Genomic DNA, 57,210 nt, shown 5'->3' on the forward strand with positions numbered 1-57,210 from the left:
GGGAGATACCCAAGGACGGCTCGCAGCTCACTCTCGAAGCGGGAGGGCTTAAAATAGACATTCTTGAGGTAAGACATCACCGCATCGAGGTCTGTCGTGTTGAAAAGAACTCAATAGCCGGAGAAAATGACGGAGAAGACTGAAACAGTGCTCTGTTTTTGTAAAAATTTGGCTCGTTCTATTGACTTTCGGGCTGAATATGATATAATAATCTTGTATCAGATTTGCGCGAGGAGGGGTATCATTGATAGCAGGTGTTTCTACAGCTTGCCTGTATCCCAAGCCCCTTGAGGAAGCCATTTACGATCTTGCGGTCAACGGCGTTTCCTGCACCGAGGTATTCATCAATACCCATTCCGAGCTGAAAAAGAGTTTCGCTCACGGCGTGGCCAACCTGCTCAGGAGATTTGATGTGAAATGCCCGTCTGTACACCCGTTCACCTGCGAGATAGAACCCCAGATGTTTTTCTCGGAGTACGAGCGCAGAGTGAACGATATGCTGGAATATTACAAGCTTTACTTTCGCTTCATGAATATAGTGGGAGCCGATATTTTCGTTTTCCACGGAGGAAAACCCTCGTCGGTGTGCACTCCCGAGCTCTACTGCGAAAGATTCTCAAAGCTCTACCGCCTCGGAAAGGAATTCGGGGTAACTGTGGCTATAGAGAACGTTTCAAGATGCAGGAGCGGCTCATCTGCCTTCATCAAGGAGATAAAGGCCATGCTGGGCAGTGAATTCGCCTTTGTGCTGGATACCAAGCAGGCTGTGCGCTCCAATGAGAACCCCATGAGGTTCCTTGATATCGCAGGAGATAAGACGGTCCATGTGCATATCAGCGATTCCGGAGAGATGGGCGACTGTCTACTCATAGGAAAGGGCAGATTCGATTTCAGGAAGTTCTTCGACAAGCTGGCAGGCTATAACCCCGGATGCAGCGTCATACTTGAGTTGTACAGAAGCGGCTGGAGCGGCATAAGCGATCTTGTTTCAGGCTATAATATTCTGACCAGAATGACTGAGTCTTACGGCGGGGAGCAGAAGCTATGAAGTGTCCTTACTGCGGATATGAAGATATCAAGGTTATAGATTCGCGTCCTGTCGACGACAAGACAAGACGCAGGCGAGAGTGTTCGAGATGCGGCGAGAGATTCACCACCTACGAGGCTGTTGAGGTACCGCTGCTCATGGTGGAGAAGAGGGACGGAAGCGTCCAGCTCTTCGACAAGACAAAGCTTATAAACGGCATAGTCTCGGCAATAAAAAAGAGACCCGTCTCCGCAGAGAAGGTCACAGAGATCGCAAACTATGTGGAGAATTATTACGCCAATGCACTGAGAACAGTTGCAAGGTCAACGGAGATAGGAGAGCTGGTCCTTGAAAAGCTCAGGGATATAGATCCTATATCATATATCAGATTTGCGTCCGTGTACAAGGATTTCACGGATATAGACAGCTTCGTTGCGGCTATAAGCGAATTTGACGGAAACAAACCAAAAACGGAAGATGATTCCGAAAATAATAATACGGAGGTATGAAACATGGAATTTCTTGAGCAGTTTAATGATGTGAATACGGAGCAGACATTTGTTCCAAATGAGGTAGAGAAGCACAAGGTGCTTGCAATTCTTTCCTATATTCCTCCCCTTTTCTTCCTGCCTATAATAGGTGACAAGAATTCTACCTACTGCAAGTTCCACGCAAATCAGTCGTTTACCTGGTTCCTGTTAGTCTTAGTTGTCAGCATAGTAAGGATCATACTCGCATTTATCCCTGTTCTCGGAGCACTCCTCGGATATGCCCTCTCACTTCTGCTGGTAGCTATCTTTGTAGTGTACATGATAGGCGCAGGCAAGGGCAAGGCATACAGATTACCCTTTATAGGAAGTCTTATCAACCTTTTCTGATCTAACACACAGGCATTCTGATACTGCCGCTGTCCTCGCTGTATACCATCGAGGCGACGGCAGTATTGTCGCATACAAGCAGCTCTGCCAGCATTTTCTTGCTATCGGGGCTGTAATTCTTTATAGCATATGTGAAAAGTTTTGCGTTCCTCCCCGCGTATCTGCGCAGGGGAAGTCCCTGTCTGTCCTGAATGAGGGCATACTCCTCATATAGCTCGGAAAATTCCGAGGGTATGGTGACGGCTCTTTCGGATATCTCCTCTACCTCCCAGCCGTGGGAGGCGAAGTAGTCTATGCGCTGAGAGCGTTCTCCCGCAGCTATGACGGCTTCGGAAATATCCTTCCTGCTGCCGCAGGCAGTAAGGGCAAAGGCGGCAGCGGCAATGAACATGAATGTAAGCTTTTTCATATATCTTCTCCTGTATGACAGAATAAGGGGAGCAATGCCCCTGATATATACTATTCTGTAACAGCGGCGGATTATTACTGAAGGAGATAGTATGGCTCAGGTCAGACTTGATAAATTCATTTCCGAGAGAACGGAGTATTCACGCAGTCAGATAAAGGAGCTTGCCGCAAAGGGCAGGATATCCCTTGACGGCTGTCCCGTGAAGCGCAGCGATGTGAAGATAGACCCCGATACAGCCTCCGTAAGCGTATGCGGACAGGAGCTGAGGACGGAGCGTTTCCGCTATATACTGCTGAACAAGCCGCAGGGTTATGTGTGCTCTACCGACGACAGGGACGGCGACACGGTCATGAAGCTCATACCCCCTGAAATGCGCACAAAGGGTATGTTCCCCGCAGGAAGACTGGACAAGGACAGTATGGGCGCACTGCTGCTCACCGACGACGGAGAGCTTGCTCACCGTATGCTCTCACCGCGCAGGCACATACCTAAAGTTTATATTGTGAAACTTGACAGACCATTTGAAAATAATTATGTTAACAAATTTAGTGAGGGGCTTACGCTTGCAGACGGGGAAACTTGTCTCCCCGCTCATGTAAAAAAGGCGGAAAACAGCGATAATCTGGCTTTTGTAGAGCTTCATGAGGGAAAGTATCATCAGGTGAAAAGAATGTTCGCTTCCGTGGGAAATCATGTAGAGGTACTTATGAGAGTTTCTCTCGGAGCACTTGTTTTGCCCGAAAAACTGGCAATAGGTCAGTGTATGGAATTATTGCACAAAGATGTTGAAAACTTGTTCAAACCCCAGGATTTTGACCTCTTTTGCCATCGGTTTTCCGCTGTTTTTTCGGCAAATCTAATAAACAACCTTTTGTAACTTTGTCAATTTAGTAACTTGAATTTTTTCGCAAAGTGTGGTATCATAGTATCATAGCTGATACTGTAAAAATAAATGATCGGCACTATATTTTGAACTGGAGGACTGGATTAAATGGCAGGCTTAACACTTAAAGGCATTTATAAGAAATATCCGGGCGGAGTTGTAGCCGTTTCGGATGTTAATTTAGAGATAAGAGATAAGGAGTTCATCGTTCTCGTTGGACCTTCCGGCTGCGGTAAGTCAACAACTCTCCGTATGATCGCCGGACTCGAGGAGATCTCTGAGGGTGAGCTTTACATAGGCGACCGCCTTGTAAACGACATCGCTCCCAAGGACAGAGATATCGCGATGGTTTTCCAGAACTACGCTCTTTATCCTCATATGACAGTTTTCGATAACATGGCATTCGGACTCAAGCTCCGTAAGGTTCCCAAGGCAGAGATCGAGAGAAAGGTTAACGAGGCTGCTAAGATCCTCGACCTTACACACCTCCTCGACAGAAAGCCCAAGGCAATGTCAGGTGGTCAGAGACAGAGAGTTGCTCTCGGTCGTGCCATCGTACGTTCACCTAAGGTATTCCTCCTCGACGAGCCTCTCTCAAACCTCGACGCTAAGCTCCGTGCTCAGATGAGAACCGAGATCGCAAAGATCCACAAGAAGCTGGGTACTACTTTCATCTATGTAACTCATGACCAGACAGAGGCTATGACAATGGGTGACAGAATCGTATGTATGAAGGACGGTTTCGTTCAGCAGATCGATACTCCCCAGAACCTCTATGAGAACCCTGTAAACAAGTTCGTTGCAGGCTTCCTCGGATCACCTCAGATGAACTTCATCGACGCTGAGCTGAAGGAAGAGTACGGCCAGTTCATCGTTGAATTCGGCGCAACAAACGGCAGAGGCAACAGATACCAGATCATCGTTCCCGAGTCCAAGGTAAATGAGGACCTGGGCAGCTACGTTGGCAAGGAGATCATCCTCGGCGTTCGTCCCGAGTCTATCCACGATGAGGAAATGTACCTCTCAAATGCTTCTACAGGCGTTATCGACGCAAATGTTGAAATTACAGAAATGATGGGTGCTGAGACATACCTCTACCTCCTTTGTGAAGGTATCCCGCTCACAGCACGAGTAAGCCCGAGATCAACAGCAAGACCCGGAGATGACATCAAGGTTGCTATTGATCCCAACAGGATCCACATCTTTGATAAGGAAACTGAAAAGGCTATTGTCAACTGATTAATTCTTTTCATATTTATCCTTTCTTTCTTGGTACACAGCGTCGGGAGACGTTGTGTACACGCAAATTACCGCAGTACTCTTACTGCGGTTTTTTGCGTTTTATTATTACTACAGGAGGCAGAAATGACTGAGATCAGAAAATACCTTGAAGCCCATAAACAGGAAATGACAGACCTTCTCGCACAGCTTGTGGCCATACCCAGCATACAGGGAAAAGCAGAGGAGGGTATGCCCTTCGGAAAGGAGCCTGCGGAGGCTCTCGGACTTATGCTGAAAAAATGCGCGGAGTACGGCCTGTCCGCAGATAACGTGGATAATTATGCGGGATCTGCGGATATAAGCGGAACAGAGCCTGCTCTTGCAATACTTACCCACCTTGACGTTGTGCCAGTGGGCGCCGGCTGGACTACAGATCCCTTTGTGCTCCGCTATGAGGAGGACACCGACAAGCTTGTGGGACGGGGCACCATAGACGATAAGGGTCCCGCAGTAGCGGCTCTCTTTGCAGCAAGGGCTGTTAAGGAGCTCGGTATACCGCTGAAAAAGGGCGTCCGTCTCATATTCGGCACCAACGAGGAGAACGGCTCCGCTGATATGGAATACTACCGCAAAAAACGGGAACTGCCTCCCATGGTGTTCACTCCCGACGGGGAGTACCCCGTTATCAATGCCGAAAAGGGTATGCTGAGAGTTTACTTCTCGTCGGATTTCGACGATGACGAGATACTGGACATACAGGCAGGAACGGTGATAAATGCAGTCCCCCAGTTCTGCACGGTGAATATGCGTAATGAGGACGGCGACGAGGAGGAGGCCGTATATGAGGGCGTATCTGCCCACGCCTCCACCCCATGGAAGGGTGATAACGCCATAACTCTCTTCCTTGACAGCTACAGCGGTGAAAACCTGCTTCTTCAGGAGCTTGCCCAGCTTTTCCCTCACGGACAGTATGACGGAAAGGACTGCGGTCTCGGCTTTGCCGACCCTGTATCGGGAGATATGACCTGTGTGCTGTCCATGCTCAACACGGAAAACGGCCGTATCTGCGGCGGTATTGACATTCGCTTCCCCCTTGACCGCACAAAGGCGGAGATAAGGGACATCATCACCTACGAGCTGGAGAGCTCGGGCTTTACCGTTGACAGCTGCGAGGGCGTGGAGCCCCACTGCACCGACGAAAACAGCGATTTCGTGCAGGGACTTCTCCGCGTATATGAGCGCGTGACAGGCTATAAGGGATGCTGTATCGCTATCGGCGGCGGCACCTACGTCCATGAGATAGTGGGCGGAGTTGCCTTCGGTGCGGAGTTTCCCGATACGGACTGCCGTATGCACAGTCCCGATGAGTTCATAACGCTGGGCGACCTGCTGAAGAATGCGGAGCTTATGGCAGAGGCTATAGTGGAGCTCTGCGGCTGATTTTCCACACACGGGATATAAATGTTGAAAAGGCGGACTATCAGTCCGCCTTTTTTTATCGGTCGTTTCTGTGAGTTGTGGTGGTGTCGTGCTCCTTGTCGCCGTCAAGACCGTCGATGATATCATCAGCCGCGTCCCTTACGCCGTCGATGGCTTCTTTGCCCGCGTCGCCTGCGCCGTCAACGATATCCTTGCCTGCGTCGCCTACTCCGTCGGCTGCGTCCCTGACGTGATCCCTGACGGTTTTGTCGTCTCTGTCAGCAGTGCTTTCGTACTTTTTATCAGCTGTGGAGTCCTCTATGACAGCGCCGTTTCCGTCGTCCGTATAATGTCCGTCGTTATTATCGCCGCAGCCTGTGAGAGTTGCACAAACGGTAAAAAATATGGAGCATATTGCTAAAAGCTTTTTCATACAAATCATATCCTTTACAGTAAATTGTTGTGGAGTTGTTTTCCACAACGTATTTTTATTGTTTACTCATTTTCCCTGATTATCCACATGGTTTTCAACTTTTAAGAACTTCCAGAAAGTTAATTCTGCGTTGTTTTCCACTCTTTCAACAGAGTTATCAACAATCGAACATATGACTCCACAGCCATTTCAACAGGATGTTGAAAACTTTTCCACCCCTGTGTGAAATATATTTAGGACGATATTGCTGTAAAAAATTGGTTAAAAGTTGTACCTGCTTGAATAATGTCGCAGCTTGTGATATAATAAATCATTGCTAAGTGATTAGAATATCTGTAGGGGAGGGCGCCCTCGCCCTCCCGCGGGGAACGTAATTATTTTGGCGGGAGCCCGAGGGCGGGCTCCCCTACAGGTACACATTATGATTTACGAAAGGAAATAATATGTTTGAAGGTTTTTCTCAGGAAGCGCTGGAATTCCTGCTTGGTATAAGACACAACAACAATAAGGACTGGTTCGAGCCGCGAAAAAAGATCTACACCGAAAAGATATTCGAGCCCATGAAGGCTCTCGGTGAGGAGCTTTATACTCCATTTGCAGATACAGAGGGCATGGTGTACAAGGTGGGCAGGATATACCGCGACGAGAATTTCGCTCCCTATCTCCACTACCGAGATACCATGTGGATATATGTCCGCTATGACGCCTGGTACTGGAACAAGACTCCCACCCTTTATTTCGAGCTCTCTCCCGAGGGAGCGGAGTTCGGCTTCCGTATATCCAAGCCCGAAGCCGCCGTTATGGAGCGTTTCCGCAGCGGCCTTCTGGAAGACTCCGAGCCGTTTATCAACATGGTCGATGGACTTGTTGAAAACTTCGGGCTCACTCTCGGCGGTGATGAGTACAAACGGAAAAAGCCCTGCCCCGATCAGAAGCTTGAGCCGTATTTCATCAAAAAGGGGCTTAGCCTGTATACAAAAGTCAGCGATCCAGCAGAGCTTTTCTCCCGAAAAATAGCAGAACATGCTGTTGAAGTATTTAAGGCATTGCAGCCTATAAACGACTATTTCCACGAGATAGTGGAGGTTGAGGAGCTTGCAAAGGCTATACTCAGAGAAGAAAAGGAGCAGCAGCTCTCACAGCCCGAGCCCGGGATAAACATGGTAAAAGCTCCCGATGTGGAATTTATGTGGTAGCGCGGAGCCCGCGCTGCCTTGCCACGTTGCCGCTCGCAAGCTTGCTTACAGTTATAAGGATCGATATTCGTACATCGCTTACAGCACTTTTTTTAACTGAACGTGAAAAGCTGACGTCAGAATTTTTATGCGGATATCACTTATAATTATGAATTATGCATTATGAATTATGAATTTTAAAACAGCCCTCTTACGTCCTCAAATGTGAGAGTTGGCTGCAATGCAAGATTTATGCCGAATGCAAGGAGCTGTGAGGCTCTTTCCGTCAGGCGGTCTATATCACGGGGAGTTACCATCATATTGGGCAGCTCCCCGTCAATTTTTCTGCCCGTGAGACTTTTCACAATGGTGTGCATATCCACTACGGTAGGAACTCCTACAGCGATGACGGGAATCCCCATGACCTTTTCCGAGAGCTCCTTCCGACGGTTGGAAACGCCGCTTCCCGGGGATATGCCCGTATCAGTCAGCTGTATGGTAGTGCCGAGACGGCTGATATCATTGCAGGCCAGAGCGTCCACGGCGATAATGGCAGCAGGCCGAAGCTCCGCAGATATGGCGCGGACAATCTCGGCGGTCTCGATGCCCGTCTGCCCCATGACACCTCCTGCAAAGGAGCTGACTCTGCGCATTGATGAGAAGAAGTCCTCCTCGGAGCTGTCTCCGCTGAGGTGCCGCGTGGCAAGTACCTTTGCGGCAGTCTGGGGGCCTATGGCGTCGGGAGTTATATCGTTGTTTCCAAGACCTGCCACCAGTATCTCTCCGTCAGGGAGCAGAGCGGAAAGCTCATGTGCAAGCTCCTGAGCCATGTTCTGATAGTCGTCGGAAAAACGGCTGAGACTGTGCCCCTCAAGGGTGATATATCTGCCCCTGCCCTTGCCGAGGGACTCGAGGCAGCTGTCATCGTCAATGATTATCTCCGTTATGCGGAAAGCCTTTCCCCTTGTGGAGATGTGAACGCTTTCGGGCAGGCTGTCGGGAGATATGCTTTCAAGGGCAAGATCGGTTCGGATATCCATATATTCCTCCATATTGTGCATTTTGCTTTAATTGTGGAAAATATTTCTTAGTTTTATTTCACTTTTAGCTATTGAAAACAGTGTGGAAAAATGATATAATTATATTTGTCTCAGTATGGCAGCTGTGCGTTGCAGCTGTCGGGAGTGAATGAACCCGTGTTTGCTCCTATTATCTGTAAAATGCGGACGATTATACGGTCTGCATAAATCAAGGAGGTGTAATGTAATGCCAAACATTAAGTCTGCAAAGAAGAGAGTAAAGGTCAATGCAACAAAGGCTGCTGCCAACAAGGCAAGAAAGTCTAATCTCAAGACTATCCTCAAGAAGGCTGACGCAGCTGTAGCAGCTGGTTCTGCTGACAAGGCAGAGGCAATCAAGGTTGCTATCAAGAGAGTTGATCAGGCTTGCGCAAAGGGTCTTATGCACAAGAATAAGGCTGCAAGAAAGAAGTCACAGCTCGCTAAGAAGCTCAACTCTGCTGAATAAGGTCTTTTGATCATATAAGAAATGAACCCCTTGCGGACAACTCACGGTCTGCAAGGGGATTTTGTTTTTTATTAGTGAGAAAAACATAAAAAAGTGACCCCCTCCGCCAGAACGTGGCAGCAGGGGGCTTTTCTATCCGCACAGAGTATGTCAGTTCATTTGTGATTTAGCGACCTCTTTAAGAACGTGTTCCATGACCTCCTCGGTAGTGGGAACGCGGCCCTTACCGATCTTGTTTATTGGATTTTTTGGGTCCTTGCAGGCCTCCTGGATAGATTTTTCTATCTCGCGCCTGACTTCAGCTTCTGATACGCCATTTTTTTTTGCAATATCCTTCAAAATATCATTAAAATTCATATTCCCTCCGATGTATATTAGAAAAATAGTTGGTAGCGTCTGAGTAGGTTTTATGCGGATAGTTTTGACCGAAAAAGCTCACTTATTCACATATACGCCGACTATTTCGGATATATATGCTCTGTGATAGGCGTCTCCGTTGAAGAACTTTTCGGGGATACCGTCATCTGTGAGGAATCCGCTTTCCTGAAGGTCGTAGCTGTAGAGCTTACGGCACACAAGAACCAGCTCAGCCTCCTCAAAGGCCATACAGCCCTCTATCTCAACAGGTGTGAGCCCCGCCTCCTTAGCCTTGTCGCAGTCTCTGCCCGAATGAGAGCCGCAGAAGGAAAGTGCCTTTCTGTATTCCTCGCCGAGGAATGAAGCCGTAAAGCACTCGCCCTCCTCGACGAAGCCGTAGGTATAGCGGGTGGGTCTGATGTAGCAGGTGAGAACGTTCTTGTTCCAGAGAACGCCCAGCTGACCCCATGAAGCAGTCATGGTGTTGAAGCCGGTATTGTTCCCGCCTGTGAGGAGCATCCACTGTTTTCCGATCTTATCGAAGGGATTGAATGAAAGCTCGCTGATGTCGATTTTGGTAAAAGCCATGATTGATCCTCCTTTGGATAATATTATCATATAAAGATATATTCGGAAGCATCACGGCCTATACGTCATCAGTAAGTTTTCAGAGTGCTTTTGTAGCGCAGTCTGAGCTTATCGGTGATAAGCGCGATGAATTCCGAATTTGTGGGCTTGCCCTTGCCCGTATCCACGGTATAGCCGAAGAATGAGTTAAGGGTATCCACATTGCCTCTGTCCCAGGCTATTTCGATAGCGTGGCGGATAGCGCGTTCCACTCTTGACGAGGTGGTATCGTATATACCTGCCACAGTGGGATAGAGGAGCTTTGTAACGCTGTCAAGGAGAGTTTTGTCCTTGATAGAGTAAAGGATAGCAGTTCTGAGGTAGTGATATCCTTTTATATGAGCAGGCACGCCCAGCTGATGGATCATGTCGGTGATGACCACCTCCATATCGTCGCTGAAGCTGTTTGCTCTGTCTCCGAGAGATGAATTGATAGCGGTGCAGAGGTCGTCTGCGCTGTAGGGTCTCAGCATAAATCTTGAAGCGCCGTTTTCCATGACCTGTCTTTCTATGAACTCGTTGTCATAGGCTGAGGTGATGATAAAGACGGGGGGCTTCACGCCTGATTCCCTTACGCTTTTCATCAACGATATGACGTCTCCGTTCTGGGAAGAAATATCCAGCACGGCAACATCGGGCGGATCCTTCCTGACAGACTCCAGGATGATTCCGCAGTCCCTGCGCCTTGTATACGCATACATTCCTTTTTCGCGGAGCTTGTTTGCAGTGCTCACTCCGATCTCGGCTGAGTCGTCGCCGATAAGTACCTTTACCTTGTTATTCATTGTTTATACCTCCTTTTGCTTGACGGTCTATGACCGCTTTCTTATGATAACACAAGGCAAAAGGCGGCTGCAACGAAGTATTATGTGATATAAGGCAATATTTGTTCGGGAAATGCAATATGCTGTTACGGTGAAAAAATGCCGTCGGAACAGGCCGTCGCAAAAGGAAGATAATGACAGAAAAAGCGTATCATTTCTTCTTTTTTCCTGTCAGGATCCCCTCCGACATCTCCCTGACTCTTGTGCCTTCGGGGAAAAGTCTGTCGGCAAGCTTCTGAAGGGGGTTCTTTTTGACTGCTTTTGTATGCACGGGAGCAAGCTTCGGTTCTTCCGCGGGTTTTCCCCATATTTTTCTGCCGTTTTCGGACAAATGGGGGAGTATATTGTTCCTGTCGCCGATATAGCTGAATCTTTCGATGAATTCCAGCGGCAGCTGACAGCCTTCGCCGCCGTATTTCCCGATGAAATCCCCGAAATGATGGTATATCATCTGTTCAAAATCATGTCTGCCGCCGGATATATCCTTATCCTTTTCCATGGCGGCAATGAGCTCGGATTGCAGCTCGTTTTCGGGAGAAAAGCCGTCAATGAACATCAGCGGTCCCAGCACGATGAAGCCCAGCATATACTTATCGCCGCAGAAATCGCTTTTTGGCTGCTTGTTCTGCGGGATATCGAAGCCGTACACCGCATACAGCGCCAAAGCGCATCTCAGGGCCATGAACTTATTATCTTCGATATCATATAGGTGTTTTTCCTCGATAAAGCCGCGGAGCCTTCCCGACTTTACCATAAGGGGCATTACAGGCTGGAGCATAAGAGCTCTCATGCCTCTTACTATGGGCGCTTCAACATCTCTGCCGAAGTCCCCGCCTATATGGAGTATATTCGAGGCATCTACCCCCGATTTCTTCACTACGATATCCAGAAAGCCCGTTTCTGCGGAATCGGGGATATTATGCTCCTCGGGTATTACAAGGGAGTCATATCCGCCGTAGCCGCAGTCGCAGAGTATCTTCACGATGACGTCGCGGGGATAGTAGGAGTCCGAGGTGATGATTATCCTGTTCTTACAGTCCTTTGCCTTGTCGAACAGCAGCTTTCCCGTATGTCTGGGGAATGCGAAATGATGTATCAGGTCGCACTCGCGGTTTATGAGCTTTTCCCTGCCCGAGGGAGTGATGCCGCTGAGCTTTGCGAATATGTCGTATATCTTTTCAAGGGTCACATTGCCCTTGGGACCGTACTTTTTCTCCGCCGCCTTCTGAGCCTCTTTCCTCAGCTCGGTGAAGCTCCTTTTGTCTGTGCTGAGCAAAGCGAAGTCGTCCTCCATAAAGAGGAACATATCCTCCGGATGAGAAAAGGGAGTGAGCACAAGGGTGTCCCACATTCTGAAGCTGGTGGCGCGGTGGTCGTTCCTTTCCACCTCATGGAGCATTTTCACCAGCAGCTCTGCCTGAGCGTCGGTATCGGGCTTTATAGGCGTAAAATCTTCGTACATAAAGGATATCCTCCTTATCCGTCGGAGCCTTCCGCGGGCTCGAAGCCTCTCATTTTGCGGTATTCGTCAAGAGTCAGGGCGCCGTCGGAGTTATATGCCCTTACAAGGGCGTCCCTGCTGGTGAATTCCTCTGAATATTCGCCCTTTTCGTTCTGTACGTACTTGCCGTACCATACACCGAAGAAGGACCACACTGCGTTATCGCGGAAGGCGGTATCCATATCGGGAACGCTGCCGCACTCGCTGAGGGCGATGAGCTTGTCGCTGCCCACGAATTTCTGGACGGCGGCGAACTCCTCATAGAATTTGCTTCCGTAGTCCTTTTCGCCGCTGAGATAGAGGTCTACCGCAGCGATATCGAAGGTGCGCTTGTCCACAAGAGAGGCCTCGCTCTGGCCGTTCCATATCCAGATGAGGTTGTCCAGCTCGAAATACTTTGTAAAGCGGTCGTATATGAGCTGCCACAGCCATTTATAGTCCGCAGCGCCCTTTGCGCCCCACCAGTACCAGTCGCCGCTGCCCTCGGGAAGGGGTCTCCACAGCACGGGGACTCCCCTGTTTTTCAGAGATGTGAGCTGGCCTGCCATGCTGTCTATATCCAGTATGAGGCCGTAGCACTCACGGGAAATATTGCCCTTGCTGTAAAGCTCTCTCAGCTCCTCCTCGGTGAGCTCCGCTATCTTTTCCTCGGTGACGGCTCTTGAGATATCGAAATCGGTATCCTCCGTGCGGACGCCGCTCTTTTTATCGGAGGGCGCCTTCCAGAACCAGCTCACGCAAGTGATACCGCCGTTCAGGTACCATTCTGCGGCGGCGTCTATCTCCTTATAGCTGTCGTCGTAGCTCTCGCGGGGGACTTCAAGGTTTGAGAAGCGTATGACGGGGTATTTGCCTGTAGTGCGGTAGACCAGATCCAGCTCGGAGTTGTCGCCGCCGTAGGCGTACTGTCCCGTGATGATGTATTTGCCGTAGTTGTCGGAGAGGAAGCTCATGAGCTCCTTTGCGGACTGTCCCGCGTTCTTGTTTACCAGCTCTCCGCTGGCGTCGTAGCTTATATCGCTGAGGGAGGTATTGTTCTCTATTTTCAGATAGTCTATGCATATATCGCCGTTTTCGGGAGTGATAGTCAGCTTCTGCTTTCCCTTGGTGAGGAAAACGCCGTATATGGTGATATATGTGAACTGATCGTTGTCTGTTGTCCTGAATACCGTCAGCTGCTGATCGCCGAGTGTCAGGCGGCAGTCCACAGCCTTTTTTGCCGAGATGTTGAAGGAAAGGTCATAGTGCTGATTGCTGGGCACGTCCACCTCGAATGTAACGGAGGCCTCTCCCTTGTCTCCGAAGCCTGTGACATAGCCATCTCCGCTGAATTCGGGAAGGTCTGCGGCAGCCTTTGCGCCGCCCTTCAGCTCACCCTTTTCGGCCTCGTACAGATTGCCCGACTCCTTCTTCTCTATCTCGGGGAAGGTGACGGGGTAATCGGGGAAGGTCTCCACAGGCAGAGTAGTAGTGGGCTCGGTAGTCTTTTTAGCCGTGGTCTCCTCGATTATAGGCACAGATGCCGTCACCGAAGCCTTTTTGCTTTTGCTGCACGCCGAAAAAGCGGAAGCGGCAGCTCCCATGGCGGCAGCAAGAGCGATGATCCTGCGAATTTCCATTTGTTCCTCCTAAATCAGGCATTTACTGTGTATTTCCTGCCCTTTTCCGCAGTGAATACCACTGCGCCGTCCTCTATGCGTGAGTTTACTGTGTCGCCGCCGCAGTTTATGCTTACCACAGCGTCTGTCCTGAGACGGACCTCTCCTCCCGCTGAGGAGTATATCTCAGCGCGGCTGAGCCTGTTCTCTATCCAGTATATATCCACGGTGAAGCCGCCCTTTGCCCTGAGTCCCGAAACGTGACCCTTGCTCCACTCGGCAGGCAGTGCAGGGAGAAGGTATATCTCTCCGCCGCAGCTCTGGAGCAGCGATTCCGCTATGGCAGCGGTGCCGCCCAGATTGCCGTCGATGCTGTAGGCAGGCTTTGATGACATCATATTGGGAGCTGTGTAGTGCGACAGCAGTCTTTTCAGGTTTTCCGATACCATAAGGCTGTCGCATAGCCTTGCCCACATATTCGTTACCCATGAGCAGCTCCAGCCCGTGCGTCCGCCGCCGTTGATAAGCCTGCGGACCAGCGTAGCTCTTGCGGCGTCAGCCAGCTTAGGCGTCCTGTGAGGACTTATGAGGTCGGCAGGGTGCAGGGCGAAGAGCTGTGATATATACAGGTGACCGATATCGGTCTCGTCGTAGTCCTCCGACCATTCCATGATCTGTCCGTACTTGCCCACCTGGGGCTGAGGGAGCTTTACTATAGCCGCCTTCAGCTTTTCCGCCAAGGCATCGTCCCTGCCCAGTATGGCGGCAGCCTTTATGACGTCCGCAAAGAGTACGGTGAGTATCTGTGTATCTATGGCAGGTCCCATGCAGAGGCTTGCCTTGCTGCCGTTTTTGTCGGTATATGTATTCTGGGGAGACACCGACGGACCCGTTACAAGTCTGCCGCTGCCGTCCTCGGTGAGGTATTCCAGGAAGAATTCCGCAGCTTCTCTGAGGATATGGTATTTCTCCGCAAGGAAGTCCCTGTCCTGACTGTATTCGTAGTGCCCGAAGATATGGAGGGCAGGCCATGCGCCTCCCATGGGCCATATGCTTGCTGTCCTGTCCTCGCCCTGGGGGACGGTATCTCCCCAGATGTCGGTATCGTTATGGCACACGAAGCCCTTATCTATGCCGTACATCTCCTTGGCGGTGACTCTGCCGTTGCCGCAGACCCTTTCCAGCAGGTCGAACAGGGGCAGGTGACATTCGGGAAGGCCGCAGCTCTCGGCTGCCCAGTAGCACATTTCTGTATTGACATTGAGGACGTACCTGCCGTCATCGGACTGAGCGTCGGGCTCGCTCCACAGGCCGCGGAGATTTGCAGGCTGGGTGCCTGTGCGGCTGGAGGATATGAGCAGGTATCTTCCGAAATTGAAGTAAAGCTCAAAGAGCTTGTTATCGTTGATAAGACGGCGGCAGTCCTTGTTGTCCAGCTCGTCGCCCTTGAGTCGGTCTATCCTCTCGGCTGTATTGAGGAGAGCGATATCCTCCTCCTCGCTGTTGTCGCTGAGAGACAGCTCCACGCGGTCGAACAGCTCGCGGTAGTCGTTGACATGGCGGTAGTAGAGCTCGTCATAATCGCACTGCAAAGCCATTTCCGTGTCCACCTCGGCGGACTCGATATAGCTCTGACTGTAGAAGCTTGTTCTCACAGAGAGTATTATCACAGCCTCGTCGGCGCCGCTTACGCAGAGCCTGCTGCCCACGGTCTTTATCTGTCCGCCCTTTGCCGAAGCGCCCAGACAGGCCGCATAGAGTATACCGTTGGCACCGCCTGTGCCGCCGCTGAAAAGGATCATATTCTCTGCGCATGGTCTGTTGTCGTCGCAGCGGTCCTCGGGACTGTCTATGCAGCATGACAGCGAGACCATATTTGGCTCGGATGCGGATATGCGCACCACCATGACCTCGTCGGGAGCGGATATGAAGTATTCCTTGGTATAGGTAACGCCGTTCACGGTGAATGAAGCGTCCGCCACAGCGCTGCCGATATCCAGGCTGCGGGAGTATTCCCTTGCCTTTCCGCCAAGCTCCAGGTCTATTTTCAGCTGACCGAGAGGCATATATCTGCGCATATCGGGAGTGACGCCCTGCATTTTCGGGAATGCTTTCTCCTCTGCTTCAGAGGCTTTTCCCTCTTTGAGGAGAGCCCTTGCTTCACGGAAGCCCTCGGCGGAATCGGGGTTGATACGGTGGCGCAGGCCACCCGACCACACAGAGTCCTCGTTGAGAGTAACGGACTCGTTTGCGGGTGTACCGCAGATCATAGCGCCGATACGTCCGTTTCCGATAGGCAGAGCTTCACCGAAGCTCTCAGCGGGAGAATCGTATTTCATTATAGTTTCAGTACTCATTTGTAACTCCTACAGGAATAATGTATCGTTTGGTTCTTAGCGTATGTATCATAATATTATACCACAAAAACGGGATCAATGCAAATTTCCGCAGTTTTTTCACAAAAATTTCAGATAAATTATAAAACAAACTGCTGTAACAGGGGGCGATTTGGGGATTTTTCATGAAGTCCCGGGATTGACAGCAGGATGGAAAACGTGTAGAATAAGGAGTAAGGGGAGTAATATTTTTTTGTTTTAACACAAGATATTTTCGTCTTTTTTGTCCTCTGAAATCACTTATTTATAGAATACTTCCGAAAGGAGCACTAATATGAATAAGATAGTATGTCTGATGTCAGCATTTGTACTGCTGACAGGTACATTTTCATGCAGCGAAAAGAAGGACAGCAAGACGTCATCAATGCCCGCCGTATCGGAGCCCGTTACGGAGTACGGCGCAGTTCCGGAGCCCGTTGTCAGCGAATTCAGAGAGTTTTCCGCAGAGGAATTCAATACCATAAATGTCAATACCGAGATCACGGACAGTCCTCTGCCACTGGTGAGCCGCAGCTTCATGGCCTCTGACCTTGATCTGGGCGAGAGGATACCTCCCTGCAAGGACGAGAAATACCGCGACAGGTATATTGAATCTGTGACCGGACGTATTGATCCCAACGACGGGTATGTATACGATATGGACGAGATCGTCAGGGGCTGGGAGGAAAGTCTTACAGAGCCCGAGGAGGGAACTATCCGCGATATATGGGTGGACGGCCCGGTGGCATATCTTAATGTGATCTACGATGAATGGTGTGATGAATGTCACGAGTGCTCAATATACCGCTATAACGTGGACAAAGATGAGCTTACCGAGATATTCCGCCATTCCGACGGCGATAAGGGCTTTGATATACTGGAGATACGCACGCTTAACGGTGAGATATTCGTGAATACCGCAGAAGACGGCGTATTCCGCCTTGACGAGAGCAGCGGACAGCTTGAACAGATACTTGAGGGCAGCGGCAGGAAGTATTCCGACAACCTGTTCCCAAACGACGCAGGCAAGCTCATCGTCAGAAGAATCACACGGGATACAGAGCCCGTTGACAAGGATTATAAGCCGCAGCCCGGGGAGATATTGTATTCCGATAACAACGTGGATTTCTATATAGAGCGTGGCAGCAATATCTCCATGAGCGAATACGACTTCGCAACGGGAAGCTGGAATGAGCTCTATTCCGTATATGAAAGCAGCGATAACAGCGATTATAACGGCACATCAACGTGGGGAACAAAGGCTCTCCCCGATGTCAGCGGCGAGCTTATCTCGTATAAGGAAAAGCCCGAGGGCTCGCGGAAATACGACCTTGTCACCGACGAATACAGGCTGCATACGGACATAACTAATTTCACTACGGTATATGCAGGCAGAGACAGGGTGATACTCAGCGTCACCAACGGCGACTATGCGGGCTCTACTTCCAACAAGCTCCATGTGTTCGACCTTGCGTCATTGCAGCACTATGTCCTTGATATTTCAAATTACGGCAGTATGTGCTGCGCTCTGGACGAAGGCGTGCTGGTATATTCAGGCGGAAATACAGGCAAGGCCTATTATATAATGCCCGAGCTGGGACTTACCTTCCCCGTTGACAGAGTAGGCTCGGGCGAGGCACACATCAACTACGGAAATATGTATAATTCCAAAAGTGACTGCGTGCTTTTCATGACCTCCTACAGCACGGGAGAGTCTACCGAGACCGATGAAAACGGAAATACATATATGGTCTTTACCGATCATGAAGTTGTCTATTACTGGTATACTGCGGAGGAAAAGAATGAATAGCAGATCAATTATTCCGGCGGCGCTGATAACGGTTTTATCGGCCTCGCTTTGGAGCTGTGAGGACAGCAAGGGGACAAGCAAAAAAGTCAGCAGTGATCCCCCGATATATAACACTCACGAGAGTATTATTGATACGTCAGATTTAAAAAGAGAGTACGGCGACGAGCATTTCAATGCCATAAACGTGTCCCTGAGCTATCCCGACGCCGTGGCTCCCGTAGATGTGAGCTGTATCGACATCAGCGGCCTTGATTTCGGTGAGAAGCTCCCCGTATGCAACAGGGCGGAGAACGCAGACGCCTACTACACGGATATGTTCAGCTATAACGGCGATCTGCTGTACGACTACAGCGGATGTGTGGACAAGCCTGTAAAGGGATATGCCACAGGCTGCTATATCGAAGACGGGAACTGCTTTATAGACGTATCCTATCCCAATATGGTGGGTGTGGCCTATGACTGGTCGCTGTTCAGCTATGATATGGACAGCGGAGCTCTTGAGGAGGTATACAGCTGGTCCTCGGACAGTACGGCTGTCCGCTGTGACGGAAGGTTCTTCACAGACAGATACGTTCTTTTCTCGGCCGTGGATTCTGCCGATCATAACGCCACGGCAGTATATAAGCTTGATATCTATGATCCGCAGCTTACCGAGGTTTACAGATGCGAGGAGAAGGAAAAGGGCGACTACGCATATATCTACCGGAACGGCACGGGAGACATCTGCCTTGATGTATCCAACAATATCGCCGCCGACAGTGTGGTCATGTATATGTTCGACACCGATTCGGGGGAGTTCGTCAGGTGGGAAGACAGGGACGTTCCCGAGAATACGGTCATGACTGCGGCCAGCGGTAAATACGGCAGAATGCCCTCGTACCTTATAAGGCCGAACGGACAGCGCCGCCTTGAAATGGACAATAAATACTACAATGTAGAGCTGACGTTTTCAAACGGCAGCATAGTCTATGCGGACAAGGAACGCTTCATCATACGTTCGGGAAACAAGCTCCACACCTATGATATAGAGAAAAGGGAGCATTACATCTCCGACGTTACCGATATGGGCAGCGAGTGCGCCTACTGCAACGGCATGATATTCATCGGCAACAGGAACGCTAACTTCACTATGCCTGTATACTGCATAATGCCCGATCTGGGACTTGTCTATCCCGTATGCGATAAGGGTCTGTATACGAATATATGCAGCTCTGATGACAGTGTGTACTTTCTGGGCAGGGAGGACGTCCAGTGGGAGATGAAGTCCATAGACGGCTCTGTAGACGGAGTATTTACCTACAGCACCGTGACAAAGCTGTATACAGTAACATGATATCATGAAATGGATTCCATAGGCGACCCCTTGACGTGTATTTTAAGTTTAAATTCAAAAAAGCTGCATGGTATATACCATGCAGCTTTTTTGTATCAGTCAAATCTCTCGTCGATAACACGGGCGGTCTTTTTCATGCTTCTGGGAAGCACGCCTACCTCGACTACCTTCACGATGGGAGTGAAGCCTATCCTGCTCTTTACCTTTTCTGCGATACGCTTGCTGAGGGCAGCCCAGTCGTGATCGCCGCTTGCTTCGATATAGATGCGCATTGTGTCCTTGCCGTCAAGGTGAGAAATGCGTATCTGGTACTCGCTGGATATCTCGCTGAAGGAGCCCAGTACCTCCTCTATCTGGCTGGGGAACACATTTACGCCCTTTATCTTCATCATGTCGTCGGTACGTCCCATGATAACGTCTATTCTCGGATAGCAGCGGCCGCACTTGCACTGTCCTGGAACTATCCTTGACAGGTCATGAGTTCTGTATCTTATAAGGGGAGCTCCCTCCTTGACCAGGGTGGTGATGACTATTTCGCCCTGCTCTCCGTCGGGAACGGGCTCGCCTGTCTTGGGGTCGATTATCTCGATGTAGATGAAGTCGTCCCAGTAGTGCATAGCCTTTTCGCCGGGGCAGTTTATACCGATACCGGGGCCGTAGATCTCGGTGAGGCCGTAGATGTCGAAGAGCTCGATACCCAGCTCATTGTGGATACGCTCTCTCATCTTGTCGCTCCAGCGCTCTGAACCGATAACGCCCTTTTTCAGGTGTATCTTGTCCTTTATGCCGCGCTTTTCGATCTCCTCGGCAAGAAGGAGTGCGTAGGAGGAAGTGGAGCAGAGCACGGTGCTCTTGAGGTTCTGCATCATTTCCAGCTGCTTGTCAGTATTTCCGGGCCCCATGGGTATTACCATAGCTCCCAGCTTCTCGGCGCCGTTCTGGAAGCCGATACCTGCTGTCCAGAGGCCGTAGCCGGGGGTGATCTGTATCCTGTCCATATTGGTGATGCCTGCTGTCTCGTAGCAGCGCTTGAACATAACAGCCCAGTCGTCAACGTCCTTTGCGGTATAGGGGATTATTACGGGAGTGCCCGTAGTTCCCGAAGATGAATGGATACGGACTATCTCCTCCTCGGGAGCTGTCATAAGTCCCAGAGGATAGGCGTCACGGAGGTCCTTCTTCTCGGAGAACGGGAGCTTTGTGAAGTCCTCGGGAGTGTCAACGTGAGTGATGCCTGCCTCTGCAAGCTTTTTTCCGTAGAAGCTGCCTGCCTCAACGAGAGCCTTTATACGGTCGTTGACCAGGTCAAGCTGTTTCTGAGTGATCTGCATTTTTCTTCTTTCCTTTCGATTATAGGCTATATCGCAGCGCCTTTGAGTTCATTTCTACAAACTGCGGTTTTACTGTCTTTTTCATGGTGTCCTCTATGTCGTCAACTGAGAACGGAAGTATGCCGTTGCGCACCGACGCTCCCAGCATTATCATGTTCAGCACCTTTGGGGAGCCTATCTCCTCGCAGGCCTTTGTGCCGTCAACGAGAACAACGTTCTTCACGTTTCTTTTCAGATAGTCCAGCATCTCGCTGCCTGTATAGTCCGAGCCGCTGAGGGTAGCTGTTACGGGCATTATGGGGTGGGTATTGACTACCACCTGACCGCCCTCCTTCAGATAGGGCAGCATACGGACAGCCTCCGCAGGCTCGAAGCCGATGATTATATCGGCGGTCTTTTCGGGGAACATGGGGCAGTAGATATCGTCGCCCAGTCTCAGGAAGCTGAAAACGCTTCCGCCCTTCTGAGCCATGCCGATTGTCTCGGCGCTCATAACGGGCATATCCTTTTCCATAGCTGTTGCCGCGATGAGCTTTGACGTGAGGACGATACCCTGACCGCCCACGCCGCATATAAGGATGTTACTCTGCATTTTCGCCGCCTCCTATAGCTCCGAAGGGACATACCTGTGAACAGAGTCCGCAGCCCGTACAGAGCGAATTTTCAATTGTTACCCTGCCGTCCCTGAGTACGATGCCGGGGCAGCCGAGGGTCTTTATGCACTTCTTGCATGATGTACATTTATCGCTGTCGATAACAGCGGGCTTGTTGCCCTTGATGAGCACAGCGCAGGGCGACCTGAACACAATGGCCTTCACGCCCTTTTCGGCGGAAACTCGCTTTACCGTGTCTATGGCCTTGTCAAGCTCCAGGGGGTTCACGGTCTCCACGGTCTTGACGCCTACGCCCCTGAGCACCTCCTGAATGCTTACCTTCTCAACTACCTCGCCCATCATGGTGCGGCCTGTGCCGGGGTGGGGCTGATGACCTGTCATGGCGGTGGTGGAGTTGTCAAGAACTACCAGTGTCATATCCGCCTGATTGTATACAGCGTTCACAGCGCCTGTTATAGCCGATGCGAAGAATGTGGAGTCGCCCACGAATGCGAAGCAGCTGGTGTCGGGCTCTATTTTGCCGATTCCCTGGGTTATATTCACGCCTGCGCCCATGCAGAGGCAGGTGTCCACCATATCAAGGGGCATTGCATTACCCAGTGTATAGCAGCCGATATCGCCGCAGAATACGGTCTTTTTGCCCTTCATTGCTTCCTTTACGGCGAAGAATGAAGCTCTGTGGGGACAGCCTGCGCAGAGCACGGGAGGTCTTACAGGAAGTGCGGGGGGAGTCTCAGCCTCAATGGCAGCAGGCTTCTCCCAGCCCATGAATTCCGCGATATTTGCGGCAACGGTAGCGCAGGTGTTCTCGCCTGCGGTCTTTACATTATGTGTGAGCTTGCCCAGTATCTTTGTATTCAGGTGATATTTTCCGCAGATGTATATGAGCTCCCGCTCGATGATGGGATCAAGCTCCTCGATACAGAGCACCTCGTCCAGTCCCTCCAGGAACTTCACCGCAGCCTGCTCAGGGAAGGGGAAGGGCGTAGATACTTTGAATACTCTTGGTGCGCTCTTTCCGCGGAGAGCCTCCATGGTGTAGGTATAGCTTATGCCGTGGGTAGCGATACCCTTACGGCAGCCCTTATCGGCTGCTTCGGTGATGATATTTCTCTCATATTCCGAGAATACCTGCGAGAGCTCCGCATTGCGCTCCTCGATATGTATATGTGCATTATAGGAAAGACGGGGGAAAATGACCCACTTTGAGGAGTCCTTCACGAAGCCCTCGGGCTTGTTGACCTTGTACTCCTCCCTGTCCTTTACTTCTATGGAAGCATAGCCGTGACAGACTCTCGTTGTAGGCCTGAAAAGCACGGGAGTATGGTATTTCTCGGAATACTCAAAGGCCTCCTGTATCATGTCGTAGGCCTCCTGCACCGATGAAGGGTCAAAGCAGGGAAGCTTCGAGAAAGAGGCGAAATGACGGGTATCCTGCTCGGTCTGTGAGGATATGGGGCCCGGGTCGTCGGCCACCAGTATTACCATACCGCCTTTTACGCCGATATAGGCAAGGCTCATAAGGGGGTCAGAGGCAACGTTCAGGCCTACCTGTTTCATGGTGACCATTGAACGGGCTCCGCAGTAGGCAGCGCCTGCGCCGAGCTCCATGGCGGCCTTTTCGTTTACCGACCACTCAACGTATACCGAGCCGTCATTGGCCTTTGCAGTGGTTTCCAGCACCTCCGTGGAGGGGGTACCGGGGTAACCCGAAACAAGGTTCAGACCTGCCGCTATGGCGCCCCTTGCAATAGCGGCGTTACCCATTAAAAATTCCTTGTGCATAGTATCTCTCCTTTATATTTTAAAAAAGTCCATACTTACATAAATTATACCATTCCCTGCGGGAAAAGTCAAATGTATCATGTGCCCCGGAGGGCGGTAAAAAGCCCGAAAGCGCTGAAAAAACACTTTCGGGCTGCGGTGTGTCAGGTGGTCGCTTCGGGAGCAGGCGGATAGAGTATGATGTCGTCGTCGGGGACGGAGTCGGCTGCCGCGGAGAAGTCATATTCCGTGAATTCATCGACCTTGTGAAGCTTTACTATAAGGCCGTTCTCGTCGTTGATGATGAGCTTTTCGTCCTCCATATTCATGGTGAAGCCCTCGTAATCGCCCCACATATAGAGCTGATCCTTTTTCTCGGGCTCCCAGCTGTAGTCCAGCTCCTCGCCGAAAAGGGACATAGATGCGGTATTGTCGCTCTTTATCTCCAGCATGAAGCCTACGTTCACAGGGTATTCTCCCAGCATATCGTCATAGGTGACGCCGTCGGAGGTGACCTCCTCAGACTCCCATTTGCCTATGAATCTGCTGAAATCCACCTTGTCGAGGCCTGCCTCCGTAGTGGATTCGGGCTCGGTGAACTTATCGGTCTTCAGCAGGAAAAGCTGAGTGCCGCTGTCCGCGTCGCCGTAGGTAACTATCATCTGTCCCTGCTCTATTGTACAGTCGTACCTGTCGTCCTCGCTGAGTATGTGGAGGGTATCGGTATTGCCGTCGGAGGTTATGTTCCATTTGTATTCACCGGCATTGCTCTCCTTGCCTCTGGGATTCAGGGCGTTGGAGATGGTGGCGGTATTGTCCTCGAATATCTCCAGCTTCATGACTGCGCTGAGGGGGAAGCCTGCGTAGTCCTCCTCATAGGATTCGCCCATTATCTCGGCCTTGTATGACTCCCATTTGCCAATGAATTTCCTTGCGGTATTGTTTACCGGAGCCGTGGATTCAGCCACAAGCTCCGAGCTGCTTACCTTGGATTTCTTTACGCTGCTGCAGCCGCAGCTGCATACTGCCAGCGCTGCCGCCATGCAAAAGCAAAATGTTTTTTTCATATACTGCTCCTGTCAGTTGACGCCGCCGAAATTCTGGATAACTCCTGCTGCCGCATTTACGTCCTTGGGGTCGATCTCAGAGAATTCGTCGACTTTATGAAGATTGATGTATGAACCGTTTTCTTCTATTACCAGCATACCGTCGCGGTATACCATGTCCATTGTATTATCGGGATTCTTGCCTGTGACATCCGCGACCTTGATCTCTATGGTATCCTTGGCCTTTTTCTTTTCCTTCCAGGTTATTTCCACATTCTCGTTGGCGTTCTGGATAATGGTATTGTTTACAGGGGAGTTCCACTCAACCTTGCCGTCGGCCTTGATATCGAACCTGAACAGCGCAGCCAGAGGAAGTCCCAGCATATCGGTGTATTTCTGGCCGTCCACCATCATCTCGGAGGCCTCCCACTTTCCCACATACTTGGGATCGTGCTTTGCTCCGCAGCCAATTGTGAAACACATGAGCATCACAGCTGCCAGAGCGACAGATATTATTCTTTTCATGGTATTCTCCCTTACTTATTGTCGTTTTCCTTATTGTCGGCCTTTGTCTTCTTTGTTATACATATCTCGCGGACGCCCTCGGGGATATCCTCGGTCAGCGTAAGCACGCCGTCGCTGAGCTCATAGGCGGGGGTGGTCTCGTCGGTCTCCACATAGGTTATGGTGATACCGCCGCTGTCGGTTATATGCCACGTTATCTGGTGAAGTCCGCCCTGTGTGTCGAAGAAGGTGCCGTTCCCGTTGTCGGTGAAGGTGAATTTATCGGGGACGAAATCAGAGGGCTCTCCGTTGACAGTGAGAGATGTCCTCTCCCAGTCTCCTGCCATTTCCGCGGAAATGTCCTCGACCGATCTGTTGCTCCGCATTTCCAGCAGCACCGAAACATTGTCCGTGGAGACCCTTCTGCTGCCGCAGGACGCGGCACAGCACGCAAATGCTGCCGCAGCTGTTATGAAGCAGATCATTTTGTTCATATATGCAGCTCCTTATATTCTGCCCTCATGGGCATGAAGTATTATATGAAAGGGCTGCCGCAGTGTGCAGCAGCCCTCATTATCATCTTGTTTTGGTCTTGTAGAGCATCCAAATCAGCTCCGCCACGCCTACTCCGATAAAGCAGAGCATGGTTTTCATACTGGGCTTCTTGACCTTGAACCTGGTGATGAAGGCGAGGGCGATGAGCAGGAGAGCGCCGCCGTAGACCTCGGGGAACCAGTCGCCGATATCCTTGTGGAAGCTGTACAGCAGCGGCAGTATAAGCGCTACGCTGGTAACGGGCAGGCCCTCATACACCTTGCGGTTCTCGGCAGTCTTTTTCTGCCTTTCCTCCTCGGCCACATTGAAGTAGGCCAGCCTTATCACGGCGCAGAGAGGGAACAGCACAAGTATGGGCAGGTCTATCCAGTCTCTCATGCCAACTGAGTAGCCTATGACCACGGGAAGGACTCCGAAGCAGATAGCGTCGCAGAGGGAATCTATCTGTATGCCGAATTTCTTCTCGCTTTCAGTGCGGTCTTTTTTTGTACGGGCGACCTTTCCGTCAAACATATCACAGAGTCCCGACACCATAAGACATATTATGGCGTATTCGGGGTGTGGATCCATCCCGCCGAAGCCTGCTGCAAAGAACATACCTATAACAGACGAGATGAGACTCATATATGTAAGTATAACCGTATAGCTATAGTATCCAATCATTATCCAAACCTCAAAAAACTTATTGCCGCATATACCCTTTAAAGAGTATACCAGTTATTATATCATAAAATCAGCAAAGTTTCAAGTGTTTTATTGCTTTTTCACATATAAAAGACTTATGAGGACATTTTTTTTCTTCCGCGCTTCTTCGGGACTGTGGTCTCCTTTTTGGCAGATGCAGACTTTGCGGGCTTTTTAGCCTTTGCTGCGGGCTTTTTTGCCGTCTTTTTCCTTGCGGCGCCTGCTTCGCGGTTTATGCGGAGCTGCTCCTGTCTTGCGGTCTTGTCCTCAAGGCGTCTGTAGGCCTCATCGTAGAAATACTCCTGAGAATTGAGGGGAGTATCCGCATTGCGGCGTTCGTGGATATATTTTCCGTCGCTGAGCATTATCCTTGCCTTGACGTTGTCCCGCATGAGCACGCGGAACATTTCGCGGATACGCTTTTTCAGGCGCTCGTCCTCCACGGGGGCAGCCACCTCCACGCGGCGTATGGTGTTCCTGCTCATATAGTCGGCAGAGCCGATGTATATCCTCTGGTCGGGTCCGTCGGTGCCGAATATGAAGATACGGCTGTGTTCGAGGAATCGTCCCACTATGCTGCGGACGGTGATATTCTCGGTATAGCCCTGCACTCCTGCGATAAGGCAGCACAATCCGCGGACGATGAGCTCCACCTTTACTCCTGCCTGTGACGCCTCCACCAGCTTCTCCATTATGGCGGAGTCGTTGAGCGAATTGATCTTTGCGGCGATATAGCCCTTTCCGCCTGACCTTGCAATTTCAATCTGCTGATCCATCATAGCCAGCACCTGGGGTCTCAGCGCAAGGGGAGACACAAGGAGCTTGTTGGTCTTTTCCACGAAGGTGCCGTTTACGAGGCCTGCGAATACGGCCTCTGCGTCGGCGGCGATGTCCCTGTCTGCGGTGAGCAGCATGAGGTCGGTATACAGCGAGGCGGTCTTTTCGTTATAGTTGCCCGTGCCGATCTGGGTAACGTAGTCAAAGCCGCCGCCCTGTGCCTTCCGGGTGATGAGCAGGAGCTTCGAGTGTGCCTTGTACTCCTTGGGGCCGTAGATGACCTTTACGCCTGCCTCCTGGAGCTGCTTTGACCATTCGATATTGTTTTCCTCGTCAAATCTGGCACGGAGCTCGATCATGACGAGCACCTCCTTGCCCTGCTCAGCGGCAGTGCAGAGGGCGTCGATGACCTTGCTGTTCCTTGCGAGACGGTAGAGGGTTATTTTTATGGAAGTGACCTTCGGGTCGTTGGCGGACTCCTGAAGGAGCCTTATGAAGGACAGGTTTATGGACTCAAAGGGGAAACTGAGGAGTATATCCTTTGACTTGACCTGTGCGAATACGGGTCTGGTGTCCGAAAGAGCCGCCGGCTTTCTGGGCGTCCTGGGGACGTAGTGGAGCTTCGGGTCCTCGTCGTATTCCTGCAAGGTGTACAGATAGGAAAGGTCAAGGGGTATGCGGGAAATGAAAACACTGGCGTTTTTCAGCTTCAGCTTCTTGCAGAGGTAGTCCAGGGCGTTGCGGCTGAAAACGTCGGATATCTCAAGGCGCACGGGGGCCAGCTTGCGGCGTTTGTCCACCAGCTCCTCCATACGTCTGCGGAATTCGGGGCCTCTGCCGGAAGCCATTATATCCGCGCTTCTTGTAACCCTTATGAGGGCGCGGTCCATGACCTTGTAGTTCTTGAACATGAGGTGAGCGAAGCGGAGTATCACTTCCTCCTCCAGTATAAAGCGCTTTCCGTCGCTGCTCAGATGGATTATACGCTCCGAGCGGCCTGTGGAGGCGGGGACTAAACCTATGGATACGCCCTTCTTTGCGCTGAGCTGTACTGCGGCGTATATCTCCTTGTTGACAAGGAACGGGAAGGGCAGGGCGTCGTTTACCACTATGCCCGATATAAAGGGCTTTATTTCTCGCTTGAAGTAGAGCTCCAGGAAGGTCTGCTCCTCTCTGGTGGCCTTGTCGAAGGTAACGTGCTCAAAGCCGTAGGGCGCCAGCTCCTTCATGGTGGCGCGGAGAGCCTCCTCAACGGAGGGCTGCATCCTGCGGACAGCGGTGAAGATAGCGTCCAGCTGCTGTGAAGGGGTCATGCCCGAGAATTTGTCCTTTTTCTTTGCCTCGGTCTTGGTCTTATCGGTGACAGAGCCCACCCTGACCATGAAGAATTCGTCAAGGTTGCTCTGATATATAGCTGAGAAAGAGAGCCTTTCCAGCAGCGGCGTTTCGGGCGCAGTTGCCTCTTCAAGGACTCTTTTGTTGAATTTGAGCCATGAAAGCTCCCGGTTTTCCATGTATTCCATATACAGTCTCCTATCCCTTATGGAGTTATATCAGTATTTGAACTGTCCGTTGCCTATGAATTCGCAGATGAGCGAGTCGGGGGAAATGTCCTTCTTGCTCAGGGGAGTCAGCTGCTCCAGAACCTTTACTGACTCGGCTATCTCGGGAACGTCCAGCATCTCCTCCAGCTGTGAGAGCAGGTCGTTCCTGTAGGCGGAGAGCTCGTAGGACATGAAGGTGTCCACATCGTAGTCCGAGCGGTACTTGTAGGGCATTATGTACTTGTTTTCGCCTGCCTCAACGCTGTGGAACATATTCATGGTCTCGCGGAGAGAGCGCTTGCGGAAGTTCTTGTCCCTTATCATGCGGCGCATGAGACGTACCCTGGACGGGTGGAGGAGTATGCCGTCGCCCGATATCCTGGTTCTCACGCTGACGTATATCTTGCTTATCATGCTGTCGGGAACGGTTATTACCGAGGGATTCAGAGCGTGAATGCCCTCGAATATGACTATCTCGCCCTTGTTGCGCTTGAATTTCTTACCCGAGCCCGTGCGTGTTGAGGTCTTGAAGTTGTACTTGGGCAGCTCTATCTCGCGGCAGGCGCTTATGGCCTCTATCTGCTGATTGAGGAGCTGGCTGTCCACGCGGAGGGGAGATTCAAGGTCCATCTTGCCCTCTGCGGCAAGAGCCTTTTCCGCCTCTGTAAGGGGACAGAACCAGTTGTCCATGGAGAGTGTGTGGGTCTCGTGTCCGCGCTCGTCAAGGAGCTTTTCTATCATCATGGCCGTTGTGGTCTTTCCCGAGCCGGAGGGCCCCGAAAGCAGCACAACAGGCTTTTCGTTGCGGTTTTCCGCTATATCGTCAACTATCTTTGTCAGCTTGTAGAGGTAGTCCTCATTTACCGATCTTACATATTCCTTCGGGTCTTTTTCTATTCCCTGATTTATTCTTGCTATATCTATGTTCATGTATATCTCCTTATGATTTATTGTTCTGGAGCAGCCTGTGCTGCCTGCCTGTGCAGTCCCCCTGAGGTCAGGATACGCTCCGGACAGTGCACATGGTGTACTTATTAATATTATACCACATATTTTAAACTATTTCAACCCGTTTATTTGTTGTTTTTAACGTGAGTTTCAACAGACTGTTTAATCCGTTGCGGAAAATCGGGAAAAGATCAGGTTTTCATTCCTTTACCTCTTGACAAATAGTAAAATCTGTGCTAATATAAGTTTACAATATTCCTGAAAACGTCGATGAGGAAGGCTTTTCCCCAGCCGTTACAGAGAGCAGCCGTTCGGTGCAAGGCTGCACGGCAAAGGATATACAGCACACCGCCTCTGAGTGCGCCCAATAAGCGTCGGGAGCTCCCGTTACAGAGCACTTGAGATACGGAGCCTTCTCCGTGTGAATCAGGGTGGAACCACGGTGAACTATCGTCCCTTATGCCTTAATACAGGCTTCAGGGGCGTTTTTTGTTATATCGCTTCGGGAGGTGATAGGGTGAGCAATATCATGTACAATCAGCAGGAGGAGGCCTATGAGCTGCCGTATAAGCTGTGGGACGAGATGATGACGGTGCGCTTTTATACCGAAAGCGAGGAAACTATCATCAGCAACCTCTCGGATATAGCCAAAAAGCTGGTGCGGCTGGACGGCGGCAGGGATAACATAGCAGCTATGCTTATCGACGACGGCTTCTATGAGGGCGGAAACGCACAGGCTCTTGCAAAGCTGCTGAAGCTGAGGAATGTCTACGTCGATATCGACGAGGAGGAGACAGTGGTCTGCTTCGAGACAGGCACCGATGACGGCTATATGGAGAATTACGTCCATGTGGAGCTCTTCGGCGAGCTGTTTGAAATAACCGGCTGGGCCGATTGATATGGACAGGCCGGTTAGAAAAGAACATCGATTGACAGGTTTCGATTATAGTCGGAAGCATCATAAATAAATTCAAAGGTGATGTATCAAAAAAAGCAGGTTTTAAGGTCTGGCAAAAATCGTTTTATGACCGTGTATTGCGGAATGGACATGAATATCGCAGCGCATGGGATTATATCGAAAACAACCCGATAAACCGGGAAAACGATGAATTATTCAGTGAAAAATAAATTCATATAAATATTATTATTCAAAGGAGAGATCATTATGATCAATTTAACACTTCCTGACGGCAGTGTACGTCAGATCGAGGCTGCACAGTCAGCCGCAGAGATCGTCAAGGGCATAGGCATGGGACTTTACAAGGCTGCCTGCTGCGTAAAGATCAACGGCGAGGTCAGCGACCTCCGCACTGTCATCGACAGCGACTGCCAGTTCGAGGTATGCACATTCGATTCTATCGACGGCAAAAAGACCTTCTGGCACACAGCCTCCCATATCCTTGCACAGGCTGTAAAGAGACTTTACCCTACTGCTAAGCTGGCTATCGGTCCCGCTATCGACAACGGCTTCTACTATGACTTTGACCTTGAGAAGCCCTTCACTCCCGAGGAGCTGGAGAAGATCGAGACTGAGATGAAGAAGATCGTCAAGGAGGACCTTGAGCTTGAGAAGTTTGAGCTTTCTCCTGCTGAGGCTGTTGCAAAGCTGAAGGAAATGGACGAGCCCTACAAGGTAGAGCTCTGCGAGGAGCACGTTGACAAGGGCGAGCCTATCTCATTCTACAAGCAGGGCGAGTTCGTTGACCTCTGCGCAGGTCCTCACCTTATGACAACAGCTCCCGTAAAGGCATTCAAGCTCCTTTCATGCACAGGTGCTTACTGGAGAGGAAACGAGAAGAACAAGATGCTCAGCCGTGTTTACGCTATCGCATTCCCCAAGGCTGCACAGCTTGACGAATATATCAAGATGGTAGAGGAAGCAAAGCTCCGCGACCACAAGAAGCTGGGCAAGGAGCTGGCTCTGTTCATGTTCGACCACACTGCTCCCGGTATGCCTTACTGGCTCCCGAGAGGCTGGAAGCTCTTCAATGCTCTCCTTGAATACTGGAGAGGCGTTCACGAGGATCACGGCTATACCGAAATATCCGGCCCTGTTCTCTCAAAGAAGGAGCTCTGGGTAACATCAGGTCACTGGGATCACTATCAGGACGGTATGTTCGTTATCCCTGCCGAGGAGGACAACGAGGTTTACTGCGCTAAGCCTATGAACTGCCCTAACGCTATCAAGGTATACATGAACAAGCAGCGTTCCTACAAGGAGCTGCCCCTTAAATTCAATCAGGTAGACGTTATCCACCGCAAGGAGAAGTCAGGCGAGCTCAACGGTCTTTTCCGCGTTCAGCAGTTCAGACAGGACGATGCTCATATCCTCGTAACCGAGGAGCAGATAGCTTCCGAGATAAACGATATCATGGATATCGCTACAGAGATATACAAGACCTTCGGTCTGGAGTACAAGGCTGAGCTGTCCACACGTCCCGACGACTACATGGGCGATATCAACGTATGGAACAAGGCAGAGGCTGACCTCAAGGCTATACTTGAGGAGAAGTACGGTCCCGACGGATACGAGCTCAACGAGGGCGACGGCGCATTCTACGGTCCTAAGATAGACCTCAAGATGAAGGACGCTATCGGTCGTGAGTGGCAGATGGGTACTATCCAGCTGGACTTCCAGCTCCCGCTGAACTTCAAGATGAAGTACATCGCTTCCGACGGCTCCGAGAAGCAGCCTGTAATGATACACAGAGCTATATTCGGTTCATTCGAGAGATTCATCGGTATCATCACCGAGAACTTCGCAGGCGCATTCCCCTTCTGGCTCTCACCGATGCAGGTAGGTATCGTTCCTATCAGAACAGATCACAACGACTACGCTAAGAAGGTGGCTGACCTCCTCAAGAAGAACCACATCAGAGCAGAGGTGGACTACACCGACGACAACATGAAGAACAAGATCAGACGCTTCAAGGACTACAAGGATCCGTATGTTGTCATCATCGGCGACAACGAGGCTGAAAACGACCTTATTTCTATCAATATCCGCGGAAACAAGCAGCTCAAGAACATTCCGCTGGACAAGTTCATCGAGATGTGCAGAACTATGAACGAGGAGCACTCTCTCGATATCATAGACACTCTTTGATAAGCGATCAGGGGCTGCCGACGGGCAGCCCCTGTTTTATACAGAATTATCATGTACAGGGCGGATATTATCTGCCTGCAAATAAAAAAAAAACGGAGGGATATTTATGAACGAGCTTTGCATGATAATCAAGGACATGGTGATCCCTAACTTTATGAACATAAGGACTTCACTGCGAACTTACGACAGAAATGCTCTCTGCTGCGGAGCTCCCTGCTGGCGCTGGGCATATCACGCCATACACTCGGCGAACAAGTGGTTCATAAATCCCTGCGTTTACGATGAACCGCCTTTCCACGAGGAGGGGCTGGACAATCCCGATAATCCTGCGTCTGTAGTGCTTTCCGATGAGCAGCTCCTTGAATATCTGGACGCTGTTGAGAAAAAGACTCTCGATTACATCGACAGTCTCACGGACGAAATGCTCTATGAATGTCCCGAAAACTGCGAGCATACACGCATGGAGCTTGTGCTCAGACAATTCAGGCATATCTCATTCCACACGGGAATGCTCAACGGTCAGACGGCTCTGGCTACGGGAAAATTCCCTATGTGGGTATCACAGGCTGATAAATACGTCGATGACGGAATATTCTTCGGCAGATACCGCAAGGGACAGGTTACGAAATAATAAAAGGACGCCCATCGGGCGTCCTTTTTTTGAATTGCGGAACTCCGGGAACGGCGTTCCCTGCAATCAGAATGTCATCTTAGCTTCGAGGTATGCTACCAGATCGTCGATAGCAACTCTCTCCTGCTGCATTGTGTCACGGTCACGGACTGTTACGCAGTTGTCCTTTTCAAGTGTATCGAAGTCGTATGTGATACAGAAGGGAGTACCGATCTCGTCCTGACGGCGGTATCTCTTGCCGATAGTGCCTGCTTCGTCGAAGTCTACCATGAACTTCTTGGAGAGCATCTCGTATACCTCCTCAGCCTTGGGTGTGAGCTTCTTTACAAGAGGAAGCACAGCAGCCTTGAAGGGTGCGAGAGCAGGGTGGAAGTGCATAACTGTTCTTGTTTCCTTCTTCTCGTTGCCGTTCTTGTCGGTGGAAACTATCTCCTCCTCATCGTAGGCCTCTGTGACCACTGAGAGGAAGAGTCTCTCTACGCCGAGAGAGGGCTCGATAACGTAAGGAATGTACTTCTCGTTTGTCTCAGGATCAAAGTATTCAAGGGACTTTCCGCTGGTGTTGATGTGCTGTGTAAGGTCGTAGTCGGTTCTGTCGGCAACGCCCCAGAGCTCGCCCCAGCCGAAGGGGAAGAGGTACTCGAAGTCTGTTGTAGCCTTTGAATAGAAGCAGAGCTCCTCCTGATCGTGGTCGCGGAGACGGATATTCTCCTCCTTGAGACCCAGTGAGAGCAGGAAGTTCTTGCAGTAGCTTCTCCAGTAGTCGAACCACTCAAGGTCAGTGCCGGGCTTGCAGAAGAACTCGAGCTCCATCTGCTCGAACTCACGAACACGGAAGATGAAGTTTCCGGGAGTGATCTCGTTACGGAAGGACTTGCCCACCTGAGCAACGCCGAAGGGTACCTTCTTACGGGTAGTTCTCTGTATATTAGCGAAGTTTACGAATATGCCCTGTGCAGTCTCGGGACGGAGATAGAGCTCTGACTTGCTGTCCTCTGTTACGCCCTGGAAGGTCTTGAACATAAGGTTGAACTGACGGATATCGGTGAAGTTCTGCTTGCCGCAGTTGGGGCATACGATGCCTTTTTCCTTGATGTAGTCCATCATCTGCTCGTTTGACCAGCCTGCAACGTTTGTGCCGTCGAAGTCCTCGATGAGGTTATCTGCACGGTGACGGGTCTTGCACTCCTTACAGTCCATGAGAGGATCCGAGAAGCCGCCGATATGTCCGGAAGCCACCCAGGTCTGGGGGTTCATGAGGATAGCGGAGTCAAGGCCTACGTTGTACTTGTTCTCCTGTACGAACTTCTTCATCCATGCTCTCTTGATGTTGTTCTTGAGCTCAACGCCGAGAGGACCGTAGTCCCATGTATTTGCAAGACCGCCGTAGATCTCGGAGCCCGGGTATACGAAGCCCTTTGACTTACAAAGGTCAACTATCTTGTCCATTACTTTTTCATTGTTTTTAAGCATAATAAGCAACCTCGCTTTAATTTATTAATAGTCAACTTATATTTTACCGCAAACGCCCGAAAAAGTCAAGAGCAATCATGATTTGGGACGCTTTTTAAGGTTTTTCCCGCCTTTCGGCGGGAAAACCATGATATTACTGCTCAATAGCGGCGCTTCCGCGTCTCTTTATTTTCCTGATACAAAGGAAGGAGCCCACTGCGGCGAGTACATCTACAGTTCCGAATACTGCTATGCCTGCCCTTGCGATCCTGACAGACAGGCGGGCGGCCTTTTTGGCATTTTCCATGGAAGCGCTGACGTAAAACTTGCTTACAAGGCGGTGATAATACTCCTCTGTGCTTCTGGGAATGAGGTATAAGTAACCGTATACCGAAAGCAGTATGACAAATATGAAAGCCGCTGTCAATAATACGGGTATCAGTACGGAGCTGTTTTTGTTTTTTGCGTCCTGAGCCATGATAAAGCCCTCCTTACAGTAGTATACTACTATTATAGGCCGGTGGATACCGTAAGTCAACATAAGTGACGGAAGAGTAATAAAACTTTCACGTTGCTTAAAAAACAGAAGCAGCGCAGATAAACTGCGCTGCCTGTCTAATTGAAATTGAAGATGGTAACGCCCGATGCAAACAGGGCGGCTCCGATAAGTATTGCAAAAAAGATGGCTTTCTTTATTTTATGCTTTACTTTTATGAGTATTATCAGTACGATGATAAATAGGATAACAGCCCAGTAATGTGACAGAAATCCTTCAATACTTGTCATTAAAGAGTCCATTGTTATATCTCCTTATTTTTTTCATTCGCGTCGCTGAGGAACTCCGCGACTATATACCGCGGTCTCTGCTTGACCTCGGCGTATATCTTGCCTATGTACTCGCCTATTATTCCCAGGCAGAACAGCTGCAAGCCTCCTATGAGCCATATGGAGCATATGGTGCTTGACCAGCCGTGCTCGGTGAAGCCGCCTATCTTGGCGATGAACGCCCATATAAAGGCAAGTATGCTGGCTACCGACATCACAAAGCCCAGAGTTGTTATGAGCTTCAGGGGCTTTGTGCTGAATGAGGTTATGCCGTTTATGGCAAAGGACAGCATTTTTCTCAGCGGGTACTTGCTCTCGCCTGCGGCTCTCTCATGGCGCTCGTAGTACACCTTGCAGTTCTTGAAGCCTATGAGAGGCACCATGCCGCGGAGGAACAGGTTGACCTCCCTGAAGCCCGAGAGCTCCTGCAATACCCTTTTGCTCATAAGGCGGAAGTCCGCATGATTGTACACCACATCAGCGCCCATGAGCTTCATGAACTTGTAAAAGCCCTCGGCTGTGGATTTCTTGAAGAAGCTGTCGGTATCCCTTGCGCTCCTTACGCCGTAGACCACCTGATTGCCCTCGTAGTATTTCTTCACCATTTCATCTATGGTATCAACGTCGTCCTGGAGGTCGGCGTCCATGGTGATGCACATATCGCAGATGTCCTTGACGGTCATGAGGCCTGCAAGGACAGCGTTCTGGTGTCCGCTGTTATGGGCAAGGTCTATGCCCGAGAACAGCTGCGGCTCTGTCTCGTGGAGCTCTCTTATAATGCCCCAGGTCTGATCCGAGGAGCCGTCGTTCACGAATACGATGCGGCTTTCCTTTGATATAAGTCCTTCAGCCATCAGGGCGTTGTATTTGTTTTTCAGCTGTTCCGCAGTCTCGTGGAGCACCTCCTGCTCGTTGTAGCACGGAACTACCATATATAGTATTTCGGGCTTATCCATGTCGGAGTCCTTTCAGATGTTTTTTATCAGTATAACACAGAGGCGGACTTATGTCAATCATATCGGCCGCACACAGTGCTCCCTGTGCTGATCTACTTTACAAATCTTGCCTTGATGATGGTATAGCCGTAGGGCTTTACGGTTACGGTATCGTCCATGAACTCGCCGTAGAATGGCTGCAAGTCTTCGAAACGGGACAGTATTCCGCTCATATTGCCCAGCTTTACCGTGTCGCCGCTCCTGTTTACGAAGATTATATAGTCCAGCTTCTTTCCCTGACGGGTAAAGCCGATGAGGCGGCTGTCGTGGACCTCCTTCTCGTTGATGACGAAGTATATCCTTCCGTCCTTCATGTTGGGTATGGTCTTTCTTACGCGGCTGAGCTCCGAAACATAGGCGATGAGCTCCTGATCCTCATGTCCCCAGGGATAGCAGCGGCGGTTGAAGGGGTCCTTGTAGCCCTGAAGTCCTGCCTCGTCGCCGTAGTATATGCTGGGAACTCCCGGCAGGAAGAACTGAAGCGCCATTGCGGCCTTGAGGAGCTCCTTGCCGTGGGCGTACTGCTCCTCGGACAGCCATTTTTCCGCCATCCAGTCCTTGCTCTTGTCGTCGCAGTTCTCGCCGCCGAGACGGTTTATGGCACGCTCGATATCGTGGGTGGAGACGAAGTTCATTAGCACATCTATGGTGGGCTTGGGGTAGTTCTCCACTATGGTCATGACGGAGTTGATGAAGTCGATGGGCTTTCCGCCCTTCATGAAGCTGATTATTGCCTCGCGGAAGGGGTAGTTCATAACAGAGTCAAGCTGATCGCCCAGAAGGTAGCGGCGCTTTACGCCGTAGCTCTCCTTGTTGGAGGCGTCCTCCCAGACCTCGCCTATTATTATCCTGTCCTTGTCGTAGCCCTTTACGGACTTGCGCAGATTATTGAGGAACTGGTCGGGGAGCTCGTCCGCCACGTCCAGGCGCCAGCCTGCCGCGCCCATATCCAGCCAGTAGCGGAGAACGCCTTCCTCGCCGCATATGAAATCGGTATAGTCCTCGTTGTTCTCACATACGTTGGGAAGGGTGTCTATTCCCCACCATGCTTCGTATGTATTGGGATAATCTATGAATGAGTACCAGTCATAGTACTTGCTGTCCTTTGACTGGAAGGCGCCGACTTCGGGATAGCGGCCGAACTTGTTGAAGTATACGCTGTCGGCGCCTGTATGGGAGAATACGCCGTCCAGTATGACGGATATGCCCATGCTTTCGGCTTCTCTGCACAGCTCGGCGAACTCCTCGTTGGTGCCCAGGAGGGGATCGGCCTTCATGTAGTCGGCGGTATTGTAGCGGTGGTTCTCATGGGACTCGAATATGGGATTGAGGTAGATGCAGGTCACGCCCAGACTTTTCAGGTAGGGCAGCTTTGACTGTATGCCTGCGAAATCTCCGCCGAAGTAGTCGTTGTTCCAGACATGGCCGTGCTCGTCGGGCTTATAGAAGGGAGTGCCGTCCCAGTCCTCGCGGAGCACTCTGCCCTTGGGGATATTCTCTTTGGGCTTGCCGCTCTTGCAGAAGCGGTCGGGGAATATCTGGTACATGACTCCGCCCTTGAGGAAGTCGGGAGTTTCATAGCGGCTCTTGTATACGGTGAGCTGGAACATCTCGCCGTGGTCGAGGCCGCCCTCGTGGACGTTTATCTTCTTGATATAGTGGCGTATGCCGCCTTCGGTGTATGAGAAATAGTAGTAGTGTATGTCGGCGTATCTTGCGTTGTATTCAGCCGAATAGGCGAAGCAGTCCTCCTCCTCGGTGACGTCGTTCATGCTGATAAAGCGTTCCTTGAAGCCTGTGCGGAACAGCACCAGCACGGGGGAGAAGTCGGGATTTATGTCCTTGGGGAGCCTTATGGTGAAACGGCAGGTCTCGAACTGCCTTACCGCTCCGAATATTGATTTATAGCCTAAATTCCATGTGTCATAGATAGGTCTCATATAAAAACACTCCGTTAAAAATGATTATAGACTGTGTATCGCCGAAAAAGGGGGACGCAGTTATGAACGCCCCCCTTATGTTCTTTATCCGATCACCTTAAATGCCAGATATCGTCGGCATATTCCGTTACAGCGCGGTCTGCCGAGAAGATACCCGCGCCTGCGATATTGTTAAGGGACATTTTTGCCCATTTCATTTTATCGTTATAGCACTCTGTGATATACTGCTGTGCCTTTCTGTAGCTGTCGAAGTCTGCAAGAACCATATAGGGATCCCTGTCCTTCAGCGAGTTTGCCACATCGTTGAAGGTACAGCCGTTTATGCCGTGGTACATACGGTCGATAGCCTCGTGGATTCGTCCGTCATTGTGGTAGTAGCTGCAAGGATCGTAGCCTCTTGCCTTCAGCTCGTTTACCTCGGGAGTGGTCATGCCGAAGATGACGATGTTATCGTCGCCGCAGGCCTCCTTGATCTCGATGTTTGCTCCGTCAAGAGTACCGAGAGTGATGGCGCCGTTGAGCATGAGCTTCATATTGCCCGTACCCGAAGCCTCTGTACCCGCAAGGGATATCTGCTCCGATACGTCGGAGGCAGGCATGAGGTGCTCCGAAAGGGTAACGCAGTAGTTCTCCAGGAATACTACAGAGAGCTTCTGGTTGATCCTGGGGTTCTTCCTTATCTCCTCGGAGATAGCCCAGATGAGCTTGATTATCTGCTTTGCCAGATAATAGCCGGGAGCCGCCTTTGCTGCGAAGATATAGGTCTTGGGAGTGAAGGGCGCATCGGGGTCATTGAGGAGATATGCGTAATCCGTAAGGATATTCATGACATTGAGGTGCTGTCTCTTGTATTCGTGGAGACGCTTTACCTGAACGTCGAAGATGCTGTCCGTATTGAGTATAATGCCGGAATTGCCCTTGACGTACTTGGCAAAGGCTTCCTTGTTGGCCTTCTTTACGTCGGTGAGCTTCTTGAGCACCTCCTCATCGTCCTGGAACTTGCGGAACTTTTCAAGCTCTGCGCCGTCCTTGATGAACTTGGCGCCGATAGTGTCCTTCAGCAGCTTTGTAAGTCCGGGATTGGACTGGTAGAGCCATCTTCTGTAGGCGATGCCGTTGGTGACGTTCTTGAACTTATCGGGAGTATTCTCGTACTCGTCGTGGAATACGGAATCCTTGATTATCTGCGAGTGGAGCTTGGATACGCCGTTTACGCTGTGTGAAGCCGCAACGCAGAGGGTAGCCATGTGTATCTGGTTGTCCTTGATTATGGACATACGGGTGGTCTTTGCGCTGTCGCCGCCGTTTCTCTCCATGAGAGAAGCGCAGTAGCGGTTGTTTATCTCAACGATGATGGAGAATATTCTTGGTATAACGGACTTTACAAGGTTAACGTCCCACTTCTCCAGAGCCTCTGCCATAACGGTGTGGTTGGTGTAGGCGAAGGTCTTTGTTACGATATCCCATGACTTCTCCCAAGTATAGCCGCAGTCGTCAAGGAGTATGCGCATGAGCTCGGGGATAGCCAGTGTGGGATGGGTGTCGTTGATGTGGATAGCTACCTTGTCTGCAAGGTTTTCGAGGGTGCCGTAAACGTTCATGTGTGTGTTTACGATATCGCCTATTGAAGCCGCACAGAGGAAATACTGCTGGCGGAGACGGAGGCTCTTGCCCTCCAGGTGGTTATCGTTGGGGTAGAGTATCTTCGAGATGGCGTTTGCGATGGAATTCTGGGCAAGTGCGCTTTCGTAGTTGCCCTTGTTGAACATCTCCATGTCGAAATTGGGGGCCTTTGCGGACCAGAGTCTCAGCACGGATACTCCCTCCGAGCCGTATCCCGAAACGTACATATCGTAGGGAGTTGCCACAACGGTATTGTAGTTCACATGGGAGATGTAGTGGTACTGATTGTCCCAGTACTCCTGAAGGTCGCCCTCGAAGTGGACGTCTATGGAGAGCTCGGGCTTGGGCACCAGCCATACCGAGCCGCCGGGGAGCCAGTTGTCGGGGAGCTCTGTCTGCCAGCCGTCCTCCAGCTTCTGCTGGAATATGCCGTACTCGTAGCAGAGCGAATATCCCATTGCGGGGAAGCCCATGGTCGCAAGGCCGTCAAGGTAGCAGGCGGCAAGTCTGCCCAGACCGCCGTTGCCCAGACCTGCGTCGGGCTCGTTTTCGTATATTTTATCGAGATTGATGTCATACTGTTTCAGCATGGCCTTTATGCCGTCGGCCAGCTCGAGATTGTAGATGCTTGTTTTGAGGGAGCGTCCCATGAGGAACTCCATTGAAAGGTAGTAGATCTGCTTGCCGCCCACCGAGTGGGTGTGATTGATGAAGCTCTGCCTCTTCGCGCCAAGTATTTCCACGATTATCGAGGAAAGAACATGGTAAACCTGCTTATCGGAAGCCTCCTCGGGAGAAACGCTGTACAAAAGCTGAAGCTTTCTCGGGAACTCTTCCTTGATCCTGTCCATGAGAGGATTTGCTTTTTTAGTAGCCATATCTGATCTCCATTCTGCCGCAGGAGCGGCGTTATTACCCTTTGTATAACACCTCCCCGCTATAACTACGAGCTATAGGGGAACAGGGAGATATTATTCTACAAGCGGTATACATCAATAATTATACTATGATTTATAAGAGATTTCAAGTGCATATTTCAACAAATATTTGTCCACTAAATTTATATATTGCGGAAAATCGCTAAAAACTCCGTTGTAACAGGGCTTGAAGGTGCGCTTTTTGATTGTGCAGAACAGACAAATAAAAAGCTGGTGATTTGTGTATATGCACGAAAAAATTTGGTTTGAAAAAATTTTCTATATTTTTAAAAGATAAAACTTAGAAAATGTTTGAAATTTGTAATAATATGTGATATAATATATAAAGCGGTTTCCGAAAAACAGAGCCGCAAAGAAAAAGTGTAGAAAAAATGACAACAAAAGAAATTGAAAAAGGTGAGGTTTATGGAAAACAAAAAGCGTTTCTCGGTACTTAAATTCGTTCTGATCGTACTTTGTATAATCCTGATCGTTATCTCGATCATTGTAAACATTGCATTCTCCGGAGGCAAGACTCCCAAAATATTCGGCAATTACGTCTATATCGTCAAGGAATCGGACAATATGGGCGATAATGTGGCCAAGGGCGCGGCTCTCATAGCTCCCGACGCAAAGGATCTCTCCGTTGCAAAGGGCGATATCGTTCTGGCATATCCCTCGGCTGATCCCGAAAAGCTCCACGTTCTCAGCATATACGACATCGTTACCGCAGAGGACGGCACGGAGAAATACATTACGGCCGACGCTACCAATATCGGCAGCGAGGAGCCCATCACCAAGGACAAGATCGCCGCTCTCTGCACAGGTCATACCCAGAGCAGCGAGATCGGCGGACTAATAAGATTCGCTTCCGGCATCAAGGGCATACTTGCACTTCTGGTTCTCCCCTGCGTGCTTCTGGTCATCTTCCTCATAGCCAAGATCGCTTCCTCAAAGGGCGACGACGATGACGAGTTCGGCTTCTACGAGTACGACGAGAAGGAGAAGGAGAGAGCAGACTCCGAGAGCAGGAAGAATATCCACGACAAGACCGCAAATCCCCTCTTCGAGCCATCACAGGAGATACAGCCCAGCAACGAGCTTGAGCGCAAGAAGATGTCCATTGCCGAGAACTTCAGCCAGAAGAAGGTAAATCCCGATTCTCCCTACCAGAAGGAGAAGGAGCGCACCATGCAGTTCAAGACTCAGCGCAGCGCAGAGAGTACCTTCGCAGCAAGGAACGTGGGCGGTTCATCGTCTACAGCTCCCACAGCAGACGCCCTCAGAGAGGAAATGCTCCGCAAGACAGCAGAGGCTGAGCGCACAGGCACCTTCAACATCAAGACCACAAGCACTCCTCAGCAGGCACCTGCCGAGCCTATCAGCGATAATACGGGAATACTCTCCAAGAGCCAGCTTGCAGAGATGTCAAGGAACGACGTTCCCAAGACGACTCCTCTGAGAAGCCAGTCAGCTCCTTCAACAGCAGCTCCCAAGCCGCCCAGAAAGAGCAGCACTCCCGATATCTCGGATATCATCAGCAAGACAGAGCGCAACGAGCGCAAGAAGAAGGCTGCGGATATGTCCGTAGACGACCTCCTCAAGCTCATCGAGGAAGAGAAGAACAAGCTCTGATACAGATAATAAAGCAAAAAGCAGTTCCGCAAGGAACTGCTTTTATTATTGTCTGTTTTATGGGATAATATTCCTGATTCAGAAATCAAGGAATGCGAATATCACTATCAGGGCTATAATTGGCATTGCCACGAACAGGGTACCGAATATCACCGAAAGGAACCAGCTCTTTTCCGAATCGGGGTCATAGGCTATTTTCGGGTGGTCGGGGTCTATCATTATTTCGTAGTTCATATCCTCTGAGCGGACCTGAGTTACGTTCGATACCTTCGATCTGTAGGTCTTACCCTCGTAGGTGTATTCGTATGTGGGCAGACAGTAGCACTTTGTTTTTCCGTTTACGGTAGAGGTAGCAGTGCCTGCATGGATACAGGTTGCTGTGACGGGAAATGTGCATCTTTTTGCATTGCCCCTCTGGCTGAGATATTCGTGTATTATCACAGCTGAGCCTGATACAATGAAGGCCATAAAGAACAGGATTATGCCAAGCTTTATGAGAAAGCTTCTGGTATCGTGCGTGCCGTTGTGATATGCGCATACTCCCGCCATGCCCAGGATGGCACATATGGTGACCCCTAAGAACGGGATACTGAGCTTGTGTTTCTTCACTCCCTCGGATATCATGGCAGTTATTCCGAATACCACAAAATCCAGTCCCACCACCAGCGCTATCATGTATCCCGCTTCGTTTGAGCGCGAAAAAACAATAAATAAAACGATGGACAGCATCAAAAATGCCGTGTAGAACTTACTCATTACCTTGTCTATGAAGGCAGGCTGTTCATCGGCGGTCTCCTGCTTTGCATCGGGTCTTTCATCGGGATATTGTCCGTTTTCGTCGTAGTTCATCATATCATTGTCGTATTTTTTCATAAAAAGTCCCCCTTCGTGCTGATTATACCACGAAAGGGGACTTATGTCAATCATTCGTCCTTATTCCTGAATACGATGGCGATAACGGGGCAGAGTATGGCGCCCAGAACCCAGATTATCCAGGATATCTCCCAGGCACGGGTGATGAAGCTCCAGAGCAGATATACCGCTGTTATGCAGCACCAGTAAATTGTCATTGCAGGATTGGGTCTGTCTCTGTGCTTTTTTCTCTTGCGTGTGAAGTTCTCCTCCTCAAGGAGCTTCCTGTAGCCGCCCATGATTATGCCTGTATGAGTGAGAAAACCTACTCCCAGAGCCACAAATCCGAAGAACAGTGCGCCCGATAAAGCGTCGGCAAAGTCACTGTCGGGAGCGGCGACGTCAAGTATCATGGTGGGCAGGAATGATAATATCAGCAGTATTACGCCGATAACGATGAATACAGTGTGCTTTGCAGTGTACTTGGACTTTTTGTCGCCTGCCATGCCCGAAACTCCGTACTCCGTGTCGATACCCTCTCTGCTGAGGTAGTCATAGGGCTTCATTTTCTGTCCCGAGATTATGAACAGGGCAACGCCTATGGCGACCATTATGAAAAGCAGGGGAGCTCCGAGCATATCGCTGAATTTGTCGGTGCTGTCAAGGCTTTCTATGACAATTGTGGGAACTACGCTGAGAATGCACAGTGCAACTCCCAGAGGTGTGCGGATAGAGCGCTTTTCGTTGACCTGAAGGAAGGCGTTGGCCTCCTCCATGGATACCTTGCGCAGAGGGGGCTCGGTCTCGGCGGACTCCTGTGGGGGAGCGGACGGTGCGGTGAGCTCCTCTGTATCTTTCAATAATGTATCTGTGCTTACTCCGAATATCTCCGAGAGCTGAAGTATGCGGTTGAGGTCGGGGGTGGACTGTGCGCCCTCCCATTTTGAGACTGACTGCCTGCTGACGCCCAGCTTCTCAGCCAGCTCCTCCTGCGACATACCTGATCTTTTTCTGAGTTCGATTATCTTGTCTGCAAGTATCATATGTTTTCCTCCGATGTGTTTTTTCCGGGGAGTTCTTCCCGTGGTCTATGGTCTTATTCTATCATTTCCGGCGGTTACATACAAGCAACCCTGCTTTACAATTTGTCACACGGTAGTTGCAATTGCCTGTTTTTCGGAGATTTTACGGTTGCAGTGCCGCAAAGGACAAAAAACAGTTGATTTTTTCTGTAAAATGTGCTATAATATAAGTACAATTTTTTACGAAAGAAGGTATCCCCTATGGAGATCAAAAAGGCAGTAGAAGCAGTTGAAAAGAAAACAGGAATCGACCTCCCCGACGAGAAGATCGAGAAGACTGTTTCCAAGGTCGCTACCAAGGACAATATCGACAAGGCTAAAGATATGATAAGCAAGGTGGCTACCAAGGAGAACATCGAAAAGGTAAAGGACAAGGTCGAGGACATTGTCGAGAAGATCAAGAAGTGATCGGAAAGGGGCATTTTTATAATGCCCCTTTTTATTGAACCGAAAGGAGACCTGCCATGCTGAAGGAGATACTCAGCGGCGAGGCCTGTGCTCAATGCCGCCTCTGCTGCATATTTGACCGCTATGACGTCTGGGAGACCCCCGTTTTTACCGCGGAGCTCTGCGAAAGGATAAGGGAGGCCCGTCCGGGTACGGAGTTCGTCACCAAGGACGGCGGCTATATATTCAGAGTGGGAGAGCTCAGGGGCGACGAGCTTTTCTCATGTCCCGCCCTTACGGACACAGGCTGTATGCTGGGCGACGACAAGCCCTTTGACTGTCGTATCTGGCCCTACCGCATAATGGAGGTGGGCGGCAGACGCGCCATAACCCTTGCGTCCATATGCGACGAGCTGTATCACCGTCCTCTGTCGCAGCTGGTGGACTTCCTGAAGGCGGGACTGGCGGACAGGATATTCGCCTATGCCGACCTTCACCCCGAGATAGTCAAGCCCTACTACGAGGGCTATCCCGTGCTGCTTTTCGAGAAAAAGCCGCTTTAAAGAGAATATTGCAAAAAAACGGGCATTATGCCCGTTTTTTACATATCGTTCCTGTTTTCCAGAGCCTTGAACAGCGTTACCTCGTCGGCGTATTCAAGTATGCCTCCCACAGGGAGACCGAATGCGAGACGGGTCACCTTTATGCCCATGGGCTTCAGCAGACCGGCTATGTACATTGCGGTAGCGTCGCCCTCAACAGTGGGATTGGTGGCCATAATGACCTCCTCGACGCCGCCCTCCGCTATCCTTGCAAGGAGCTCCTTCACGCGGAGCTTGTCGGGAGTGATGCCGTCCATAGGCGAAAGCAGCCCGTGGAGAACGTGGTATACTCCGCCGTATTCCCTTGTGCGCTCGAAGGCCGTGACGTCCTTGGGGTTCTCGACAACGCAGATGACGCTCCTGTCGCGCTGAGGATCGTCGCAGATAGGGCATATCTCCCTTTCCGTCAGGTTCTGGCAGCACTTGCAGCAGTGAACGTTCTTCTTTGCGTCGATGAGCGCCTTTGCGAAGTCTTCGACAGCCTCCTGATCCATAGACATGACATGGTACGCAAGTCTCTGCGCGGACTTCATGCCTATGCCGGGGAGGGAAGCGAACTTCTCCGCCAGTATCACCAGCGGGAGCGCGTTATGATCTGCCATTATCTATCAGAAAAGGCCGGGGAGAGATACTCCGCCAGTGATCTTGCTCATCTCTGTCTCTGTTGTGTTCTCAACATTGTTGATAGCCTCGTTTACAGCGCTGATGATGAGGTCCTGGAGCATATCTATGTCCTCGGGATCAACAACCTCGGGCTTGAGAGTGAGGGACTTGATGGTCTTCTTGCCTGTGATGGTGACTTCAACTGCACCGCCGCCTGCTGTAGCGGAGAACTCTCTTGCCTCGATGTCCTCCTGGAGCTCAGTGATCTGATCCTGCATCTTCTGAGCCTGCTTGATCATCTGGTTCATATTCTGGGCGCCGCCGCCGTTTACGTTCCTGGGTATTCTTGCTTTCATTTTAAATTCTCCTTTGAAAATGTGTTTTCTTATATAATCAAGCAAATAATATTTGCTTTTTAAGCGTTTTCCTTCTCCACAGCCGTTTCGATCCTGTTCTCCATGGCTTTTCTGATGAGGTTCTCCGCAAGGTTTTTCTGCTCGTTCACCGTGGTGGCACATTTTGCCTTGATTATGAAGCGCTGTCCCAGCACCTTGGCAATGGCCGAGCCCAGTGAAGCGGCATTCTCCTTGACCTTGAACAGATCCATGAAGAAGCGGTTCTGAGCGGTTATGAATATATAATTGCCTGCTGTGCCTGCAAAGGAGCCGTCAAGGCTTCCCGCAACGGCAGGATTTATGAGGCGGAATTCCTCCAGTATCTCTGCCCAGCGCTCGCAGGGGACGATGTCCTCGGCTCTGAGCTTCTTTATGTCTATGGAGGGGATTATCTTCTCGTCGGCAGGAGCCGCGCTGGCCTCCAGCACCTCGGGCTGTTCGGGAGCCTGTCCTGCGGCAGCGGCTGCTGTCGGGGCAGAGGCTATCTTATCCTCCAACTGTTTTATTTTATCATATATTTCGGAATTGTCAATACCCTGAGCCGTATTCACCGTGCCCGAGCACAGTTTTATCAGCGACATCTCGAACTCCACACGCTTGTTCATGGCTCTCTGCATACGTTCGCGGCACTCCTGGAGCATGGATAATCTGTCCATTACTGTGGGGAGGCTGCTCCTGTCGGCAATGGCCTTCAGGCGGTCAAGCTCGTCGGGCATACATACTATCAGCTTTTCCGCAGTCTCGGGAGAGGCCTTCAGCAGCATGACGTTGCGGAGCTGGATTATGAGCTCCTCGCATAGCCTTGTGAGGTCCTTTGACATATCGTAGAGGGAGGCTGTCACAGCCAGCGCCCTTGGGGTATCGGAATCGGATACGGCGTCCAGCATATCGTAGAGGTAGTCCCTGCCTGCGATGCCTGCGGCGTTTGAGACGGCCTCGGCGTTGATGACCTCGGCGCACACCGAGCACTGGTCAAGAAGTGACACCGCGTCACGCATACCGCCGTCAGCCAGCTTTGCTATCATGGCGGCGCCGTCCTCTGTGAGGTCAATATCCTCCTGCTGAGCGATATAGCTTATCCTTTTTGCAATGTCCTCGGCCTTTATCCTGCGGAAATCGTAGCGCTGACAGCGTGATACGATAGTTGCGGGCACCTTGTGTATCTCGGTGGTGGCCAGTATGAACTTCACATAGGGAGGGGGCTCCTCCATTATTTTCAGGAGGGCGTTGAATGCACCCTGAGAGAGCATATGCACCTCATCTATGATGTAGATCTTGTAGGCTCCGCGCTCGGGAGTATAAACTGCGGCATCGCGGAGGTCGCGGATATTGTCCACGCCGTTGTTGGAAGCGGCGTCAATTTCCACTATATCGGTAAGTGCGCCGCTGTCTGCGTCGCGGCAGATATCGCATTCGAGGCAGGGATTGCCGTTTTTCATATTGCGGCAGTTCACGGCCTTTGCGAGGATACGGGCGCAGGTGGTCTTGCCTGTGCCGCGGGAGCCTGTGAAAAGGTAGGCGTGGGCGGTCTTACCGCTGATTATCTGATTTTTCAGGGCTTCGGTGGTGTATTCCTGAGAGATGACGTCGTCGAAGGTAAGGGGACGCCACTTGCGGTAAAGTGCCTTGTACACAGCCTTTTCTCCTTTCATGAATCTTTTGTGCCGCTGCGTTTTGCGGAGTCAAGCATCTCCCTGAAGTAGGACGTGAATTCCACGGGAGAGCTTATATTGTTTACAAGAGCCTGGCGGAAGTATTTCTCGCCGTCCTCAAGTCTGCCCAGCATAACGCTGGCGACGGCGGCTCCGCCAAGTGAATCTGCGTATCTTTCGCGGTTCTCGATGGAGCTTGTGAACCATTCGAGAGCCTTTTCGGGCTGTTCGGCCTTCAGGTAGATGCTGCCTATCTCGAAGCGCATCCTGTCGCGGTACTGGTAGCCCTCCTGCATAAGACTCATGAACAGAGCCTCGGCCTTTGCGGTGCTGCCGTTGGCGCCCAGGCACCTGCCGATGAATATGGGCAGCTCGGGGATATCAAAGCCGTTGTCCCTTGCGGTCTCGTAGCAAATGAGGGCATTGGGCCTTGCGCCCAGAAAGTCGTAGCAGCGTCCGCGGTAGAACTCGTTCACGGCGGTCTCCTTCCGGGTAAGAGCGAAGCGCTCCTCCCTGAGATCGGTGAATACCTCCAGAGCCATGTGGAAATCGTTCTTGTCGAATAGCTCCAGCCCCTTTTCAAAGAACATGGATTTCTTCTTCAGTCCCGTAAATGCGCTGCCGATGATATTCTCGTCCAGTCTGTGGAATATCCTGCGGCTGTACTTTGACAGCTCGTCCGCGGTGCAGAGTATAAGCGAGACCAGGAAGAACAGCAGCATTGCAAGGAGCAGCACATGGGCGCGGAACTCCGCGTCCGCGAAGCCTGTAGCCAGCAGATACGCCGCTGTGACTACAGCCGTCCAGGCAAGGGCTTTCGGAAGGGAACGGTAAATACTTATCAGTACCCTTCTTGTTCTCATGCCGAGTATAGTCAGGAACATACCGCACCTCCGTCTAAAGAAAAATTCCGGAACATAGATGTGCAGGCTTGCTGCGGCACACAACACGCACCGCTTAATGCTGCTCGGTCTCCCGCCTGACATGGTTCACGGGGTCTTGTTGCACAGGGCCCACACATCTATATTTCGGAATTTCATACCCGTTTATACGAGCAGACGATGCTCTTTTAATATGATACCATAAACGGAGAACTTTGTCAAGAATTTTTTTCTTCCCCAAAAGCAGCGGAAAACAGGCGCTTTCCGGCGGTGCGGAGGGCGCATTAATTTTTTTGCTTCTGTGATTGACATTGAATACTGTAAGTGATATAATAAATTATATATGTATATTTGCGGCTGTATGCCGTATAAGATATATAAATGAATATTACCGGAGATAATTAAATTGATAAAAACAGTTAACGGCTTAAAGATAAACTACGAGGAAAAGGGCGAGGGAGACCTCATCGTACTGCTTCACGGCTGGGGCAGCAATATCACCCTTTTCGCCAATATGATGGAGCTTCTCTCAAAGAAGTACAAGGTCGTGGCTATGGATATGCCCGGCTTCGGAAAGAGCGAGGAGCCGAAAGAGGTTTGGGACGTCAGCGCCTATGTGCAGTTCGTCATCGACTTCCTGAAGGACTATGATACAAAGGAAGTTATGCTCCTGGGTCACAGCTTCGGCGGCAGAGTTATCATAAAAATGCACAGCCGCGATGACCTGCCCTTTAAGGTGACAAAGGTCATACTTGTGGACAGTGCAGGCATTATGCCGCCCAAAACCAACAAGAAGACATGGCGTCAGCGCTATTACAAGCTGGGAAGGACTGTCCTTTCATGGGGCATTGTGAAGAAATTCGCTCCCGACGCCCTGGAGAACTTCCGCAAGAAAATGGGAAGCGCGGACTACGCCGCAGCTTCGCCCATGATGAGACAGGTCATGGTAAAGGTGGTCAACGAGGACTTAGAGCCCTACCTGCCCAATATCAAGGCTCCTACTCTGCTTGTATGGGGCGTCAACGATACGGCTACTCCCCTTTCCGACGGTGAGAAAATGGAGAAGCTCATTCCCGACGCAGGCCTTGTAAAGCTGGAAAACGCAGGACATTATTCCTTTTTGGAGCAGCAGTTCACCTTTAACCGAGTGATGTGCAGCTTTATGAAGATCGAAGAATAACTGTGCAGGGACGGCCTCTGGTCGTCCGCGGGCAATATCGAACTCACGGACGCGAATTGCGCGTCCCTGAAAATAGCTCTAATAGATAAAGGAGACTTTTAATGAATTTGGTTTTATGGATAATATACGCGGTCATTGCGCTGGGAGCCACGGTATTTCTGGGGCTGAGGGAGTTCCATATGCTCCAGCTCAACGGCTACAAGACTCCCGAGCATTCACGCTGGATGAAGAAAAACGCAAGGCGCTATATACTGCCTGCGGTGCTGTTCGTGGTGCAGTTCGCACTGCTTTTCCTTCACGGCGGCGCGGCTGTGGCACTTATAATAGTGCTGAGCCTTTTCAATATCATCATCGGACTGCTCAACAAGCCGGGCAAGAAGTTCAAGAAGCCTCTGGTTTATACAGCCCGAATGAAGCGCATGATGGTTACATTCTGTATCCTCGTTGCCGTTTATTATGTCATAGCTGTCCTTAAAGGCGAAACTACGGTATATATATGCCGTATATGGAATGAAGCTCATACGGAATTCACCTACGATTCCATGGAAAAGCGCTGGTTCGCAAACGGACTTCCCTATATTCTTGCAGGCTCTGCACTGTATGTGACTCCCCTGCTTGTCCCCCTTTCCAATCTTATCAACAAACCTGTGGAAAAGGCGGTACAGAACTGGTATATCAACGACGCAAAGCGCATACTCTCCGAGTGTCCCGCGCTTCACAAGGTGGGTATCACGGGAAGCTACGGCAAGACCAGCATGAAGTTCTACCTTGACGAGCTGCTCAATTCCCAGTACAACACGCTGAAAACTCCCGAGAGCTTCAACACTCCCATGGGAGTTACCATAACCATACGCCGCGATTTAAAGCCCACACACGAGTACTTCATCTGTGAAATGGGCGCAAGACGAGTTCATGAGATAAAGGAACTCTGCGGCATTGCAGATCCCCACGACGGTATCATTACTTCCGTGGGACCTCAGCACCTTGAGACATTCGGCTCTATCGAGAACGTGGTAAATACCAAGTTTGAGCTTGCCGACCATGTAAAGGCTAAGGGCGGAAAGATTTACCTCAACGGCGACAACGAGCTTATCCGCAGGAAAGCTCCCGAGTACCCCAATGCAGTGCTCTACGGTCTGAACGAGGGCAACCACTACCGCGCAACCGATATAAGCGTATCCGACAGGGGCACGGAGTTCACGGTAACTGCTCCCGACGGCGAGAGCAGGCGATTCTCCATGAAGCTCCTGGGCGAGCACAACGTTCAGAACGTCCTCGGAGCTATCGCCTACGCAAACGGCACGGGCATATCACTTGAAAAGCTGACGCTTCCCGTCAAGCGTATCGCCGCAGTTCCCCACAGATTACAGCTTCTCGACAAGGGCGGCAATATGACCTTTATCGACGACGCCTACAACTCCAACCCCAGCGGCTGCCGCGCAGCTCTTAATGTTCTGGGACTTTTCGACGCCTGCCGTATACTGGTAACTCCGGGTATGGTAGAGCTTGGCGCAAAGCAGGAGGAACTGAACTTTGAGTTCGGACAGGAAGCTGCCAAAGCCTGCGACCACATAGTTCTTGTGGGCAAGAATCAGACAGTTCCGATCTATAACGGCATAAAGGACGCAGGCTATAATATGGACGAGGTTTTCGTTGCGGACAGCCTTAACGAGGCTCTCGACCATGTAAGAGCATATCAGACGGACAGGAAGAAGATAGTTCTTCTTGAAAACGACCTGCCCGACAACTACTGATAAATGCATAATTATTGTGTCCGCCTGCGCGGATGAATTATGAATGACACACTGTAGGGGACGCCGCCCTCGGCGTCCCGCGAAACACATTATATAACCAATGGGAGCCCGAGGGCGGGCTCTCCTACAAGCTAAGGGCTAAGGGCTCAAAAAAGGAGTAGTTACAATGAAGATCAATCTTGCAGTTCTTTTCGGCGGAAGAAGCGTTGAGCACGAGGTATCGGTTATCTCGGCAGTTCAGGCTATGGCCAGCATAAACAAGGAAAAGTATAATATCATACCCGTATATATGACGAAAAAGAGCGAATTCTGGACAGGCGAGAAGCTCATGGACATCAACAGCTTCAAGGATATCCCCGCACTTCTCAAGGAGTGCACTGAGTGCGTTTTCGTAAGAAGCGAGGGCAAGGTGCAGCTTATCCGCCAGAAGATGAAGAAGTTCGGCTCCAATGTCATCTCCGATATCGACGTTGCCTTCCCCATCGTTCACGGCACCAACGTAGAGGACGGCGCTTTGCAGGGCTATCTCCAGACACTTGACCTGCCCTATGTAGGCTGCGACGTTCTGGCCTCTGCTGTGGGCATGGATAAGTTTGTTATGAAGATACTCCTCAAGGACGCAGGCTTCCCCGTGCTGGACTGCTGCCGCTTCTCCTCATACGAGATAAACGAAATGGACAGAATGGTGGAGGAAGTGGAGAAGAAGTTTGGCTATCCCGTTATCGTAAAGCCTATCAATCTCGGTTCAAGCGTTGGTATCTCCAAGGGCAAGGACAGGGACAGCCTTATAAAGTCTATCGAGGAGGCCTTCGAGTTCGCTGACCGTATCCTCATCGAGCCCTGCGTTGTACAGCTGAAGGAGATAAACTGCGCCGTAGTCGGCGACAGCGAGTCCGCAGAGGCCTCCGTATGCGAGGAGCCCGTACAGGCAAGCGGTGACGATATACTCAGCTACGACCAGAAGTACGTCGGCGGCGGAAAGGGCGGCAGCAAGGGCATGGCTACCCTCAAGAGAAAGATACCTGCCGATATCACTGCGGAGCAGGACGAGTTCATCAGAAAGACCGCTGTTGACGCATTCCGCTATCTGGGTCTCAACGGCGTTACCCGTATTGATTTCATGATGGATATGGCCACAGACAAGATCTACATAAACGAGATAAACACTATCCCCGGCTCTCTGGCATTCTACCTCTGGGAGCCCAAGGGCGTCAAGTATACAGAGCTTCTGGAAAGACTTATCCAGCTCTCTCTCAAGCGCTACAGACAGGGAGAGAAGATAAGCTACACCTTCGATACCAATATCCTTTCAATGGGAGGAAGCTTCGGCTCAAAGGGCAGCAAGCGCTGAGATCCTTGTCAATGATCGGAGGAGGTCACAATGAATATCGGTTTTCTGCCGAGAGCAAAAGACATCACAGACTCAGAGTTCTCTGAACCTGCACCTAAGATAAGGACGAGAGGTTTAGTGGGAAGCTTGAATATTCCAAACAAGATGCTTTTTGCCTTATTTCTGTGTTCGGTCCCGGCACTGCTCCGTTCGCCGCATATAGGTCTGATTCTCATCGGAGTAATGCTCATTATTTCAGTTCTCAGCAAACACGAGTATGGCTATGATCGTATTTCCAATGATGAGGTCGTTGAGACAAGCAGTCTGGGTTCTTTCTTGATCTGTTCGATCTTTTGGCTTCCGGGTATTTTCTTTGTACTGGCAGGTGTTTGTCTTTTTCTGAAAAAATACTTCAATAAAGATCTCAATATTCCGGTAGCACAGATGATACTGTTCATGTTTGTAATATTCGGATTGATAGTTCTGGGAATGGTGATATACATTATCGGAGTATTTGCTGCCAATTCCGGAAGACGAAAGAAGTGTACTCTGCCCGTGAAGGCCGAGCCCTGCGGATATACTGAAACGCCGGGCGGATCCGACTCGTATACCTCCTATCCCATGTTCAAGTATCACTATAACGGGCGCGTATATCGGTTTATCGCAAAGGACTATTCCTACTGCCAGACAGTTTCTTCAAATAAGACCGGGGATTTTGAAGTATTCATAAATCCCGATAAACCGGATGTCTATTATGCCGAGCATCTTTTCGGGATTGAAGAGCGGGGAGATTACAGTGGAGAATGATTTTTTGCCGGGAGCAGAAAGGCTGCCCTCAGACTAACGATTCCTGCAGTACTGCTATGACGAGACCCTGGAGGTGTATGAATGAGTTTGATGGAGGATCCGTCCAAGGAAGATAAGGATTATTTCAGATACAGAGATGATCTGTATTACATCTGGATCGCTGTTACTGTTTTTATGATAATCGGAGGCATTATTGCGGCGGGTATCGTATCGGAAACGGGACACAGATTCATTGCGGGCTATGTTTTCTGGGGAGGGCTGTTCGCAAGTATGGTTACAGGTTCAATAGCCTACTTCACTCCGCTGATGAACCTGAAAAAGCGTATTGCTTATCTCGATAAGCGCTGCACTGTAAGTGTGAAGGGAAGGTGTATCCGCAGCGGCGAGACCTCGTACTATCAGGCACGTCTGTCCAAGCGCATAGCTCCTTTTTACCGCAAGCCCGATGACGGCACCTCCGAGACCGACGAGCGCAGTGAGATATACTATGATCCCGAATATGCCGCAGAATATGAAGGAAAGGTATATCATCTCTGTGAAAAGCGTCTTTCCGTGTATCCTGTGGCTGAGGACAGTGAGCGTATCCTCCGCGTGGATCCGGAGGAACCGGAGGTCTTCTATGACGAGAACAGGTATGCCGCAGAGCTGAAAATGGCAAAGGAGAACTCACGGGAGGGCTTCGGGATTATGATAAAGCTGTTTATCGGTGCTTTCATAGTATTTGCAATATCTGAATTTATAAGGTGAGCTTTATAAGGCCGTTCCTGAAAACAGCGTTGCTTATCGCTGTATTTACATCGCCGTTGTGGTTTATTAAAGTGCTGGACTTCATTGCCGAACATATATAAAAGCATATAATATATCATTATAAGGAGGGTTTAACATGACCGAAAAAGAAAAAATGGAGTCGGGTGAGCTTTACATCTCCACCGACAGAGAGCTCGTAAACGACAGGATTAAGGCTAAGAAGCTGTGTGCGGAATTCAACGCTTCCGAGTTCAATGACTTCCAGAAAAGGGAGAGGATACTCAACAGACTGTTGGCTCTAAAGGGCGCAAATACTTCCATAGAGCCCGATTTCTTCTGCGATTACGGATATAACATAATACTTGGAGACAATTTCAACGCAAATCACAATCTTGTAATACTTGACGCGGCCGATGTATCCTTCGGAGATAATGTTTTTATCAGTCCCAACTGCGGATTCTATACCACGGAGCTCCCCATTGACGCCGCTTCAAGAAATCAGGGACTGGAATACGCAAAGCCCATAAAGGTAGGCAGCAATGTCTGGATAGGCGGCGGCGTTACCGTTCTGGCAGGAGTTACCATCGGCGATAATGTAGTTATCGGAGCAGGCAGCGTAGTCACAAAGGATATCCCCCCGAACTGCGTGGCAGCAGGAAATCCCTGCGTTCCCACAAAGACAATAGACGCTTCCGCAAAGACGGCGGCGGAAAAGGCTCCCACAGGCGAAAAGGCCTCGGCAATAGCAGACAATGATATAAAAACGGCGCCGAAGCCCCAGGAGGCTCCCCGCAGAAAGCGCGTTGAGCTCACAAGGATAGACACGCCCCAGAACGGCGGCTTCTACGACAGAAAGAAATAACGAAAGAAGGCTGATCCATGAACACCCTGCACTTCAAATATGCAGTTGAGATCGAAAAAACACGTTCCATAACACAGGCTGCCGAGAACCTCTATATGGCTCAGCCCAATCTGAGCAAGGCCATAAAGGAGCTGGAGAACAATCTCGGCATAACCATATTCCGACGTACCTCCAAGGGCGTTATCCCCACGGATCAGGGACTGAAATTCCTTGAGTACGCCAAGCAGATACTCATTCAGATAGACAATATGGAGTCCATACACTCCCCCGACAAGCCCAAGAACAGCCGTCTGCGCATATCAGTGCCGAGAACGGGCTATATCTCCAAGGCCTTTTCGGACTATATCGCCTCGCTGAATACTCCCGAGGATATGGAGATATTCTTCTGCGAGACCAACTCCCTGAGAACTATCGAGAACGTCCGCGAGAACGGCTACGATTTCGGCGTTATACGCTATAATGCCGCCCATGAGAAGTATTTCTCGGACTTCCTTGCTGAAAAGAACCTTGACGGCAAGCTGCTGTGGGAATTCAGTATGCTGGCGGTTATGTCTGCCGAGCACCCTGCCGCAGAGGCGGAGTCCATAACCTATGCGGATCTGTCCTGCAACTATACCGAACTGGGACAGGGCGACGAGGCGGTGCCCTATGTTTCGGGAGCCGTTGAAAAGCTCTATGCCGCCAACAGACCTGCGGACGTCCCCGTGCGCAAGGTGTGTATGTACGACCGCGGAAGCGCTCTGGACTTCCTCCTCACCGTGCCCCAGGCCTTTATGCTGGATTCTCCCATGCCTGCGGGACTCTGCGGAAAGTACGGACTGGTGCAGAGAAAGTGCGCCTTCCCCGACAACAGCTTCAAGGACATGATAATCTACGCCTCGGGACACAAGCTTTCCGACAATGAGCTGAAGCTGGTGAACAGGCTTTACGAGGTGAGAAACGAAAGTGCCTTTGCGGAATACAAGTAAGCTATATAAAAAAGTGTATAGGCGTATTCTGGCAATGAATATAACTCACTGTGTTCAGAACAGTATAAACAGGGCGGCATGAAGCCGCCCTTTTTCATATTTTTCCCACATTTCTTCCTGTGAGAAGCCTTATGCTGACAATCGTCAGGAAGATATTCGGTCGAAAAATATCGATATCGGAATATCGATATTCCGCTGTTATATTTGTGCGAAGGTATCATTTTGTGATATAATATTGAATATATCGATGCTGAGCCTGTATCTGCGGCGGTCAATGGGGACGGCTGCGGAAATGACCTGCACAGTAAATCTATTTGCAAGGAAGGTATGGACTATGTTTGAAATTCTTGAAAAAAGAAGCCTCAATCCCACTGTTACCCTTATGCGCATAAACGCTCCCAAGGTAGCAAGGAAGGCTGAACCCGGACAGTTCATAATATTAAGAACAGACGCCGACGGAGAGCGTATACCGCTCACTATCGCTGATTTCGACCGCACAAGCGGCTCGGTTACTATCATTTTCCAGATAGTCGGCGCTACAACAGAAAAGCTCAATCACCTCAATGAGGGCGACTGCCTTCAGGACTTCGTTGGTCCTCTCGGCAGAGCTACAGAGACAGAGGGCCTGAAGAAGGTTGCTGTTGTCGGCGGCGGCGTGGGCTGCGCTATCGCTTACCCCGTTGCAAAGAAGCTCCACGAGCTGGGCGTTGAGGTACACTCCATAGTAGGCTTCAGAAGCAAGGATCTCGTTATCCTGGAGGACGAATTCAAGGCTTCCAGCTCAAAGTTCGTGCTCATGAGCGACGACGGAACAGCAGGC

The 57,210-nt window shown here is 50.6% G+C and carries 55 protein-coding genes and 1 other RNA gene (2 of these 56 cut by a window edge); 25 read left to right on the forward strand and 31 right to left on the reverse strand.

Translation table 11 applies throughout. From position 1 onward, the window contains the following. The 4 genes from Q0Y65_RS08215 to Q0Y65_RS08230 form a co-directional block, all read left to right on the forward strand. Positions 1-143: the final stretch of a hemolysin family protein gene (locus tag Q0Y65_RS08215; protein WP_297958799.1), read on the forward strand. Its footprint begins 1,183 nt before the window's first position; 143 of the gene's 1,326 nt are visible here — the last part of the coding sequence; the start codon falls outside the window, past its left edge; its stop codon occupies positions 141-143. Between the two features lie 101 nt (positions 144-244). Then, on the forward strand, positions 245-1,048 hold the full coding sequence (locus tag Q0Y65_RS08220; protein WP_297958800.1) for a sugar phosphate isomerase/epimerase: 804 nt from the start codon (positions 245-247) through the stop codon (positions 1,046-1,048). Further along, positions 1,045-1,536, forward strand: coding sequence for a transcriptional regulator NrdR (gene nrdR / locus Q0Y65_RS08225; protein WP_297958801.1), 492 nt, complete (start codon positions 1,045-1,047; stop codon positions 1,534-1,536). Before Q0Y65_RS08220 ends, nrdR begins: the two co-directional genes overlap by 4 nt. 3 nt (positions 1,537-1,539) lie before the next feature. Next, positions 1,540-1,905 (forward strand): DUF4870 domain-containing protein, encoded by a 366-nt coding sequence (locus Q0Y65_RS08230; protein WP_297958802.1) that lies wholly within the window; start codon positions 1,540-1,542, stop codon positions 1,903-1,905. A gap of 1 nt (position 1,906) precedes the next feature. Here Q0Y65_RS08230 and Q0Y65_RS08235 read toward each other — a convergent pair whose 3' ends face one another. Then, complete coding sequence (locus tag Q0Y65_RS08235) at positions 1,907-2,314, reverse strand: DUF4830 domain-containing protein (RefSeq protein WP_297958803.1); 408 nt, start codon at positions 2,312-2,314, stop codon at positions 1,907-1,909. Between the two features lie 91 nt (positions 2,315-2,405). Here Q0Y65_RS08235 and Q0Y65_RS08240 point away from each other — a divergent pair, with 91 nt between their 5' ends. The 3 genes from Q0Y65_RS08240 to Q0Y65_RS08250 all read left to right on the forward strand — a co-directional run bounded on the left by Q0Y65_RS08240 (position 2,406) and on the right by Q0Y65_RS08250 (position 5,858). Then, a complete protein-coding gene (locus tag Q0Y65_RS08240) occupies positions 2,406-3,191 on the forward strand; it encodes a pseudouridine synthase (protein ID WP_297958804.1) in 786 nt (261 codons plus the stop codon). A 114-nt stretch (positions 3,192-3,305) separates the two neighbouring features. Then, positions 3,306-4,436, forward strand: a complete 1,131-nt coding sequence (ugpC, locus tag Q0Y65_RS08245; RefSeq protein WP_173544952.1) for an ABC transporter ATP-binding protein — start codon at positions 3,306-3,308, stop codon at positions 4,434-4,436. Between the two features lie 126 nt (positions 4,437-4,562). Next, positions 4,563-5,858, forward strand: a complete 1,296-nt coding sequence (locus Q0Y65_RS08250) for a Sapep family Mn(2+)-dependent dipeptidase (protein WP_297958805.1) — start codon at positions 4,563-4,565, stop codon at positions 5,856-5,858. 55 nt (positions 5,859-5,913) lie between these two features. Here the strand turns inward: Q0Y65_RS08250 and Q0Y65_RS08255 are convergent, their stop codons facing one another. Next, positions 5,914-6,270 carry a hypothetical protein gene (locus Q0Y65_RS08255; protein ID WP_297958806.1) on the reverse strand — a complete coding sequence of 119 codons (357 nt, stop codon included), beginning with the start codon at positions 6,268-6,270 and terminating at the stop codon, positions 5,914-5,916. A gap of 443 nt (positions 6,271-6,713) precedes the next feature. Between Q0Y65_RS08255 and Q0Y65_RS08260 the strand changes: the two genes are divergently transcribed. Next, entirely contained in the window at positions 6,714-7,466 is a 753-nt protein-coding gene (locus tag Q0Y65_RS08260; RefSeq protein ID WP_297958807.1) for a DUF2461 family protein, read from the forward strand. 176 nt (positions 7,467-7,642) lie between these two features. Here the strand turns inward: Q0Y65_RS08260 and gpr are convergent, their stop codons facing one another. Continuing rightward, on the reverse strand, positions 7,643-8,485 hold the full coding sequence (gene gpr, locus Q0Y65_RS08265; RefSeq protein WP_297958808.1) for a GPR endopeptidase: 843 nt from the start codon (positions 8,483-8,485) through the stop codon (positions 7,643-7,645). Positions 8,486-8,711: 226 nt separating this feature from the next. On the opposite strand from gpr, the gene rpsT reads away from it, so the two are divergent. Beyond that, a complete protein-coding gene (gene rpsT, locus Q0Y65_RS08270) occupies positions 8,712-8,972 on the forward strand; it encodes a 30S ribosomal protein S20 (RefSeq protein ID WP_028521558.1) in 261 nt (86 codons plus the stop codon). A gap of 150 nt (positions 8,973-9,122) precedes the next feature. Here the strand turns inward: rpsT and Q0Y65_RS08275 are convergent, their stop codons facing one another. The 6 genes from Q0Y65_RS08275 to Q0Y65_RS08300 all read right to left on the reverse strand — a co-directional run bounded on the left by Q0Y65_RS08275 (position 9,123) and on the right by Q0Y65_RS08300 (position 16,236). After that, positions 9,123-9,329: a hypothetical protein gene (locus Q0Y65_RS08275; protein WP_297958809.1), complete on the reverse strand. Its 207-nt coding sequence runs from the start codon at positions 9,327-9,329 to the stop codon at positions 9,123-9,125. A 78-nt stretch (positions 9,330-9,407) separates the two neighbouring features. Beyond that, positions 9,408-9,917, reverse strand: coding sequence for a flavin reductase family protein (locus tag Q0Y65_RS08280; protein WP_297958810.1), 510 nt, complete (start codon positions 9,915-9,917; stop codon positions 9,408-9,410). A 68-nt stretch (positions 9,918-9,985) separates the two neighbouring features. After that, the gene (spo0A, locus tag Q0Y65_RS08285; protein WP_297958811.1) at positions 9,986-10,741 is read right to left on the reverse strand and encodes a sporulation transcription factor Spo0A; all 756 of its coding nucleotides are present in this window, start codon (positions 10,739-10,741) and stop codon (positions 9,986-9,988) included. Between the two features lie 190 nt (positions 10,742-10,931). After that, positions 10,932-12,242, reverse strand: a complete 1,311-nt coding sequence (locus Q0Y65_RS08290; protein ID WP_297958812.1) for a hypothetical protein — start codon at positions 12,240-12,242, stop codon at positions 10,932-10,934. 14 nt (positions 12,243-12,256) lie between these two features. Continuing rightward, positions 12,257-13,900, reverse strand: coding sequence for a glycosyl hydrolase (locus tag Q0Y65_RS08295; protein WP_297958813.1), 1,644 nt, complete (start codon positions 13,898-13,900; stop codon positions 12,257-12,259). 14 nt (positions 13,901-13,914) lie between these two features. Continuing rightward, on the reverse strand, positions 13,915-16,236 hold the full coding sequence (locus Q0Y65_RS08300) for a glycoside hydrolase family 95 protein (protein WP_297958814.1): 2,322 nt from the start codon (positions 16,234-16,236) through the stop codon (positions 13,915-13,917). Positions 16,237-16,549: 313 nt separating this feature from the next. Here Q0Y65_RS08300 and Q0Y65_RS08305 point away from each other — a divergent pair, with 313 nt between their 5' ends. Both Q0Y65_RS08305 and Q0Y65_RS08310 read left to right on the forward strand, forming a co-directional pair. Further along, a complete protein-coding gene (locus Q0Y65_RS08305) occupies positions 16,550-18,064 on the forward strand; it encodes a hypothetical protein (RefSeq protein ID WP_297958815.1) in 1,515 nt (504 codons plus the stop codon). Further along, positions 18,057-19,397, forward strand: coding sequence for a hypothetical protein (locus Q0Y65_RS08310; RefSeq protein ID WP_297958816.1), 1,341 nt, complete (start codon positions 18,057-18,059; stop codon positions 19,395-19,397). Before Q0Y65_RS08305 ends, Q0Y65_RS08310 begins: the two co-directional genes overlap by 8 nt. Before the next feature lie 95 nt (positions 19,398-19,492). Here Q0Y65_RS08310 and Q0Y65_RS08315 read toward each other — a convergent pair whose 3' ends face one another. From Q0Y65_RS08315 to Q0Y65_RS08355, 9 genes are all read right to left on the reverse strand, one after another. Next, the gene (locus tag Q0Y65_RS08315; protein WP_297958817.1) at positions 19,493-20,728 is read right to left on the reverse strand and encodes a phenylacetate--CoA ligase family protein; all 1,236 of its coding nucleotides are present in this window, start codon (positions 20,726-20,728) and stop codon (positions 19,493-19,495) included. A 19-nt stretch (positions 20,729-20,747) separates the two neighbouring features. Beyond that, positions 20,748-21,320, reverse strand: a complete 573-nt coding sequence (locus Q0Y65_RS08320; protein ID WP_297958818.1) for an indolepyruvate oxidoreductase subunit beta — start codon at positions 21,318-21,320, stop codon at positions 20,748-20,750. Next, positions 21,310-23,127 (reverse strand): indolepyruvate ferredoxin oxidoreductase subunit alpha, encoded by a 1,818-nt coding sequence (gene iorA, locus Q0Y65_RS08325; protein WP_297958819.1) that lies wholly within the window; start codon positions 23,125-23,127, stop codon positions 21,310-21,312. Before iorA ends, Q0Y65_RS08320 begins: the two co-directional genes overlap by 11 nt. A 143-nt stretch (positions 23,128-23,270) precedes the next feature. Further along, positions 23,271-24,173 carry a hypothetical protein gene (locus tag Q0Y65_RS08330; RefSeq protein ID WP_297958820.1) on the reverse strand — a complete coding sequence of 301 codons (903 nt, stop codon included), beginning with the start codon at positions 24,171-24,173 and terminating at the stop codon, positions 23,271-23,273. A gap of 12 nt (positions 24,174-24,185) precedes the next feature. Continuing rightward, complete coding sequence (locus tag Q0Y65_RS08335) at positions 24,186-24,677, reverse strand: hypothetical protein (RefSeq protein WP_297958821.1); 492 nt, start codon at positions 24,675-24,677, stop codon at positions 24,186-24,188. An 11-nt stretch (positions 24,678-24,688) separates the two neighbouring features. Then, positions 24,689-25,150: a lipocalin family protein gene (locus Q0Y65_RS08340; RefSeq protein WP_297958822.1), complete on the reverse strand. Its 462-nt coding sequence runs from the start codon at positions 25,148-25,150 to the stop codon at positions 24,689-24,691. 82 nt (positions 25,151-25,232) lie between these two features. Further along, positions 25,233-25,874 carry a phosphatidylcholine/phosphatidylserine synthase gene (locus Q0Y65_RS08345; protein WP_297958823.1) on the reverse strand — a complete coding sequence of 214 codons (642 nt, stop codon included), beginning with the start codon at positions 25,872-25,874 and terminating at the stop codon, positions 25,233-25,235. Positions 25,875-25,990: 116 nt separating this feature from the next. Continuing rightward, positions 25,991-28,195, reverse strand: coding sequence for a polyphosphate kinase 1 (ppk1, locus tag Q0Y65_RS08350; protein WP_297958824.1), 2,205 nt, complete (start codon positions 28,193-28,195; stop codon positions 25,991-25,993). Positions 28,196-28,225: 30 nt separating this feature from the next. Then, entirely contained in the window at positions 28,226-29,146 is a 921-nt protein-coding gene (locus Q0Y65_RS08355) for a uridine kinase (protein WP_297958825.1), read from the reverse strand. A gap of 439 nt (positions 29,147-29,585) precedes the next feature. Between Q0Y65_RS08355 and Q0Y65_RS08360 the strand changes: the two genes are divergently transcribed. The 3 genes from Q0Y65_RS08360 to Q0Y65_RS08370 all read left to right on the forward strand — a co-directional run bounded on the left by Q0Y65_RS08360 (position 29,586) and on the right by Q0Y65_RS08370 (position 32,901). Next, the gene (locus tag Q0Y65_RS08360) at positions 29,586-30,062 is read left to right on the forward strand and encodes a hypothetical protein (RefSeq protein WP_297958826.1); all 477 of its coding nucleotides are present in this window, start codon (positions 29,586-29,588) and stop codon (positions 30,060-30,062) included. Between the two features lie 267 nt (positions 30,063-30,329). Further along, positions 30,330-32,270 (forward strand): threonine--tRNA ligase, encoded by a 1,941-nt coding sequence (gene thrS / locus Q0Y65_RS08365; RefSeq protein WP_297958827.1) that lies wholly within the window; start codon positions 30,330-30,332, stop codon positions 32,268-32,270. 106 nt (positions 32,271-32,376) lie between these two features. Continuing rightward, complete coding sequence (locus tag Q0Y65_RS08370) at positions 32,377-32,901, forward strand: DinB family protein (RefSeq protein ID WP_297958828.1); 525 nt, start codon at positions 32,377-32,379, stop codon at positions 32,899-32,901. Between the two features lie 66 nt (positions 32,902-32,967). Here Q0Y65_RS08370 and Q0Y65_RS08375 read toward each other — a convergent pair whose 3' ends face one another. The 6 genes from Q0Y65_RS08375 to Q0Y65_RS08400 form a co-directional block, all read right to left on the reverse strand. Continuing rightward, positions 32,968-34,374, reverse strand: coding sequence for a glycine--tRNA ligase (locus tag Q0Y65_RS08375; protein WP_297958829.1), 1,407 nt, complete (start codon positions 34,372-34,374; stop codon positions 32,968-32,970). A gap of 133 nt (positions 34,375-34,507) precedes the next feature. Next, on the reverse strand, positions 34,508-34,831 hold the full coding sequence (locus tag Q0Y65_RS08380; RefSeq protein ID WP_297958830.1) for a hypothetical protein: 324 nt from the start codon (positions 34,829-34,831) through the stop codon (positions 34,508-34,510). A 137-nt stretch (positions 34,832-34,968) separates the two neighbouring features. Further along, positions 34,969-35,151 carry a hypothetical protein gene (locus Q0Y65_RS08385; protein ID WP_297958831.1) on the reverse strand — a complete coding sequence of 61 codons (183 nt, stop codon included), beginning with the start codon at positions 35,149-35,151 and terminating at the stop codon, positions 34,969-34,971. A 2-nt stretch (positions 35,152-35,153) separates the two neighbouring features. Next, a complete protein-coding gene (locus Q0Y65_RS08390; protein ID WP_297958832.1) occupies positions 35,154-36,134 on the reverse strand; it encodes a glycosyltransferase family 2 protein in 981 nt (326 codons plus the stop codon). Positions 36,135-36,226: 92 nt separating this feature from the next. Next, a complete protein-coding gene (locus tag Q0Y65_RS08395; RefSeq protein WP_297958833.1) occupies positions 36,227-38,113 on the reverse strand; it encodes a glycoside hydrolase family 13 protein in 1,887 nt (628 codons plus the stop codon). 92 nt (positions 38,114-38,205) lie between these two features. Beyond that, complete coding sequence (locus tag Q0Y65_RS08400) at positions 38,206-40,614, reverse strand: glycogen/starch/alpha-glucan phosphorylase (protein WP_297958834.1); 2,409 nt, start codon at positions 40,612-40,614, stop codon at positions 38,206-38,208. A gap of 465 nt (positions 40,615-41,079) precedes the next feature. Between Q0Y65_RS08400 and Q0Y65_RS08405 the strand changes: the two genes are divergently transcribed. Continuing rightward, entirely contained in the window at positions 41,080-42,288 is a 1,209-nt protein-coding gene (locus tag Q0Y65_RS08405) for a hypothetical protein (protein ID WP_297958835.1), read from the forward strand. Positions 42,289-42,366: 78 nt separating this feature from the next. On the opposite strand, the gene Q0Y65_RS08410 is transcribed toward Q0Y65_RS08405, so the two are convergent. Further along, the gene (locus tag Q0Y65_RS08410) at positions 42,367-43,161 is read right to left on the reverse strand and encodes a hypothetical protein (protein WP_297958836.1); all 795 of its coding nucleotides are present in this window, start codon (positions 43,159-43,161) and stop codon (positions 42,367-42,369) included. A 50-nt stretch (positions 43,162-43,211) separates the two neighbouring features. Next, a complete protein-coding gene (locus tag Q0Y65_RS08415) occupies positions 43,212-44,183 on the reverse strand; it encodes a helix-turn-helix domain-containing protein (RefSeq protein WP_297958837.1) in 972 nt (323 codons plus the stop codon). 240 nt (positions 44,184-44,423) lie between these two features. On the opposite strand from Q0Y65_RS08415, the gene Q0Y65_RS08420 reads away from it, so the two are divergent. Both Q0Y65_RS08420 and Q0Y65_RS08425 read left to right on the forward strand, forming a co-directional pair. Next, positions 44,424-44,630, forward strand: coding sequence for a hypothetical protein (locus Q0Y65_RS08420; protein ID WP_297958838.1), 207 nt, complete (start codon positions 44,424-44,426; stop codon positions 44,628-44,630). Between the two features lie 56 nt (positions 44,631-44,686). Continuing rightward, a complete protein-coding gene (locus Q0Y65_RS08425; protein ID WP_297958839.1) occupies positions 44,687-45,172 on the forward strand; it encodes a YkgJ family cysteine cluster protein in 486 nt (161 codons plus the stop codon). A gap of 38 nt (positions 45,173-45,210) precedes the next feature. Here the strand turns inward: Q0Y65_RS08425 and recR are convergent, their stop codons facing one another. The 5 genes from recR to ffs form a co-directional block, all read right to left on the reverse strand. Then, positions 45,211-45,813, reverse strand: a complete 603-nt coding sequence (gene recR / locus Q0Y65_RS08430; RefSeq protein WP_297958840.1) for a recombination mediator RecR — start codon at positions 45,811-45,813, stop codon at positions 45,211-45,213. Positions 45,814-45,819: 6 nt separating this feature from the next. Then, positions 45,820-46,170, reverse strand: a complete 351-nt coding sequence (locus tag Q0Y65_RS08435) for a YbaB/EbfC family nucleoid-associated protein (RefSeq protein ID WP_297958841.1) — start codon at positions 46,168-46,170, stop codon at positions 45,820-45,822. A 59-nt stretch (positions 46,171-46,229) separates the two neighbouring features. Then, positions 46,230-47,843, reverse strand: coding sequence for a DNA polymerase III subunit gamma/tau (gene dnaX, locus Q0Y65_RS08440; RefSeq protein WP_297958842.1), 1,614 nt, complete (start codon positions 47,841-47,843; stop codon positions 46,230-46,232). 14 nt (positions 47,844-47,857) lie between these two features. Next, entirely contained in the window at positions 47,858-48,745 is an 888-nt protein-coding gene (locus Q0Y65_RS08445; protein ID WP_297958843.1) for a tetratricopeptide repeat protein, read from the reverse strand. A 36-nt stretch (positions 48,746-48,781) separates the two neighbouring features. Beyond that, positions 48,782-48,880: signal recognition particle sRNA small type (ffs, locus tag Q0Y65_RS08450), an RNA gene on the reverse strand. Positions 48,881-49,148: 268 nt separating this feature from the next. On the opposite strand from ffs, the gene Q0Y65_RS08455 reads away from it, so the two are divergent. The 8 genes from Q0Y65_RS08455 to Q0Y65_RS08490 all read left to right on the forward strand — a co-directional run. Further along, the gene (locus Q0Y65_RS08455) at positions 49,149-49,922 is read left to right on the forward strand and encodes an alpha/beta fold hydrolase (protein ID WP_297958844.1); all 774 of its coding nucleotides are present in this window, start codon (positions 49,149-49,151) and stop codon (positions 49,920-49,922) included. A 101-nt stretch (positions 49,923-50,023) separates the two neighbouring features. Beyond that, a complete protein-coding gene (gene murF, locus Q0Y65_RS08460; protein ID WP_297958845.1) occupies positions 50,024-51,676 on the forward strand; it encodes a UDP-N-acetylmuramoyl-tripeptide--D-alanyl-D-alanine ligase in 1,653 nt (550 codons plus the stop codon). Positions 51,677-51,842: 166 nt separating this feature from the next. Continuing rightward, the gene (locus Q0Y65_RS08465) at positions 51,843-53,027 is read left to right on the forward strand and encodes a D-alanine--D-alanine ligase family protein (protein WP_297958846.1); all 1,185 of its coding nucleotides are present in this window, start codon (positions 51,843-51,845) and stop codon (positions 53,025-53,027) included. 30 nt (positions 53,028-53,057) lie between these two features. Further along, the gene (locus Q0Y65_RS08470) at positions 53,058-53,813 is read left to right on the forward strand and encodes a hypothetical protein (RefSeq protein ID WP_297958847.1); all 756 of its coding nucleotides are present in this window, start codon (positions 53,058-53,060) and stop codon (positions 53,811-53,813) included. Positions 53,814-53,894: 81 nt separating this feature from the next. Then, complete coding sequence (locus tag Q0Y65_RS08475; protein ID WP_297958848.1) at positions 53,895-54,560, forward strand: hypothetical protein; 666 nt, start codon at positions 53,895-53,897, stop codon at positions 54,558-54,560. A 136-nt stretch (positions 54,561-54,696) separates the two neighbouring features. Then, the gene (locus Q0Y65_RS08480; protein ID WP_363293533.1) at positions 54,697-55,422 is read left to right on the forward strand and encodes a sugar O-acetyltransferase; all 726 of its coding nucleotides are present in this window, start codon (positions 54,697-54,699) and stop codon (positions 55,420-55,422) included. A 17-nt stretch (positions 55,423-55,439) separates the two neighbouring features. Further along, positions 55,440-56,390, forward strand: a complete 951-nt coding sequence (locus Q0Y65_RS08485; RefSeq protein ID WP_297958849.1) for a LysR family transcriptional regulator — start codon at positions 55,440-55,442, stop codon at positions 56,388-56,390. Positions 56,391-56,724: 334 nt separating this feature from the next. Continuing rightward, positions 56,725-57,210, forward strand: the 5' portion of a protein-coding gene (locus tag Q0Y65_RS08490) for a sulfide/dihydroorotate dehydrogenase-like FAD/NAD-binding protein (protein ID WP_297958850.1). The gene runs 354 nt beyond the window's last position; the window shows 486 of its 840 coding nt (coding positions 1-486); its start codon is at positions 56,725-56,727; its stop codon lies beyond the right edge, outside the window.

The sequence above is a fragment of the uncultured Ruminococcus sp. genome (assembly GCF_947301925.1).
GTDB lineage: Bacteria > Bacillota > Clostridia > Oscillospirales > Ruminococcaceae > Ruminococcus.

Excerpts from the sequence above, each read along its gene's own strand:
- nrdR (WP_297958801.1), top strand. The coding sequence starts at position 1,045 with ATGAAGTGTCCTTACTGCGGATATGAAGATATCAAGGTTATAGATTCG.
- Q0Y65_RS08230 (WP_297958802.1), top strand. The coding sequence starts at position 1,540 with ATGGAATTTCTTGAGCAGTTTAATGATGTGAATACGGAGCAGACATTT.
- Q0Y65_RS08235 (WP_297958803.1), bottom strand. The coding sequence starts at position 2,314 with ATGAAAAAGCTTACATTCATGTTCATTGCCGCTGCCGCCTTTGCCCTT.
- Q0Y65_RS08240 (WP_297958804.1), top strand. The coding sequence starts at position 2,406 with ATGGCTCAGGTCAGACTTGATAAATTCATTTCCGAGAGAACGGAGTAT.
- ugpC (WP_173544952.1), top strand. The coding sequence starts at position 3,306 with ATGGCAGGCTTAACACTTAAAGGCATTTATAAGAAATATCCGGGCGGA.
- Q0Y65_RS08250 (WP_297958805.1), top strand. The coding sequence starts at position 4,563 with ATGACTGAGATCAGAAAATACCTTGAAGCCCATAAACAGGAAATGACA.
- Q0Y65_RS08255 (WP_297958806.1), bottom strand. The coding sequence starts at position 6,270 with ATGAAAAAGCTTTTAGCAATATGCTCCATATTTTTTACCGTTTGTGCA.
- Q0Y65_RS08260 (WP_297958807.1), top strand. The coding sequence starts at position 6,714 with ATGTTTGAAGGTTTTTCTCAGGAAGCGCTGGAATTCCTGCTTGGTATA.
- gpr (WP_297958808.1), bottom strand. The coding sequence starts at position 8,485 with ATGGATATCCGAACCGATCTTGCCCTTGAAAGCATATCTCCCGACAGC.
- rpsT (WP_028521558.1), top strand. The coding sequence starts at position 8,712 with ATGCCAAACATTAAGTCTGCAAAGAAGAGAGTAAAGGTCAATGCAACA.
- Q0Y65_RS08275 (WP_297958809.1), bottom strand. The coding sequence starts at position 9,329 with ATGAATTTTAATGATATTTTGAAGGATATTGCAAAAAAAAATGGCGTA.
- Q0Y65_RS08280 (WP_297958810.1), bottom strand. The coding sequence starts at position 9,917 with ATGGCTTTTACCAAAATCGACATCAGCGAGCTTTCATTCAATCCCTTC.
- spo0A (WP_297958811.1), bottom strand. The coding sequence starts at position 10,741 with ATGAATAACAAGGTAAAGGTACTTATCGGCGACGACTCAGCCGAGATC.
- Q0Y65_RS08290 (WP_297958812.1), bottom strand. The coding sequence starts at position 12,242 with ATGTACGAAGATTTTACGCCTATAAAGCCCGATACCGACGCTCAGGCA.
- Q0Y65_RS08295 (WP_297958813.1), bottom strand. The coding sequence starts at position 13,900 with ATGGAAATTCGCAGGATCATCGCTCTTGCTGCCGCCATGGGAGCTGCC.
- Q0Y65_RS08300 (WP_297958814.1), bottom strand. The coding sequence starts at position 16,236 with ATGAGTACTGAAACTATAATGAAATACGATTCTCCCGCTGAGAGCTTC.
- Q0Y65_RS08305 (WP_297958815.1), top strand. The coding sequence starts at position 16,550 with ATGAATAAGATAGTATGTCTGATGTCAGCATTTGTACTGCTGACAGGT.
- Q0Y65_RS08310 (WP_297958816.1), top strand. The coding sequence starts at position 18,057 with ATGAATAGCAGATCAATTATTCCGGCGGCGCTGATAACGGTTTTATCG.
- Q0Y65_RS08315 (WP_297958817.1), bottom strand. The coding sequence starts at position 20,728 with ATGCAGATCACTCAGAAACAGCTTGACCTGGTCAACGACCGTATAAAG.
- Q0Y65_RS08320 (WP_297958818.1), bottom strand. The coding sequence starts at position 21,320 with ATGCAGAGTAACATCCTTATATGCGGCGTGGGCGGTCAGGGTATCGTC.
- iorA (WP_297958819.1), bottom strand. The coding sequence starts at position 23,127 with ATGCACAAGGAATTTTTAATGGGTAACGCCGCTATTGCAAGGGGCGCC.
- Q0Y65_RS08330 (WP_297958820.1), bottom strand. The coding sequence starts at position 24,173 with ATGAAAAAAACATTTTGCTTTTGCATGGCGGCAGCGCTGGCAGTATGC.
- Q0Y65_RS08335 (WP_297958821.1), bottom strand. The coding sequence starts at position 24,677 with ATGAAAAGAATAATATCTGTCGCTCTGGCAGCTGTGATGCTCATGTGT.
- Q0Y65_RS08340 (WP_297958822.1), bottom strand. The coding sequence starts at position 25,150 with ATGAACAAAATGATCTGCTTCATAACAGCTGCGGCAGCATTTGCGTGC.
- Q0Y65_RS08345 (WP_297958823.1), bottom strand. The coding sequence starts at position 25,874 with ATGATTGGATACTATAGCTATACGGTTATACTTACATATATGAGTCTC.
- ppk1 (WP_297958824.1), bottom strand. The coding sequence starts at position 28,195 with ATGGAATACATGGAAAACCGGGAGCTTTCATGGCTCAAATTCAACAAA.
- Q0Y65_RS08355 (WP_297958825.1), bottom strand. The coding sequence starts at position 29,146 with ATGAACATAGATATAGCAAGAATAAATCAGGGAATAGAAAAAGACCCG.
- thrS (WP_297958827.1), top strand. The coding sequence starts at position 30,330 with ATGATCAATTTAACACTTCCTGACGGCAGTGTACGTCAGATCGAGGCT.
- Q0Y65_RS08370 (WP_297958828.1), top strand. The coding sequence starts at position 32,377 with ATGAACGAGCTTTGCATGATAATCAAGGACATGGTGATCCCTAACTTT.
- Q0Y65_RS08375 (WP_297958829.1), bottom strand. The coding sequence starts at position 34,374 with ATGCTTAAAAACAATGAAAAAGTAATGGACAAGATAGTTGACCTTTGT.
- Q0Y65_RS08380 (WP_297958830.1), bottom strand. The coding sequence starts at position 34,831 with ATGGCTCAGGACGCAAAAAACAAAAACAGCTCCGTACTGATACCCGTA.
- Q0Y65_RS08385 (WP_297958831.1), bottom strand. The coding sequence starts at position 35,151 with ATGGACTCTTTAATGACAAGTATTGAAGGATTTCTGTCACATTACTGG.
- Q0Y65_RS08390 (WP_297958832.1), bottom strand. The coding sequence starts at position 36,134 with ATGGATAAGCCCGAAATACTATATATGGTAGTTCCGTGCTACAACGAG.
- Q0Y65_RS08395 (WP_297958833.1), bottom strand. The coding sequence starts at position 38,113 with ATGAGACCTATCTATGACACATGGAATTTAGGCTATAAATCAATATTC.
- Q0Y65_RS08400 (WP_297958834.1), bottom strand. The coding sequence starts at position 40,614 with ATGGCTACTAAAAAAGCAAATCCTCTCATGGACAGGATCAAGGAAGAG.
- Q0Y65_RS08405 (WP_297958835.1), top strand. The coding sequence starts at position 41,080 with ATGGAAAACAAAAAGCGTTTCTCGGTACTTAAATTCGTTCTGATCGTA.
- Q0Y65_RS08410 (WP_297958836.1), bottom strand. The coding sequence starts at position 43,161 with ATGAAAAAATACGACAATGATATGATGAACTACGACGAAAACGGACAA.
- Q0Y65_RS08415 (WP_297958837.1), bottom strand. The coding sequence starts at position 44,183 with ATGATACTTGCAGACAAGATAATCGAACTCAGAAAAAGATCAGGTATG.
- Q0Y65_RS08420 (WP_297958838.1), top strand. The coding sequence starts at position 44,424 with ATGGAGATCAAAAAGGCAGTAGAAGCAGTTGAAAAGAAAACAGGAATC.
- Q0Y65_RS08425 (WP_297958839.1), top strand. The coding sequence starts at position 44,687 with ATGCTGAAGGAGATACTCAGCGGCGAGGCCTGTGCTCAATGCCGCCTC.
- recR (WP_297958840.1), bottom strand. The coding sequence starts at position 45,813 with ATGGCAGATCATAACGCGCTCCCGCTGGTGATACTGGCGGAGAAGTTC.
- Q0Y65_RS08435 (WP_297958841.1), bottom strand. The coding sequence starts at position 46,170 with ATGAAAGCAAGAATACCCAGGAACGTAAACGGCGGCGGCGCCCAGAAT.
- Q0Y65_RS08445 (WP_297958843.1), bottom strand. The coding sequence starts at position 48,745 with ATGTTCCTGACTATACTCGGCATGAGAACAAGAAGGGTACTGATAAGT.
- murF (WP_297958845.1), top strand. The coding sequence starts at position 50,024 with ATGAATTTGGTTTTATGGATAATATACGCGGTCATTGCGCTGGGAGCC.
- Q0Y65_RS08465 (WP_297958846.1), top strand. The coding sequence starts at position 51,843 with ATGAAGATCAATCTTGCAGTTCTTTTCGGCGGAAGAAGCGTTGAGCAC.
- Q0Y65_RS08470 (WP_297958847.1), top strand. The coding sequence starts at position 53,058 with ATGAATATCGGTTTTCTGCCGAGAGCAAAAGACATCACAGACTCAGAG.
- Q0Y65_RS08475 (WP_297958848.1), top strand. The coding sequence starts at position 53,895 with ATGAGTTTGATGGAGGATCCGTCCAAGGAAGATAAGGATTATTTCAGA.
- Q0Y65_RS08480 (WP_363293533.1), top strand. The coding sequence starts at position 54,697 with ATGACCGAAAAAGAAAAAATGGAGTCGGGTGAGCTTTACATCTCCACC.
- Q0Y65_RS08485 (WP_297958849.1), top strand. The coding sequence starts at position 55,440 with ATGAACACCCTGCACTTCAAATATGCAGTTGAGATCGAAAAAACACGT.